This window comes from Pseudoalteromonas ardens (assembly GCF_030125445.1).
Taxonomy (GTDB): Bacteria; Pseudomonadota; Gammaproteobacteria; order Enterobacterales; family Alteromonadaceae; genus Pseudoalteromonas; species Pseudoalteromonas ardens.
This window is the reverse complement of record NZ_JASJUV010000004.1, coordinates 173,015-230,685: the sequence shown is the minus strand read 5'-3', so window position 1 is coordinate 230,685 and position 57,671 is coordinate 173,015. Positions and strand designations below refer to the sequence as shown.

Here is a 57,671-nt window from a genome sequence, read left to right as displayed (position 1 = left end):
TGTTTTTTAACCTGACGTTAATCAGATTGTTTGCGTAAAAACGCAGGGATATCAAAGTAATCCCCTTTTTCCTTGCCACCAGCGCTGTTGGAAGACGCAGGTGTACTTGGTGATTTAGGCTCAGTTGGTGCGGCGCTACCTTGCTCAGGTTCATTACCTTCACTGGCTGTTTGCGTAAAGCTTGGTACAAACATATTCTGCCCTTTGCCACCTTCGCTGTCAGAGCCCACCGCCTTTTTCAAGCCATTATCAACAATGCCAAATTGCGGTTTGCGCTCACCACCGAGCCCAGTTGCAACAACGGTCACTCGCAGCTCTTCACTCATTTCAGGGTCGATAACCGCACCAACAACCACAGTTGCATTTTCAGACGCCAATGCTTTCACATGGTTCCCCACAATCTCAAATTCTTCGATTGTGATGTCCATACCGGCGGTGATATTAACCAAGATACCTTTAGCACCCGTTAAATCAACATCCTCAAGCAGTGGGCTGGAAATCGCCGCTTCTGCCGCTTCCTGCGCCCGATCTGGACCACTGGCCGCCGCGGTACCCATCATTGCGGTCCCCATCGCTGACATAACCGTACGTACGTCCGCGAAGTCCACATTGATCAAACCTGAACGGGTGATTAGCTCAGCAATGCCCTGAACCGCGCCATACAATACGTCGTTTGCTTTAGCGAAGGCATCTAATAATGTAGTGCCTTTACCCAAAACTTTAAGTAACTTGTTGTTAGGAATTGTGATAAGTGAATCTACAATTTCTGACAACTCACCGATCCCCTGATCGGCAGCTGCCATACGCTTTTTGCCTTCCAAGTCGAAAGGACGCGTTACAACAGCAACGGTCAGAATGCCAAGCTCTTTGGCAACGCGTGCTACAACGGGTGCTGCACCTGTGCCTGTTCCGCCACCCATACCGGCAGCGATGAACACCATATCGGCACCTTCCAGGCTGGCTTTGATAGCATCAACATCTTCTTCTGCTGCGCTGCGACCCACTTCAGGGTTTGCGCCTGCACCCAGACCTTGTGTTATCTGAGTACCCAGCTGCACAGTCACATCGGCTGAGGATTTGCGCAGTGCCTGCGCATCCGTGTTCGCAACAATGAAGCGAACGCCTTCAATTTCCTGCTTTACCATGTGTTCTACGGCATTACCGCCGCCGCCACCGACGCCGATGACTTTAATAACGGCTTCTTCGCCGTGTTGTTCCATAATATCAAACATCTTCACTCTCCGACTTGAGCTTAAAACTCACCTTGGAACCACTTAGTGATCCGGTTCCACCAACCATCTTCGGCATCCGCTTTTGTCCTGTGTGCATTCTTGACTTGCAGCGTTCGGCCGTATTGTAACAAACCTACCGCTGTTGCGTATGCCGGATCATCAACATAATCGGTTAACCCTGTTATCCCTACAGGCTTACCAACACGAACGGGCATCTGGAAAATGTCTTCTGCCACTTCCAAAGCACCTTTCATTTTTGCACTGCCGCCAGTCAGTACAATCCCTGCGGCAATCTGATCTTCAAATCCAGAACGTCGGATCTCTTCAAGCACCAGCTCAAACAGCTCTCGAAATCTGGGCTCGACCACCTCAGATAAGGTATGTCGAGACATAATTCGCGCAGGTCGTCCCCCTACGCTGGGTACTTCAATCGTCTCTTCATTGCTGGCCATCTGGCTGCTGGCATAGGCATATTGTACCTTCAGCGATTCTGCGTGAGAAATAGGGGTACGGAAAATTTTTGCAATGTCCCCTGTCACTTGATTGCCGGCAACCGGGATCACGGCGGTATGTCGTAACGCGCCATTGACATAAATTGCAATGTCCATGGTACCGCCACCAATATCCACCACTGCCACACCCAGTTCTTTCTCGTCTTCAGTGAGCACAGAGTAACAGGATGCCAATGCTGTAAAGGTCAGCTGGTCAACCTGCAAACCACAACGCTCAACGCATTTCTCGATGTTTTTTGCCATGTCATTTGAGCAGGTAATGATGTGCGCCTTCGCTTCCATCCTCACACCACTCATACCCAACGGGTTTTTAATGCCTTCTTGCATGTCCACACTGTATTCTTGGGGCAGTGAGTGCAACATCTTGCGTTCGGCGGACATCGGCACTGAGCGAGCAATGTGGATCACATTGGCAATGTCGTCATCGGTAATTTCAGCATTGTTATTAATGGCGACTACGCCACTTTCGTTCTGGCACTGAATGTGTTTACCCGAAATCCCCAAATAGACGGAACTAATCCGGCAATCAGCCATCAACTCGGCCTCATCAACTGCCCGTTTGATGGAGTCAGAGACTAGGTTCAGGTCGTTCACGCCGCCCTTGTCCATGCCATGGGCAACCTGATTCCCGACACCCACAATACTCAACTGGTTGTCTGCGGTGATCTCCCCAACCGTTGCGACCACTTTGGAAGTGCCCACATCCAGTCCAATCACTAAGTTTCTCTCTGCCGACTTGGTCATGCTTTACTCTTATCTTTATTGTCTTCGTTCTGGCTGAACTTCCAGCTAACCGCCAGTCCCGTATCATATCTCAGGTCAATCACATCGACCTGAGCTCCCTCTGGCTTTTCCAACCTAGGATAAACATCTATAAATCTTTGCACACGCTGTGCTTTATCTTCCCGACCGAGGTTAAGCCGTATACCATTATCCAACCACAGCTGCCAGGCAAAGCGCTCAGAAAGTGCCAGGCTGACCAAATTAAACTGATTTACAGCCAGCATTTCTTTTAATTGTAAAAACGTCTGCCAGGCTTCCACTTCACTGCCTTCCGGACCATAGAGCTCCGGTAGAGTTTCTGGCAGTCGCGTGCTGTTGGCCTGAAATACGCCACCGGCATGATTTAACAACAGGTCACTATTCCAATATGCGACCGGTTTATGCTCTACCACATACACCTGCAAGGCATCAGGCCACTGCTTCCTGACTGAAACGGTAGCTACCCAAGGCAGCGCCTGCACCGCATCGTGAACCGCCTTGACATCCAGTTCAAAAAAGCTCGACAGATCCGTTTTACGGATCGCCATGACGATGTCATTTTCGGCCGTGTAATAGGGCTGACCAAGCACCGTCAACGTCTTAATTTGGGTATCTCTGTGCTGGGTTAACCAGTCTCGGATCCACAACCCACTTTGCATCAGACCAATCAGCACAATTAGGAAAAAGCCGACACCAAACAGCAAAGACCAGTTGACACTTTGCCTTATTGCGACGATTTTTCCCAAAAGAGCACGCATATTAAAGGGTTTGCTCCAAAATGCGAATAACTAATTGCTTAAATGACAACCCATTTTGCTTCGCAGCCATCGGCACCAGTGATTTTTCTGTCATGCCGGGGACCGTATTCACTTCCAGCAAATAAAATTGGCCATTGCCATCTTGCATCGCATCGACCCGGCCCCAGCCCGTTGCGCCCACCAGCTCGAAAGCATGTTTGGCCATCACCTGTAACTGCTCAGTGTAAGCGGTATTGATGTCTGCCGGACAATAGTACTCCGTACTGTTGACCTGATACTTAGCCTGATAGTCATAGAACCCTCGAGGTGTACGCATTTCTATCACAGGTAACGCCTCTTCCCCCAGCATGGCAACGGTAAACTCCCGGCCGTCAATCCATTGTTCAATCAGAATTTCATCATCGTATTTAAATGCTTCATTAAGCGCGGCTTGCAGCTCCTGCGCCGATGTCGCCTGAGTCATACCTATGCTTGACCCTTCATGGCTGGGCTTAACCATGACCTTTCCGAACTTAGCCATCAGTGCCGTGGTATCGATTTCTTGTGCCGCCGTGACCACACAATAACGTGCCGTACTCAACTTGGCTGACTCAAACAATTGTTTGCAGCGGATCTTGTCCATCGCCAGTGCACTGCCCAACACCCCACTGCCGGTATAAGGCAAGCCCATAAATTCCAGCGCGCCCTGCACAGTGCCATCTTCACCACCACGGCCATGCAAAGCAATAAATACCCGATCCACTTGCAGGCTTTTTAGCTCCCACAAATTACGCTCAGCCGGATCAAATGGCACCACGTCAACACCCGCTTCTTCCAGTGCATTGATAATTGCCTGACCTGACTTTAACGACACTTCTCGCTCAGCAGACAAGCCACCCAGCAACACCGCGACTTTGCCAAACTTATTCATAATGCACCTTGCTTCAGCTTTTCGACCGACAACTCTGTTGCAGCCAGTTGTTTTACAATTTGCCCAATATTTCCAGCACCCTGAGTGATCACCAGATCGTTGTCGCGCAGTACATCTGCCAGAACCGCTTTTAAATCCTGGCTATCCACAACATGGATTGGTTCAACACCACGCTGCCTCAGGCTGCGACATAAACTCTTACTGTCAGCCCCTACAATGGGACTTTCTCCCGCACTATACACATCTAACAGCAACAATTGATCGACTTCACTGAGCACTTTCACAAAGTCTTCATAGAGGTCGCGGGTACGGGTATAACGATGCGGTTGATACAACATAACTAAGCGTTTATCCGGCCAACCTGCACGCGCCGCATGGATCGTCACAGCCACTTCTGACGGGTGATGACCATAGTCATCCACCAGCATCACTTCACCACGTTCGTTTTGGAATGAGCCGTAATGCTGGAAACGGCGTCCAATCCCGGCAAATTTCTCCAGGGCCGCTAAAATAGCCTCATTCCCTATATCATGATCTTTTGCCACCGCAATGGCCGCAGTGGCGTTCAAAGCATTGTGCTTACCTGGCATGCTCAGCGTCACTTCGAGCTGCTCACCGGATTTATGCACCACTTTAAAGCGACTACGATTCTGCGTTTGTTCAAAGTCCACCATCCGGTAATCCGCCTCGGGATTTTCCCCATAGGTAATTGCAGGTCTGGCGAAACGAGGCAGTAGCTCCTTGGCTACCTCCGAGTCGGTACACACCACTGCCAGACCGTAGAATGGCAAGTTATGTACAAATTCGACATAGGTGTCTTTCATCTTTTCGAAATCACCATCGTACGTATCCATATGATCCGCTTCGATGTTTGTGATCACCGAGACCATAGGCTGCAAATGCAGAAATGACGCGTCACTTTCGTCCGCCTCTGCGATCAAATAATCGCTGCTGCCAACCTTCGCATTGCTTCCTGCACTGTTAAGCAAGCCGCCAATAATAAAAGTAGGGTCTAACCTGGCTTCAGCAAAAATACTGGCAATTAAACTGGTCGTTGTAGTTTTACCATGTGTGCCCGCCACCGCTATACCATGACGAAAACGCATCAATTCAGCCAACATTTCGGCACGTCGTACGACTGGCACCCGGGCACGCTTGGCTGCCTGGATCTCAGGGTTGCTGGTGTCGATGGCACTGGAGACCACTACGACATCGGCATCCTTAATATTATTCTCATCATGGCCAATGAAGACTTCAGCCCCAGCACGAATAAGACGCTCCGTCATCGCATTCTGGGCAATGTCAGAGCCCGTAATTCGGTACCCTTCAAAGGCCAGTACCTCCGCAATACCGCCCATACCTGCCCCACCTATTCCGATGAAGTGGATGGTATTAATGCGCCTCATGGCTCTGCGTCTACTAATTTCTTTCACTGTTATCTCTTTTAATTCGTTACTTCTTCGCAAATGGCTGCGACTGACTGAGTTGCAGACAGCTGAGCGCAGGCTTTTGCTTTATTCGCTTTTTCCCATATCAGGGCATGATCACGACAATAAGGTACCAAAGTGTCACATAAATGCTGTGCAGATAAGTCAGACTGCGGGATCAACAAGGCCGCCGACTCATCCACTAAGAAACGCGCATTGGCAGTCTGATGGTCATCCACGGCATGAGGCAAAGGCACAAACACCGCCATTTTGCCTGCGGCCGCAATCTCACTGACCGTCAAAGCACCTGCGCGACACACAACCACATCGGCCCAGTCATAGGCCTGGTCCATGTCATCAATAAACTCAGCCACTTTGGCCTGCAAGCCATAGCGCTGATAATCGGCCTCAAGGCCAGTATCGTTCCCTTTGCCGCTTTGATGCCAGACTTGTAAATCGCACGATGTCGCTTCAATAAGCAGTGCCATCGCTTCAGGCACGGTGTCATTCAGCACCTTGGCCCCCAAAGAACCACCCACCACTAACACATTGACAGCCTGACCTGGCCGCTTAGGGCTTATCTGTGCCACGCTTGAGCGTACAGGATTACCGACAACCTCATGGCTGCGCTCGGCAAAAGCGTGGGGAAATGCAGCCAATACTCTGCTTGCAATACGCGCCAACAATTTGTTGCTCAATCCGGCCACTGCATTTTGCTCATGGATCACCAAAGGGACCCCGGCTAACTTTGCGGCAAGGCCAACAGGTCCAGTTACATAGCCCCCCATTGCCAGAATCACATCCGGGCGGCGGCTGCGAATAATCGCCTTAGCCGCAAAAACGGCCCTGAGCACCATCAAAGGGGCATTGAGCAAACGCTTAATGCCATTACCACGCACACCTTTGACATCAACAAAATCGATTTCAATCCCGTGCGCAGGCACCACTTGTGCCTCCATCCGATCTGCGGTGCCGATCCAGGATATCTGCCAGCCCTGAGCTTCAAGTGCTTTGGCCACCGCTATTCCCGGAAAAATATGTCCGCCAGTTCCGCCGGCGACCACCAACAAGCGTTTGGTCATTTTTTACCTCCTCGCGAGGTTGCCTGACGCGTCGACAGCTTAGTTTCAAAGTCAATGCGCTGTAATAAACCAGCAGCAATGGTCATGATCAATAAGCTCGAGCCTCCATAGGAGATGAAGGGCAAAGTCAGCCCTTTGGTTGGTAGCATACCCGCACTGGCACCGACATTAACCACGGTCTGGAACGCAAACCAAATCCCGATACCCAGCGCCAGATAGCCTTCGTATTCTTTACCTGCTTTGAGTGCTTTTTGCCCGATGAGTAAAGCTCTGAAGACCAGTGTCGCCAGTGTCATCAGGACACAGAAAACACCGATAAAACCGAGTTCTTCAGCGACCACAGCAAAAATAAAGTCGTTATGTGCTTCCGGTAAATACTGTAACTTCTGAACACTGTTACCCAACCCCTGACCAAACCAGCCCCCCTGGCCATAAGCCATCAAAGATTGCACTAACTGATAGCCCTTACCAAAAGGGTCTTCCCAGGGTTCAAGGAAACCCACCACACGCGCCATACGATAAGGCTCAAAAATGATCAACATCACCACCAGTAACACACCGGTCAGCATCAGAGCAAAAAACTGCCAAAGTTTTGCACCGGCCAAAAACAACAGTCCGACGGTGGTGACAAACATCACCACGACGGTCCCCAGGTCGGGTTGCATCAGGATCAGAAATGCATACACAGCAAACACAATAATGGGTTTTGCAAACCCTTTAAGGTTTTCCTGTACTTCATCCCGTTTACGGACCAAATAGCCGGCAATATAACTAAAGAAAAAGAGTTTTGCGGCTTCAGCGACTTGAAAACCGATTGGACCAACAGGCAACCAGCGTTTTGAACCATTCACCTCGCGTCCGACAACCAGCACAACGGCCAACAAGACCAGGCCCAATAAGAGTAAATATGGATTAAACCGTTTCCACCAGGTCATGGGCACTGTGGTGCTCAGCCAGAACAATACCATTGCCATTACCAGGAACATACTGTGACGCGTTACGATGTGGTACGGGTTATCATACAAGCGCTCGGCCACTGGCATAGAAGCACTGGTCACCATCACAAACCCTATCCCAACCAGGCATAACATAGCGTACAGCAACGGAACATCGAACAACGAATCCGAAGGGGTTGGGGTGAAGTTGTGTCGCAGTGCGGTCATACTCAGCATGTCTGCCCCTCAACTAATCGACAGAACTCCTCACCACGGGCCATATAGTTGGCATACATATCAATGCTGGCACAAGCTGGTGCCAATAATACCAGATCCCCGGCCGTTGCCTGCTGAGCAGCCAGCGCTACCGCTTCGCTCAGATTATCGACCTTCTGGCTATCGGGGTGTAATGGCATAAAGTCAGCGCCATCCTTACCAAAACAGAAAATGGTTTTGCAGTATTGCTGTAAGGGGGTCTTGAGTGGAGACAGGTCAGCCCCTTTGGCGTCGCCCCCCACGATCAACAGGATCTGGCCCTGTGAACCCGCCAGGCTTTCCAACGCCGCGACCGTCGCGCCTACATTAGTTGCTTTAGAGTCATTGAAATAGCGTACGCCCTGCACATCAGCAACCAACTGACAGCGATGTGGTAACCCTTTAAAAGTACCAAAGGCCGCAATGAAAGCGCTATCTGGTAGCCCCAGAGGAGACAAAAGTGCGATTACAGCTAATGCATTAAACTGGTTGTGTTTACCTGGCATTGCCAGCGCCTCTGTCGGACATAGCTTGTTGCCATGTAATGCAAAGTGACTCTGCCCACCTTCTTTTACTAAACAGCAATCGGCCTTTTCAAGTGCCACGCTCAATGCGTTGTCATGAGGTACAAAAGTGCGCGGGTCTTCAGCGTTATAGACCAGACAATCGACCTGCTGATAAATACGTAGCTTTGCTTCGCAATACGCGGCAAAGTCCGGGTATCTGTCCATGTGATCTTCGGTGATATTGAGGATCATCGCACTCAGGCAGTGCAAACTGTGCGTTGTTTCTAGCTGAAAGCTCGACAGTTCCAGTACAAACACATCAAAGTCCTGCTCTAGCAGGTCAAGCACGGATGTACCAATGTTGCCACCCAACCCCACCTTCAGGCCAGCTTGCTGACACACTTCAGCAGCCAGGCTCACGACGGTAGATTTACCATTCGAGCCAGTCACGGCAATCACAGGCTTTTCATTCAGGCGTGCAAATAGCTCCACGTCACCGATCACTTCGACGCCAGCGGCGATAGCCTGAGCAACACAGGTCTCATATAACGGCACTCCAGGACTGATCACAACCAGATCGGTGGCACTCAGAGCAGCCTCTGCAAGCGGGCCAAATACCGCTTCACACTCTGGCAGATTATGGTTCATCCAGTCTGCCCCTGGCGGCACAGGTCGAGAGTCCACAACCTTAGGCGTAATACCATGGCGTACTAAAAAGCGCACAATGCCCAGACCGGTTACACCCAGTCCGAGCACGGTAATGTGTTTGTTTTTTAAGGTTTCTAAATAACCCATATCAACACCTTAGTGTACTGCTTTAGCGGATCTTTAACGTTGCCAGCCCCGCCAGCACTAATATGATTGAAATAATCCAAAATCGTACAATCACCCTCGGCTCCGGCCACCCTTTTAATTCATAATGATGGTGGATCGGGGCCATCCGGAATATTCGCTGTCCCCGCAACTTATAAGAGCCCACTTGTAAAATCACCGATAAGGCTTCCATTACAAATACGCCACCCATGATGACCAGCACTAACTCCTGACGCACCAAAATAGCGATGATACCCAGTGCGCCACCTAACGCCAATGAGCCGACATCGCCCATAAACACTTGTGCCGGGTAGGTGTTGAACCACAGAAATCCCAGCCCAGCGCCAACAATCGCGGTACAGACCACCACCAGTTCGCTGGCAGAGGCTATATGAGGAATGTGGAGATAATTTGCAAACACGGCATTACCGGTTACATAGGCGATAATAGCAAGTGCGGATGCCACTAAAATAGTGGGCACAATGGCCAGGCCATCGAGTCCATCGGTCAAATTCACCGCGTTTGACGTGCCCACCAGCACAAAATAGCTCATAACCAGATAAAACAGCCCAAGCTGAGGGAGCACATCTTTGAAAAAGGGCACCACCAACACAGTTTCAGACGGATCCGTAGAAGTGAAATAGATAAACGCAGCCACAGAAATGGCAATCACTGACTGCCAGAAATACTTCCACCTCGCTATCAGGCCCTTGCTGTCTTTACGGATCACTTTGCGATAATCGTCAACAAACCCGACGACACCCAATGAACCAATCACAAACAAGGTGACCCAAACATATTTGTTGCCCAAGTCGCCCCACAATAGCGTACTGGCAAAAATAGCCCCTAAAATTAATAACCCACCCATGGTAGGTGTGCCTGATTTAGATAAATGTGATTCCGGACCGTCGTCTCTGACAGTCTGGCCAATTTGCATTCTCTGTAAGCCTCGGATCAATTTAGGCCCGAAATACAAAGAGATCATTAACGCAGTCAGGATCCCCAGGATCGCACGCAACGTCAGATAGGAGAAAACATTAAAGCCGCTATAGTACTGCGTCAGATATTCTGCTAACCAGGCTAACATGGTTTTTCCTCTTCACTATCAGCGTCGATATTGTTCACACTTAAAGCCTCGACCAAGTCGGCGACCAGCAGCTCCATACGCGCACTGCGCGACCCCTTCACCACCACAGTGCAGATGTCATCGCGCTGCGCCAGTAATTGCTGAATTGCCAGTAACATATGTTCTCGCTGAGAAAAGTGACGATTTGCAGTTTCAAACACATCGCTGGCATAGCGGCTCAGCACCCCCAAAGAAAACAGCGCGTCAATGCCTTTTTCTTTGGCATATTCACCCACTTCCTCATGATATTGCCGTGCCTCTTCACCCAGCTCGCTCATATCCCCCAGCGCAAACACCCGATAGCCCGGCATGCTGGCCAGCAAGTCTATAGCTGCTTTAACGGAGCGCACATTGGCGTTATAGCTGTCATCTATTACCCGCAACGTCTCTGACACTTCAATCAGGTTAACGCGCCCTTTCACCTCAGCCATGCTTTCTAACGCACCTTTGACATCTTCCAGCGTCGCACCTAACTGCACGGTGCAGGATGCCGCAATCAAGGCATTCATAACATTGTGTTCACCAGGCAACGGAAGTGTGATGGTGACGCGTTGCGTCCCCTGACACAGAGCAAAGGTCGCGCGGCCCAGTGTGTCCAAGCTGATTTCCTCTACCCACAGATCAAGCTGTTGTGTCATTGAGAAGCGACTGATACGCTGGGTGGTCAGCGTTTGTTCCCACATTGGCGCAAAGCGACAATCACAGTTCAACACAGCGACGCCGTTGTCTTTGAGTCCGGAAAAGATTTCCCCTTTAGCCTGGCCAACGCCCTCTATCGAGCCGAACCCTTCGATATGTGCCGGTGCTACATTGCACACCACTGCCACATCAGGATTGACCAGATCGCTGGTATACGCTATCTCACCGATGTGGTTTGCACCCAGTTCAATGACCGCAAACTCATCGTCCTCACTGAGTCGTAATAAAGTCAGTGGTACACCAATGTCATTGTTGAAATTTCCGGCTGTGGCCAGCACTTTGCCCAAACGGGAAAGAATCGCCGCCGACATTTCTTTCACCGTGGTCTTGCCCACACTACCTGTAATCGCCAGAGTTTTTGGCGACACCTGACGTATGACAGCCTGACCAAGTTGTCCCAGCGCAAGCCTGGTGTCTTTTACAACCAGCTGAGGAATATCAACGTCGACTGGATGGTCCACAATAGCGGCAATAGCGCCTTTTTGTTGTGCCTGGGCAACAAACTTATGGCCATCAAAATTTGGCCCTTTTAGTGCCAGAAACACTTCGTTTTCGCTAATTGTACGTGTATCTGTATTTACATTGGAAACACTGCGGTTTTGCCCGTCAAAAGGGGCCTTCAGTACATCCGCAAGCCAAGAGAGATCCATCTTGATCATGCACTTTCCCCTGATAATATTGTCTGAGCCCAGCTAATATCACTAAAAGCCAGGCATTGGTTACCTATGATCTGATAGTCTTCATGCCCTTTACCGGCGATCAGGATCACGCTATGTTGATCAGCGCCCTGAATTGCTTCGCGTATGGCAGTTGCCCTATCAGGCTGACAAAGAGCATACTCGGGCTTACTGAGCCCAGCCTTAATGTCGTTAATAATGGCGAGTGGATCTTCCCCTCGCGGATTGTCACTGGTGATCACCACAGTATCGGCATAGCGCTCAGCCGCCTGCGCCATTAACGCACGCTTACCTTTGTCACGCTCGCCGCCGCAGCCAAACACACAGGTCACTTTGCCTGGTACATGCTGTTGCAGTGCCTGAAGCGCCAGTGCCAGTGCATCTGGCGTATGAGCGTAATCCACCACGCAAGTTGGTTGCCCTGCCACGTCAATGGCTTGCATGCGACCGGTTACGGGCTGTAATTGTGCAGCCCCCTCAACCAACTGCGTTAAGGGGACCCCCTGAGTCAGTAGCACTGCAAATGCCGCACTCAGGTTATACAAGTTAAATTCACCAAATAAGGGGGTACTGATCTCAGCATCACCCCAGCTGGTATGCAACCTGCAGTGTATCCCCTGACTGTTAAATTGCGCCTCACTAAAATACACAAAGTGATGTAATGTTTCGTGTAAGCTGTCATCAGCAGGCTTACGGCCAAAGCCCACCGGGTGACCGATTTCACCCGCTTGCAACCAACGCTGTGCCCAGGAGTCATCAATATTAACCACCCCATAGCTTGGCTGGCACTCGCTAAATAGCTGCAGCTTCGCCTCGGCATAATTTTCCATTGTGCCGTGGTAATCCAAATGGTCGCGACTGAGATTGGTAAACACTGCCACATCAAACTGACATTGAGCCACCCGCCCCTGCACGAGCCCATGGGACGATACCTCCATGGCCGCCAGCTGATAGCTGTGACGCAACTCATTTAAAATACGTTGTAAATCCACGTGAGACGGCGTGGTGTTATTCAGTGGGGTAAGCGAATCAGGCGCTCCATATCCCAAGGTGCCAATCACAGCCCCTGGCAAACCACATGCGCTGGCCAGATGCGCTATCATCGCCGTTGTGGTGGACTTACCATTAGTCCCCGTCACCCCCACCAAAGTCATGGCATGACTAGGATCGCCATAAAATAGCGCAGCCAGCTTAGCCACTTTGTCTGCCAGACCGGTGATCTGCACTACGCGCGTATCTGCCACATCAACAACGCAGTTTGCATCCGCCAGCACCACCGCGGCACCGCGACTCAGCGCCGCAGCAACATAGTGACCACCATCTTGCTGATGGCCGCGAAGTGCAATAAAGCAATCGCCCGGACCCACTTCTCGGCTGTCCAGGCGCAATTCATTAATCTCTGTCTTTGGGTATGAAACCCCGATGTTAGCCAGTGCCTGGCTCAGGTCACGTGTCATTATCAGGCCTCGATAAGTAAGCTACGCGGTCTTTGTCCGGCGCCACATTTAAAATCCTCAGTGCGTTAGAGACTATCTCAGCAAACACAGGCCCAGCCGTATGACCCCCGTAATACACATCACCGCCAGGTTCATTGATCATAACCACCACTGCAAGGCGAGGATCACTGACCGGCGCAACACCGGCAAAATAACCCACATACTCGTCACCATACCCGCCTGCAATGGCTTTTTCCGACGTACCAGTTTTAGCAGCAGCCCGATAACCATCAACAATCACATTGGATGCGGTGCCCCCTTTTTCAAAGACCGACTCCATCATCTCAACGACGGCCAGTGCGTCTTCTTCACGGAACAGCCGCTCGCCTGGTACTGGCCCGTCCTGCTTCATAATGGTTAGCGGCCGGGAGATCCCCCCAGCGCCAAACGTCGCATAGAGCCTAGCCACTTGTGCCGTACTGACGGACACCGCGTAGCCATAAGATAAAGTTGCAATCTCAAAGTCTGACCAACGGCGATTAGGATAGAACAAGCCTGAGCTTTCGCCAATCATCATAGTGCCGGTGTCTTCGCCAAAGCCAACCTGTTGATAGAGGCCAACAAAATATTCTTTGGGCAGCATCTGGCTGATTTTAGCCACACCCATGTTACTGGAAATCTTAAGAATTTCGCGCAGTGTCATTTCGCCGTGATTGCGCTCGTCCTTGACCAGTCCGCCATTGAGGCGCATCCAGCCTGGATACGTATCTATGGTGTCATCTGCCTGGATAACCCCATGGTCCAGACCTGCTAGAACAGCCAGAGGCTTAAGTGTTGAGCCCGGCTCAAACAAGTCCGTAATGGCCCGGTTGCGACGTTTATACGGCGCAGCATCGCTCATATCATTGGGGTTAAAGCTCGGGCTGTTGACCATTGCCAGGATCTCGCCGCTATGCACATCAACCACCATAGCCGAGCCCGATGTAGCCTGATAGGTCAGTACCGCCGATTTCAGCGCCTGATAGGCGATAGCCTGAATCCGCAGATCGATACTCAGGTGAACATCTTCTGGCTCTACACGTTCTTCTTCAGCCAGTACCTGAACCTCACGGCCCTGCGCATCTTTACGAATAGTGCGGCGCCCTTCGGTACCCGTCATTGCTTTATCATAGAGCTTTTCAATACCTTCGATACCAATGCCATCGATGTTGGTCACACCCAGCACATGCGCAGTCACCTCACCATTGGGGTAATAACGCTTAGATTCATCGAGCAAGTGGATCCCCGGCAGGCGCATCTGACGAATGTAATTGGCGACAGCAGGCGTCACCTGGCGCTTTAAATAAACAAAACGACGCTTGGGGTTATCGCGCAGACGTTCGTCTATCTTTTCTTGTTTGATTTGCAGGACATCTGCCAGCTCACGCCAGCGTACTTCGTCCTGATAAAATGCCTGTTTACGGGCACTCAGTTCGGCCGCGTTATCAACCAAAGCCTGAGTGTCTTCACCGTTGCGCCGGGCTTTTCTCAGCACTTTTTTAGACAATGCCTTGTCCAGCGCTTTGGGATCGGCATAGACGCTGACCACAGGCACACTGACTGCCAGTTCCTTGCCGTTACGGTCGAAGATCATACCGCGCTGCACTCGCACAGTCTCAACCCGGACCGTCCGTTTAGCATTTTCCGAGCGGGCTTTATCGGGCTCAATGACCTGTAAATAGGCAGCACGGGCGATCAGCGCGGCAAACACCAGCACCAGCATCACGCTGACCAGCGCAAAGCGCCAGCTGATTAAATTGACTGAGGTCTTTTTCGCCGGACTCATGGTAGTACGATCACCTGCTCTTCTTTACTGGTTGGCCGCTTCATCTGTAACTGGGTTCTGGCCACTTCTTCAATGCGTGCGTGCTGTGAGTAAAACTCTTCCTCAACCACCAAATAGCGCCACTCCAGGTCCAGCTCGTCGCGTTTTTGTAATAGCCTGTCCTGCTCTATCAGTTGTTGGCGAGTCAGGTGAGTTACCTGCACCACCGCAAGTGCCGACCCTAAGGTCACAGCCAGCAGGAAAAACGTCAGCTTGTTGGCCAGTAACAACTGGCACATCTCTATGAACAACTTCGGCTGACGCTGATGTGTTTTCATTACAGTTTCTCGGCTATTCTCAGTACCGAGCTCCGTGCTCGCGGGTTGGCATCAATTTCAGCCTGACTGGGCTTAATGGCTTTACCCACCGCCTTTAAGGTCAGGTTTTGTTTTAACTGCGCGTCTGTCAGTGGCAAACCTCGCGGAACAGCCTCCCCTTTGCTTTGTTTCTTGATAAACTGCTTAACAATGCGATCTTCCAGAGAGTGGAACGAGATCACAACCAGGCGACCACCTGGTTTCAGCACCGCCAGTGCAGCTTGCAATGCGGTCTGGATTTCTTCCAGCTCACTGTTGATGTAAATGCGGATGGCCTGAAAGGTACGTGTTGCAGGGTGCTTGTGTTTGTCTTTCACCGGCACCGCTTCATCGATTAACTCTGCCAGCTGTTTGGTGGAAGTGATCTCAGTATGCGCTCGGGTTTCAATGATCTTGGTCGCAATCCGGCGGGCAAATTTTTCTTCGCCATATTTTTTGATCACAAACACCATATCTTCCAGCTCGGCTTCCGCCAGCCATTGCGCAGCGCTACGACCGGCAGTCGGATTCATCCGCATGTCCAGCGGACCATCTTTCATAAAGCTAAAACCACGTTCAGCGTCATCCAGCTGAGGTGATGACACACCAATATCCAGCAAAATACCATCGACCTGACCCAACAGGTCGGCATCACGAGCTACGCTCTCAATGTGCGAGAAGCGATTGTGGGCAATACTAAAACGCGGATCGTCGGCAAATTTCTGAGCGGCCGCAATCGCTTGCGGGTCCTGATCGATGGCCTGTAGTTTGCCCTGCTCGTTCAGCCGCTTCAGTATTTCACCCGAGTGACCGCCGCGGCCGAATGTGCCGTCGATATAGGTGCCGTCGGGTTGGATATTCAATGCATCCAGCGTTTCAGCCATCAGCACTGAAATATGTTGCCATTCTGTCGCCATAAAGTTTGGTTTTCACCCCAGTTATAAAGAAAAGTCGTCCAGCTCAGGGCACGCTTCCACGTCACCACTGCGCTCTATCTCGGTATCGGCTTGCATTTGCTCATACCAGCGTGCTTCGTCCCAAATCTCAAATTTGTTGAGCAATCCCACCAGCATCAGCTTTTTGCCAAGACCGGCATGGGCACGCAGCGTGGGCGCCAGTAAAATACGGCCATTTTTGTCCAGCTGATATTCTTCCGCATGTCCTAACAACATGCGCTGCCAGCGTCGGACCCTGGGGTTAGTGTTGGAGAGCCGCTGTAATCGGGATTCTATTTCGCGCCATTCAGACAGCGGATAGAGCCACAGGCACGGTTCGTTGATCGCAATAGTACAGATCACGGCGCCCTGTTCTTCAGACAACAGCGGTTGGCGATACCGGGTAGGTATCGAAAAGCGCCCTTTGTCATCGAGACTCAGAGAGTTTGCGCCGCGGAACATAACTACCCGCTTGGCCTGTTGCGATAAGCTAATCTTTGATCCAATTTGATCCACTCTAACCCACATTTTCCCACAGGATGACAGTCTAGGGCTTGACAAGCCTTTTTGTCAAGTTGGATCACATCGCTTAACTCGCCTACAGGCCAGAAAAATCGCGGGTTTTGCGGAACTCCATGAAATCGGTGGGAAAATGTGGGCAGACAAATAATCTGGGATCTTTGTACACAAAAACGTCCCTTTTTTGATTACTAGAGAATATTTCATTCATGAAGTTTTTAGGTACTGTGGTGTTACCAAAAGGCCGAAAAATTAATAACTCTGGACTAGTATTTAGCTTAAACGGGTTGGTTAAAGCGCGCTGCGCTTGTATCATGCCGCCACCTCAAACCCAGGCGAGTTTTTATTATTAAAGAAATATCAATAAAACAGCGATTTTACCGATTGATGCTAGTACTCAGTTTGCCTGGTCTTTTGCTGATCCTGGCGTTGCTGTTCGCACAACGCAGCAATATGCTGCAACTACAAGAGCAGCAAGCCCTGATGTATGCCAATCAGGTTGCAACCCTGCAACATGCCGAAATCGCCGCAACACGTCGACTGCTGCAACAACTGGCCTACCAGCCTAAAAATTTGCAACACCAACGCGGCCTTTGTCCACAATTACTGTCGAGTGCTCAGCATCTATCGCCCAGCTTTGCTAACTTTGGCCTGGCAACACCCGATGGCACTGTTACCTGTTCTTTGTCAAAAATATCGGGTCCCATTTCGATCGCTGATCGCCCCTATTTTCAGCAGGCGATCGATGAAGGAACCTTTAGCATTGGTGAGTATCAGCATGACAGAAGTATCAACACTGCCACACTGAACTTTGCCCACCCGGTTTATCAGGATGGTCAACTCGCGATGGTGATCATTGCAGTAAAACGTCTATCGCACTGGAGCCGTTCACTGTCCAGGTTGACGCTGCCACAGGGCACCCGCGTGATGGTTGCCGACCACACCCGCGCCATTGTCGCCGAATACCCCTACAGCAATGAACCGCTGGGCAGAGCCGTTGCCGAAGACTGGCCTGATGGCCTGAATGAACAGGCGGTGCTGCTGAGTGATGCCAATGGTCACCACCATGTTTATATTCGCCTGCCTTTACTCGCCGCGCGTGGCGAACTAACCATCTATTTTGCATTTCCGTTTGAAGCCGCATGGCAACAAACGCAACGCCACTTTGCGCTGGTCCTGAGCAGCTTTTTTGTGTTGTTATGCCTGCTTATCTGGCTGGCTCGTCATCGCCTGCACAAAACCCTGTTACAACCCTTGACCCAGTTCAGACAAGCCATCGCAGCACTGGCACAGGGGCGCTCAGTCGACCTCACCAGTCATACTATGCCGCAGGAACTGGCAAAGCTGGGTGAACACTTTGAAAGCATGGCCAAGGTGCGCCTGCACACCGAGCAACAGTTAAGCCATAAACACACCGAACTGCAAACGCTGCTCTCGGCACTGCCCGACAGTTATTTACGGGTTGATGCACAGGGCCAGGTACTCGCAAAACATGGCTCCCTGGTACAACAGGGTAATACACTGAGCGAGCTATTTCCGAACCATATCCATAAACGGATCCGGGTTGCGCTGACACTCCTCAAAGATCAACCGCATCTGTTGCTGGAATACACCCAGGGTGACAACCAACAAGGGTATGAAGTACGCGTTCAGGGTATGAACCATGGTGAAGAGGCCGTTATCGTGATCCGCGATATCAGCCACCGTAAACGTCAGGAAGAAGCGCTCAATCTGGCTGCGCTGGTGTATAACAACTCCAGTGAAGGCATGGTCATCACCGATGCCCATGGCTACATTCTGGATGTGAATCTGGCATTTGAGACCGTGACCGGGTTCTCTGCACAAGAAGCGATTGGAAAAACCACCGCAATCCTCAACTCTGGCAAGCATGATCGCGCTTTTTATCGACAGATGTGGCATGGCCTCAACGAGACAGGTCGCTGGCAGGGTGAGATAGTTAACCAACGCAAAAATGGCGAACTATATACGGAATGGCTCACCATAGATACGGTTTATGATGAACAAGATTCGCCTTATCGCAGAGTGGCCATTTTTACAGATATTACCGACAACAAACTGAAAGATGAGCAACTTTGGCGACAAAGTCACTATGATTCACTGACCGATTTACCCAATCGGAATAGCCTGAAAAAACACCTTAATACTTTGCTTGCAACACCCGATACATCGCTGGCCATCCTGCTGCTGGATCTCGATCACTTTAAGGATATAAACGACACTTTGGGGCACTATTATGGCGATCAGTTACTTGCCCAGGTTGCCAAAGTATTACAATCACTGGAGCAACCCGGCGTGACCTTGTCACGGATCGGTGGCGATGAATTTGTCATTATCTGTGAACACTGCCGTACTGAAAGCGATGCCATCGCGCTGGCAGAGCGCGTGCTCAACTTATTTAAGCAAGACTTTACCCTAGACGGTGAGCACTGTCACATAGGTGCCAGTATAGGTATTGCGCTCAGCCCCAGAGATGGCGATAGCAGTGAGCTGCTGCTGAAAGCCGCAGATCAGGCCATGTATCGGGCGAAAGCTCTGGGTCGCAATGGTTATGCCTGTTTCGACTCCGCCTTACGCCAGCAGAGTGAACAACGCTTACTGATGCTCAGAGACATGCGCCAGGCCTTATCCGACGCACAATTTGTGATGTACTATCAGCCCATTGTGACCATGCACAATCAGCAGATCCACAAAGCCGAAGCATTGATCCGCTGGCAACATCCCGACAAAGGCATGATCAGCCCGGCGCACTTTATTCCGCTGGCGGAAGAAACCCAGCTGATCCATCAACTCGGCGAGTTTGCCTTCCAGCAAACTCTGCAAACACTCAGTCACTTGCAGCAGCAACACGGTGCCTTTCAGATCAGCCTGAACGTATCACCGGTGCAATTCAACGCTAAGCATACAAGCTTACTGAAATGGCAGGATCAGCTTAACGACGCTGATTTGCAGCCCGAAGATGTGGTCATTGAGATCACAGAGGGCCTCATGATGCAGGGAGAAGGCCGCAGTCAGGCCCGACTTGGCCAGTTGATCCAGCAAGGCTTTTCAATTGCGCTGGACGACTTTGGTACCGGGTATTCTTCCCTTGCTTATCTTAAGCAGATGGACACCGACTTTATCAAGATAGACAAACGCTTTGTTGACGGCATAGAACACAACGAAGACGATCTGGTGCTGTGTGAAACCATGATCATGATGGCACACCAGCTGGGGCTCAAAGTGATTGCTGAAGGAATAGAAACCGCCACGCAACATGAACTGCTCAAACAGGCAGGCTGTGACTTTGGCCAGGGGTATTTTTATGCCAAACCTATGAGTCAGGCGGATTTAGAGGCGTTACTGTTAGACAAATCACAGCAACGATAAAGAGGCACGACTGTGACCCTCTTTAAAGCGTACCCGTGAGAACTAATGGGGAAGGAATATGAGTGCTGCCTGATGGCGTAACACAGCCTAAAATATGGAGCCTATGTTCTAAATTGAACTATTGAAGGGTGCGCTTTCTATAAGCCTCGAATAGCGAAAATCGTAAGTTTCACCACAAAACCCTGAAGAATAGTCAAATCCGGGTAATACGAAAGCGCATCCAAGCCTGAACTTAGATAAATCGGAACAACATTGAAGGGGAAATGTTAACCCAGTAATCGCTCGCACTGAGTCAAATTAGCCCGTCGCCTTTTGTGAAGATGCTCACAGTAATCTGTCATCGCTTGCTTTCGCCCCACAGCACCATGAAAGACCTTTGTAAACTGCGTAGTCAGTTTGAGCCAGTTGTCTGGCTCTATTTGCAATCGTGTCAGCAGTGGCTGACTATCGCTGATATAACCCCGCTTATCTGCACGCATGCATCGGCCTGTTAACTCAACCAGTTGAATATAATAAGTCAGCTCAAACGGCAGTCCTTTGGGCATGTGCTTTCTTGGATTACCTGCAAAACGCAGTAAGCTTTTGGGTTGCTTACCTTGCTGTGCATGCTCAATACGCTTTTTAATGCTGGTATAGTCTGACGTTTCCGGTGTATCTGCCATTTGGGCTCTGACTGGATTCAGGTCAACATAAGCCAGGCACGCTGCCAGTGCCGCTTCATCCAGTAAAGCCTGTGACTTAAATCGCCCTTCCCAAAATCGACCTGTACAACCATCTTCTTTATTGGCCCTGCGAGCAATGTCTTCATTAAGCACCCGCATAAACCAGCTGATGCTCGCAAGCCGTAGTCTGAATTCAGCAATATCAGCTGCCAGCATACTATACTCGGATGCGCTCAGCTCATCACCACGAATGAACTTGTGCGTCAGCCAGTTACCTTTAAACAGTTTATGCCAGCGAAGTACGATTGCTCTGTCTGATATCCTTTGTGCTTTTATATCATCTACATACAACACAATATGTGTATGATTGCTCATAACCGCGTAACCACACACATTAATGCAAAACACCTTAGCAAGGGTCAGCAATTTTTCCTCAACCCAGTCTCGCCGATGTTCATAAGACTTGCCCGTTACGCGGTCTTCGCCGCACAGAAATGCCCGGCGAACACACCGGGATATGCAGTGGTAGTATTTAGTGTCTGACAGGCTGACCTGTCTCTTCCTTGCTGATGGCATAATCTAGCATCCTCAATCCATTGAGTATCACCTAAAGGTAGACGGCGTACATTCCGTACGCCAATTTTAGGTGGGTGTCCATGTAACTCCTCTACCGCTCGCAGGGCCAATTTAATAATTAGATATTGAGCTCAACTTGGCCCGCATTTCATAAGCGCAAAGCACTTCTTTTAGGGTATTACACTTACTGTAACGACCTATCTGAGCCAGATGTTGAAAGCAAGCTGGTTTGAGAACCAAAAATTAACGGGCACTTTTCGATCATCATAGTATGAAACATCGACAGGAAGGCCCGCTACCTTAGCAGTTAGCAAAGTAGAATACTTTTCTTTTCCGCCTGGTTGCTCTAAATCAAAGCAGAGTGAGGGGGCGTTTGCCTCTATGGTGAAGCAAGCGTACTGGGAAAACCCGCCACCATACGTTCTTAGCGCTTTGACTTTGGTATTCCAGCGCCATACTTCACCGGCACTAACACTGAAAGCAGACAATGCTGTTAGCAGTAACAATATTTTTTTCATATTTGATCCAATCCTAGAAGTTACGAAATAATCTCAATGAATATTGTACCTGATATCAGTAAAATAGAGTATTGCAGGAAAAATTAAAACTTTATTGCTGCCTTACAGCAGGTCGTGACATCCACAAACTAGACGAACAAAAAAGGCCACAGTAATACTGTGGCCCAATAATATCTGATGATCTTTTACTTAGTTTTTAAGTGACACCCACTCCAATATATGCAGGACATAGCCTACAGTCCACACGCCTATTTTAGGTGGGTGTCCATGTAACTCACCTAGACTGGATATCTACGATTTTGGGTGGGTGTCCACGATTTTGGGTGGGTGTCCATGCGAATTGTTAAAAAGGCCACAGCAATACTGTGACCCAAAGTTTTTAAGTGACACCCACTCCAATATATGCAGGACATAGCATACAGTTCACACGCCAATTTTAGGTGGCTGTCCGTATAACTATTGCTTTAGTTTCAGTACCTCTCTCATGTTAACAAGTTCTATCAGAGACATGTCTAATCTAGATTTGAGTTTCACACGCATACTTTCATCTAACTCAGATTTGTTCACAATATAAAGAAGCCGTTCATACTTTCTCTCCTCCAACAAATAGGTTACACATGACATGAAAACCCTTTCGTACATGCCATTGCGCTTTACTAACTGAGAACTTAAAAACTTAGGGAAGTAGTCATAAGTTCGATCCAAGCACAATCTTTTATTTACTACTTCAAGAAAATTGCTGTCGTAATATTTAAATGCGAATATTCGATTAAAAAAAGCATCAAACTTTTTACTATAATAGAGGGTTAGTATTTCATTTCTCTCTTTGTTATTGAGCTCAAAAGACTCCTCACCGGGGGGGTATGTTTCTCTTGTAACTTTAACTCTTTCGATTGGCCTATGCTCCGTCACTGCAGCCAAATTAGACACCCGCTCTATAGTTTCAGACAACAACTCAGAAAAATATTGCTTCCCCCTATTATCCGAGTATTCTAATAATACTTGAGACATGATTAGACTGGCCTTTACAATAGCACTGCTATAACACTCTCCCACCTCGCTTAAACCAGGCTGGAAATTGTAACCTCTAGCTAGCAAGAGTTTTAGCTTTTCATGCTCTAGCTGTAGACATAGACTGGGCGCAAACATAACTCCGGGATTATAATTTCCGTCTAGTTTTTCAAAATGGTTCAGTAGCTTTTCATCAACACTTTTGGAATATAAAAAAAGGTGCGCGATAAAAGGTAAATCATCAATCTTAAGTGTATTGACATCATCAGACTCAGAAACATTGGAAAGAAGGCTATAGTAATCATACTCATCCGCTAATAAAGAGAAAGATAAAATCAACAATAAAACAGAGCATAAAAATCTCACCCTCACCCCCTAAAAATCAAATAGACCATTTATAAAACACACATTACACCTCACTTCCACGCTATAGAAATTAACCCATCATTATACAAAACCAAACCCAATTAAAAAATCCAACATACACCTTGCACTTAAGCTTTCAATATGCTGAACCAAGACAACCTACTACAACACTCTCTGAATATACACATTGTGCAGCACCTACATAATAACCAACTGAAGCGGCTGCGAGAGTTGGAAAGTAACCATTAGTCAAATACCACCCAAGTCCCTGAATTCTCATCGAGGGAAAGTCTACAACAGTCATCCCAGATGATAATCTAAATCTTGGCTTTGGCCCAAAATGGCTCGTTGGGGTCCAATAGTTATTTGCTGCTTCAAGCAAGCAAATTTGCATTGCCTGACAACTAACCTTCGCTGCATTGTCTTGACCATAGACAGCAATTTCCATTTGCCCTCCTGGGCCTGGATATATACCAACAATATTGTCGTTATGATCGTAAATGTAATCACCATTTGCATCTTTCGCAGGTACTAAAGAGCCTAAGTCTTGAGTTTTACCTGTGCGAGGATTAGAGACAAAATTTTTCGACGCATGATTATACAAATACTGCATAGCACCGAATTGAGCACCATTAGAGAACTTGCCTCCAGAAATCTCTGATGCTGTACCACCAATGGCTGCAGAGATAACCGTTCCCTGGGCTATCTGTGTGGCAGTCAACTTATCACCTCCCGGTAAATAAGCCCCGCCAACCCCTTTTGTGACCCCAGCACTAAAGAAGCCATGACCAAACTTTCCGCCGCTCATTGCAGAAGAAATCCCGCCAATGACGGCATGTGCTGTGATTTGTGCCGCCACCTGCCCTGTGGTTAACATGTTGCCACCAAAGCTATGCAAACCAGCACTTTTGGCAGCTTCAACGCTGCCATACTTAGCCAAGTTTCCCGCACCTGCCTTGTTGAAGTTACTACCAATTTGGTTCAATACAGTCGCGCTCATAAAGGCAATATACGCCGAGTTTCTGGCGTATTCTGATGGGACGCCCATCGCCCGGTTATACTCGTAGCTCCAATAAGCCGCACAAGCTGGTGCAGCAGGCCCACAGAATGCTGATGCAGCAGTACCCGCAATATTAGTTAGCTCTTTACCAAACATTTTAACCGAAGCACGAATAATATTACGGTTCAGTTTTTTAATCGGCGTAATGAAGTAGCCACTCGGGTCGGTATAAGACAGCGGGTTGTTATACACATAACTAAAGGTATTGTAGTTTTGCAAGTTGCCCGGTGCCTGCGTAATTGGATCCGGCTGCATAAAGCGCCCGGTGAGTGCGTCATAAATACGGCCATTCATATGTATGATGCGGCTTTCACCGTCAACCGAGACTGGCTCATGGCCGGTATAACCGCGGGTGTTGTCAGAAATATCAAACAGGAATGCCAGATCAGGGTGCAACCCAACCGCCTTAGCAGCTTTTTCCGTTTCTGATTCTGATGTACGCAACTGGCCAAACACGTCGTAGCTCATCCGTTTTACAACATTAAAGTACTGATCGGTAATGGCCACAATCGATCCCTGATGGTCTGTAAACAGCCACTGTATCGTGCTGCCAAGAGCCTGTTCATCGCCCGAGGTGTACTTTATCGTCGCGTCATTACCCACATAACGCTTAATGTAAGCCTGCTTGTCATTGCCGGATTTGGTCGTTAACTCCAGTGTCCCTACATAATAAATGGTCTGATTGCCATCTACTCGCTTGTAGCGACGGTTGCTAATGTCGTAATCGAAAGTCACGGTTTCACTACGACCCTCGATTTCCTTCACTTTGTTACGGGTGCTGTATTTCAGGGTCCTTATGGTAGTTGAGCCACGCTTCATGCGCGTCTGGTTACCGTTGGCATCGTAGAAATAAGACTCAGTTACACGTATATCATCACTCACACTGGCACTACTAAGCGAGGCAGAAAAACGATTCTGCATCAACGGACTCTTTGCTTCCTCACTGCCCCAGGTATCAAACGTTGGTGGTGGTGGCGGAAGAATGACAGGCACGCCATTACCATCATCACTCACAAAGTTACTTCTGGAAGTTAGCGCATGGGGAGCCGCACCATGTTGCCCGTATTGCTGATGCCATTTTCCTATTTTTCTGAGGTTACCATTGCTGTCGTATTCAAACTGCTGTGTATCATTGATATGCGTCACCCGATTGAGATCATCATAACCAAACGTTTCCAGCTGAAAACCGGTCAGAGTGCGATTGATCAGGTTACCCAGGCCATCAAAGGCATAACTGTCTGACTGAACGGCCTCAAGGTCTCCTTCACCTGAAATATGAGTCAGATCTCCAGTATCAGAATCATAGGTGATTGCCATCGTCTTACCCCCCTTGATGTACTGGCTCACCTGTCCGCGTGCATTTAACGACTTAACCTGGTAGTAGATACGCCCCCTGCTCCCTTCACGGGCTTCTCTTCGCTCAAACAATTGGCCATATCGATAGGTATTTTTCACGCCTCTGGCTTCAATATATTTGTCTTCCCCGGCGTTATTCATACGGCGGTAGTCATCAAACTGGAAGGCGAGTCTGCCGTGCGCATCATAGGCTTGCTGCTGAATAACACACAGTGAAGTTAAAGGATCGGCTATAGCAGGTAAGTTGTCCGGATCTGATACTTTAATACGTAGATCATAGTGGTTGGTATCCAGCTCAACATCATCTTTGTCACAAGCACTTGCGCGCTCAAGCGATGTCAGGGTCGCAACCGCACGGCCAAACTGATCGTAGAAATAAAACTGACGCCAGTCCTGCCCCTGCGAAGCTGAGATTAACTGATGCACATCCGCGGGGCTTTGACCGTATTCCCAGATGCTTTCCCCTTCTGAGAGTCGTTCAGTTTGCAGATAAGCCGCACTGTCCTTGCCGTCGGGCTCAGCCCCTAGTACCTGGCTCTGATGTGTTTTACGACCCAGTAAATCATAGGTAAAGTACTGAGTGACGTTACGCGCATCAGTTTGGCTTGTAAGCTCACCAAATGCATTATAGGTGTATGTCCAGGTGCCTCTGTCTGCATCTTTCAACTCAATTCTGCGACCAAGCGCATCGTACTCATTGTCTACCAGGACACGACCATTATCCGCTGACGAAGAAACGGTATCCTGATTGCCCATCACATCATAAGTATAGGTAAGCGTGTTGCCCATACTGTCAGTGACCTGAACGACCTGACCCAGTGTATTCTTGGTCGTCGTCGTCGATTGTGAAGCACCAGATTCGCCGCCAATACTGCCACTGATCTTGGTTGTCGATGTCAACCCACTGAACGTCGTTGCCGTCGTCATGCCGGAGTTTTCATCTACGACTTTCTGAACCCGATCAAAAATATCATGGTAGGTTTTTACTGGCTTAGCCTGATGCGCCTCTGTTTGAAGCAATCGGCCATATTTATCATAAACGTTCTCCGTTTTCAGTGCGCTACCTTTCACACTGATTACATAAGATTTATAAGGTCTGCCTGCTTTATCCAGATACTGTGTTTCGAGCAGCTCACCGTTAACCTTACGCTGTGACTTCACTGCACACTGAAGCTCAGTACATTCACTCAGATAAGTATAACTATACGCACCGGTCGTCTGATACTGACCAATGGCACTGCCAAACGTATCATACAGCTTATGGGTATACACCCCGCCCGGTGAAAGGATAGAAGTCGGTGCACCATGTGCGTTACGGACCAGGACTTCTGCACTTTTTGCCACCAGCGCGCTTGAGTTTTCCAGTCCGGCGCTCAAGTCAGCGGGAGCAGCCTTCACATTTTGCAAGCTATAGCGCAGGTAGCGGCCATCTGCATCATACACATGCTCAGTCACACGCGTTTGCTTGTCTTCAATCGCACATTGCTCACTGTCGTTACTTGTCTCAGTACGCTTGATATTCCCGACGTCATCATAGACATAGGTTTTGGTTAGCTGCGCATCACAGCTCCCACCCGGGGCAATGATTTCCTGCTTAAGCATGTACGGATGTGTGTCACTTGCACCGTAATACACAAACGCTGATGTCTTGCTTATGCCGTTCTCACCGCTCCCGTCCGTATGTGTTGCTGTTGCCTTGGTGATCCGACCAAAGCGTTTGGCTTGTGCCGTGCCGGCATACTCATTGGTGGTGGTAACTATAGACAGTGCCGTTCCACCACTCCCTGAGCGTACAAAAGTACCACTACCTGAATTACTTACATTGAATTTAGTGACGACAGACTCGGTCAGGTTCGCATTGTTACCCTTATCATAGGTCATGGTAGTTTCACTACACCCGTAACCACTGATTGTATAATCACTATTTAATCGCGCATCACATTCTCGGGCATTTTGCAGCAGGGCCTGATACGCCTTACCACCACGATGTTCGATTTCAACATACTTGTATGTATTGTAAGCTTGGCTCAGGTACCGGTTTGTTGAAATGACCGAATCCGCTTCACCCACCTTTTTGAAGTATTTATCGGTCGATAATGGCATGCCTGTGAACGGGAAGTGCTGCAAATAACGCGTTGTTGTAACAATGGCGTATTGTTCATCTGTCAGCTGTTCTTGTTTATAGGTGGTTGTAGTCAGAGACTGAAAGCCTAGCATACCGCGCCCACCAAATTGCGCCCGCGCCCCTTCATAAAAGTAGTCAACAGAAACCGTACCGACATTATTACTGTCCGGGCTGTCCGTTGTAACCTGGCTGACCAGCTGTATCGGCGCTATATACTTGCTCACCTTAAGATCAGAACGCTTGACCTTTTCATCTTGCGTGAACAGGGTTACGTTGCCCTCATATACGCTTGGATCAGTCATGGAGGCATAGTCAATTGCAGTTACACTACCATACCCTTGCGTAACTGTTCTCAGTAGGCCACTGGTTGGCAGCATGCTCTGATCGTAACGTATTTCTATAGAACTCCCATTTTTGAATAGCAGATCATTGTTACCGTCATAGTCGAAGTCGAAGGTTGTCAGATAGTCACCAGCCAGAGTCTGTAAAGTCGCAGTTGAAAGCACAAACTTGTCGACCTGCTCCAGCGTATTGTTTTTTGGTGACCACTCATAATGTGTCCAGTTGGTATCTAGCTTGCCCCGGAAAAACAGGTCTGGTTTACCATTTCGGTCTACATCAATGGCTGTGGGTGTAGTGATATCTTTGTGGATTTCGCTGCGATCACTCAAATCCAGGTCAACATCGTATGTAAAGTTACGCTCAAACATAGGCTCAGACTGAGACTTATTGATCCATAATTGCCAGCTACCTGCCTGATCGCCTTTGTGGTCATCCCATTCGGTAACATCCAAAAATAACAGATCGACCAGGCCATCGGCATTGGCATCATTAAGCTGTAACGAGCGCACTTTTTCAGAGGAGACAATTGATTTTGCTCTGAAACGCTGCACCTGGTTGGTGCCTGTGCCCTCTATACCATGGTTGTAAAACACATAGACACTGTTTGACTGATTGTTATCACACTTAGAGCCACCAGTACATTTCAACGAGACAATATCTGCCAACCCATCGGCATTCATATCCGCAAGGTACCACTCTCCATCTTTCTCACTCACTGCGCCAAGCCAATAATCAGTGCTGAAGAGCTTTAATCCTAGCGGTGTCGCAAACCGTTTATTAACAGGATCATAGCGGCGCACATAGGCGGCTTCTGAGCTACCCTGCTTATACACAATATCGCTGTACCCATCGCCATTCATGTCTGCAAACTGAGGCTCTTTAAAGTACAGTGCCCGCTCTCTTTCCTGTGACGCGTTATCAGATGGCGCAAATAAGTCGGTGATATCCACGCGTTGCAGGGTCTGGCCAACCAGCTCATAGATAGCAAAGTAGTCATGTCCGTAGTTGCTGTCATAGTCTTTTTTCATGTTGACGAACAGCTCTTGCTTACCATCGTTATTGTAATCAATGGACTCAACAGAGACACTTGCCTCATCATCACCACGCACAAATTCCGTGCAGGCGAAGCGTTCAGCAGCCTCTTGTCTGTCTCCCCCTTTGAGCAGGCATAGCTTGTAGTCTTTGTTCCCTAAATGCTCAATGACAGCGATTTCAGCAATACCATCCCCCTCACTGTCAACTGCGCGCACAGCAGTCAGCGCCGTATTCAGCCCGGGCGTTTTATAGACTTCAGCACTGGACGTGTGAGATAAGGAGTCAGAGAAGGCGTCATAGTTGAACTGGATCGGCAGTTTGCAGACATTGCCATCATCACACTGTTTCACAGAAGTCAGCAAACGCAGCCCATTTGCCGCGGTTTCCGTATCTAATACATAGCGGGATAAGACTCTGTTAAAGTGGTTTTTAACTGTGATACTTTGTAACTCGGCACGCGCAGATGACATAAGCCCGTTAAAGACATAACCAGCTCTGCGTATCTCACCCGCTCGATAATTAAACTCAACACTGTTACCACTGTAAGTTACCTTAGTCAGGACTTTTTCTGCTTCACCCAGCACCTGACCAGAGACCGAGTCACTGTATTCATATTTGATGGCCGTATCTTCGAGTTGCATGTTGTCGTACACTGAGTGCAGCAACCAGGTTAATACTCTGTCGCTTCTGTTACCCAGTCGAATTTCACTATCGGCCGCCCCACCATAGCGCTTCAGGGTGCCATCTTTCGCTTTGACCAGAAACTCTACGCTGTCTGCGGTGCTGATTTTTGCAACCGTGACCTGAGCGTCCAGCTCAAGCACATAGGTCTCCAGGGGGTTGTAATCATCAAAGTCGCCAGTCACATCCGCTGGGATAAGCCTTTGTCCACCCAAACAGAAGCGGTCGCTCTGCGTAAAGGTTAACGGCTTAAACTGACCATCCTGTGCAAACGTTTGTGGACAGCGAGAAATTGCGCCACCCGCTCCTATGGACCAGCCCAGCGCCACATTAGAGTTGCCAGCCTGAGAATCGTAGTTAAGTGTTACTTCTGGTGTCACACCGGCAATGCCGGATGGCAGTTCAATTGGCACGGTATAACTGGCACTGCCATTTTCCGTTACCCTAAAGTTACCTTGCGTTGGCGTAAGGCGTGCGTGCTGCAAGAGTTCCTTTTGGTCGTGCTCCGGCTCTTCTGCCACACCTTCAGGCAGATGAACATTAATACCGGACTGCACCACACTATCCTGAATGTAGATCTGCTCGGTCTCAACATACTGCGGGTTACAGAACGTTTTGGTATCCGACTTCACCGCAACAGAGATACACGCGCGAGCCCGGAACTGATAGTTACCATTATGTAAGGCCGTGTCGTAGGTCGTGCTGTCTGAGTTAGGGGCTTTTTTACTGCTGCTACTTGCAGTAACCCTGGACTCAAGCGCGTAAGCCTGACCGTTTACACTCTTTTCAAGGTCATAAAATTCAACCGGGCCAGACACTGAAAGCCCTAAACTCAGGTTACCAAAGTTCTGACTAAGCACCTTTATCTCAGATGTTTGCAAACCATCTTCTTTGTTAAATGGATCCGTTCCCAGGAGTAATTCAGCTTCAAAGCTGAGTCCGTCACCATCATCATCCGCACTGTAGCTACACGCTTCATTCGTTGTACAAAAATCATAATAATAGTTGAGTGTTTTCAGAGTCAGCTGGTCATACTGTTCACTGCGGTAGAATAACAGCTCAAGAACAAGATTTGCTCTGGACATACCCTGCTCAAGTAAGCTCTGCCAGTAAGCATAACCTTGTCCGCCCACTAATGTCGTTCTGGCTTCTTGTTGAGAGATGTTTTTCACTTTCGCTATCATGGCCAACGTGAAGGCTTCATTTGACATAGCGCTGTTGCTGTAAATCGCAACGCCACCTTCTGTAACACTGCCTAAAATCAAGCGCGCCACTTCTTCGATGGACAATAGGTCGTTAGTCACCAGATAGCTCAGAATATTCAGCTGATCTTTTGTCGGGGACTCATCTCTGAGCACAAACATAAGCTCTGTGACCGTCCAGATAGCTTCATCCCTTTGTTCAGGGCGCAACAACTTTGCGTCATTTTCAATGGAGTCTTGCCACTGTGGGAAATGCTGGTTCAATAACGCTCCCAGCTCGCCTAACCCCTGCCAGTGCATGGCATTGCGTTTTATCAACCCAGGGGTAATCACGTATACGTCTTTCTCAGTTTGAACATACACATGTCCATCAGCAGAAACCTGAGGCTGTGCAACAACCCCTCCGGAACCGGGGAATAAATAATGCCAATAGACCTCACCGTTGTCTGCGTTCAGAGCATACAGTGCTTCGTCCAAAGAGCCGACATAAACGACCGGTGTATCTTCCCCATAAACCTTAGTCAACTGGGCTGGAGCAACAATAGGTCCACGCGTATCAAACAACCATCTAACACGCTTGCTCGACTCATTCATATTCGTAATATCGTGGCGGATGCTATAGAAACGATTGTTTCGCGCACCAAAGTAAACATCATCATAGACCCCACCATGGGCCATAGAGGTATTACTCTTGATAAGCGGCATGGCCACTACATCACTGTGCTTTGAAGCATCAGCAACGCCAGCCGGTGTTTTATGACTCCATTTCAGCTCGAACTTTTGATTGTCCGTCACTATGTACGCATTCAGGCCTGTTTCTGATCCTGCATACAAAATGCCATTTTCGCTGAACGAGAACCCTCTCGATAGCAGATCAGGACCGCTTTCTGAGCCAGAGCCATCAACGACAATGCTGGAGTAAATAGGTGAGTTGTTTTTACTGACACCATTATTCACTTTCAAATAGGCACCACCGTCAATCAATTTATCGGCGACATAGTCAGAAACCAACACTTTAAATCCGTCATTTTGCATAGCCAAACTGGAAGAATAGCTGTAGGTTTCAGCGGTTTGACGCAGTTGTACTTGAAGTAAAGTTTGTGATTGCGAAAAGCCAATCCCTTTTACATATAAGCAGCGATTGGCACCACATTCATCAATACTTGCAGACTGAATATAAGGAGGCAGGTGCTCTACAGTAAACTGCTGACCGGCTGTACATGTACTGCCATCATAACAAGCATGAATTTCATAGGTTACGTGGCCCTGCTCGGGTTTTTCAATCGTTATCTGGTTCGCGGTTCCCTCGTAGAGCAGATTTGACAAGTTGCGATCGATCGGCAGACCGTTCCAGCGGTATAGCCTGAACAAGTTCGTTGCCCCATCATTTTGCTGCTGCCACTGTACTGTATAGCGGCCACCCACCTGCGACTTGAGTGCGCTGAATTTAGGTGTATCAGGTGTTGGCTTTGGATGCGAGATCGACTCTGTCGCACAGACTTGTCGATCGGCTTCTTTGATTGTACCCGGGATCGGCTGCCCGTCTGACACAAGATAATTCGTCGCCAATACGCACACACTGAGTGTTTTAGTGTGGTCGGCATAATTAACGTCGATTTGAACTTCTGCTTTGTTGCCTGGTGACTTAATCTCTGCATTTGGCCAAACGTCTTTGGGGGAGCCGTTCACTTGGGCTGAAAAGTTAAGCTGTGCTGTGTTTGACAGCTCGCTTGCCACCACCCGGAAGGTGCCTGCACCGTCAGGTTTGATAATAAGCCTGGGCAGCCCTGGCTTGAGAGTATCCGGATATACTATGTCCAAATAAATGGGCGACGTGGAGACCGATTGATCCTTATTATCATACAACACCGCGGATATCGGCATATTTGAACGGACCACTTCCGGTGTCCAGGAAAAAGGATATTCTATAGATCTATCCCGGTAAAGTGGTATGTTGACTGAATAGGACTGCAGCAGCGTCTGTCCAGACATGAGCTCAATCCGCTGTAAAGATTTTGAATGCTTATTAATCGCCCCGATGTGCGCAGTGAGTGATACAGGCTGATTGACGATATGACTCGTGTCCGAATTCGTGTTTACACTAAGCGCTGCGCCAAAGTAACTATTGGGCATCACTGTTTGTAAAGATTCGTCCGTATGACCAAACCGGTTAGCCGCATAGACTTTGAAGTTTGCAGAGTCGGCACTCCCTCTCAGATTATACGTTGCTGAACAGCTACCGCTTGTTTTGTCGCACGCATTGCTGATGATGGAGTTAGATGGACAAGGGGCATTTTGAGCAAAACTTCCCCCTCTCATTGCACATAACTGCAATGTGTCCAGATAATCCAAGCCACTGTTTACATTGGCTGTGACCGTCACTATATCATCAATAAACGGAGTGCTTGGTGAGACAGCAATTGAAGAGAGCGTCAGATCTGCTGGCACAAATTCAACAGTGCCGCTGCTGCTGGCATTGGCCCCCTTTTTGTCGTATACCGTCAGTGTAATACTGGTTTGTGCAGTATCTCCGCTGATGGTACCAAAATTCAGCGTACAGCTTTTACTACTAAGCTCAGAGAGCGCGCAGTCTTGCTGCGAAACCGTCACAGGATCCTGAGTGCCCCGTTGCAGCGTGACATGTGATAACTTGTTGTAACTTTGCGCGTCGCTATCTTGTACAGTAAAACTTACCGATATCGCTTGCCCGGCCACACCAAACTCAGGTGAAACAGAAAAGTCACTGATAGTGGGTGCGGAGTTTTTCTCCAGTACCGTAATTTTACGGGTCATACTGGTTTGATAGCCCCGGCTGTCCTTTACAACCGCTTTAAAGGTGTGATCACCCACATTAAGTATGTTTTTACCATACGACCTGGAACATGTTTTTGACTTCTTGTCATGAGAGATTTCACAGCTTTTAGCCGTGATAGATATGTCATTGCGGTATAAGCTGAATGAAGCAAAGTCAGTGCCTTCATCTTGTGCAGTAAAGCTAACGGTAAACGCCTTATCCTGAACGATGGACGTATCGCTGGATGGGCTCGTGCTGGTGAATGAAGGACGAGTAACATGATAAACATCCATTGAAATAGTACAGGTTTGATAGCGGTCAAATGAATCCTCGGCCTGAGGATCGTCAGGCTCTTCATAGTCAATGGTTTTAATTTGAACCTTCAAGTCATATTTGCCCGCCGGGAGTTTTTCCACTTCAACCACGGGCACGTGATAATATTTTTTATCATGACGCAAATTATTTGGCAGATCCTGCTTGGACATCAGCTTAGCAGACCAGCGCGTATTACTGAGCGTATTATTTCCGATGGAAATTTTTGATACCCTATCAAACTTCGTCGATTCACCGTCACCATTATCTGGTGGGTAATAGTGGCTTTCATAGTTCCCGGTTAACTTGAGCGTAAGATTACTCTTATATTCCAGAACATAAGCATCTTTTGTGAAACAGCCAGGAGTAACCCAGCGAGCAAAGGCAAGACCTGAATATGTAGACGTCAGCAAGACTACAGACAAAACGAGTAGTTGGGCAATGTATCTCATAATTATAGCTCCACTTCCCATACTACCTGCATTGTCTGGCTACCCTGTGATGTCGACTGCACCGCTTCCAGACCTAACATACGTGACATTTGCTGTGTAACAGATTCACTCTGTGGCGTACTTTTTGGAAATGCAATCCCCAGTAATTTATTGCCTTCACGGTAAATAAGCTGAGGCCCTGAGCCCACAGTGTTGACAGCCTCTGTCACGTGTTTTGCAAACTGGGTAGATTGCTCCGCAGCACGAACCAGCTCAACAGAACCAATAAGTAAGGGTTTTGTCAGCACATTCTTTGCTTGTGGCGGCATGATATAGGTTTTTAGCTCAGTGCTGAGATCGTCCGTATCCAACACTTTGATGGTGCCATTGCGCTGAAAGACGTACAGGCCATTCATCAGTATTTCATTGGCATCAGATACGGAACTGAAAAAACTCGACTGACTCAGTGATGACGCAGTTGCATTGAGCTGGGCCTTGTCAATTAGCATGGGGGCCGCAATAACGTTACTATCGAATTGTTTGGAACAATCTGGTGTGCCGGGTTGGTTTATATCAACCTTACAGGCCTTGCCCTTCTCTCCCATCATACTGACGGTAAAGTAAGCAAAACCGTCATTAAACACGGGGGCATTGGCGACAACCCCAGCAGTATTGAGCACCCATTCTTTTTGCCAGGTAATGTCTTTTTCGCCTCGCGCACTCTGGATGACCTGACTTTTATATCTGAATAGCTTATCGTCATGGGTTGCAAAATACAGACTGCCATTATGCTCAACAATGGTTCGCTCTATCACATCCAGCCCCAGCTCACGCAATGGCTGAGGATAATTGGATGGCAAAGCTTGTTCTATTGTTCGTACCTCAGCAAGTGGAGAGACAACAACCTCGCGCTGAAGTTTTTGCCCACCAAAGCCGTAGGCCGTTAATGTGTATTTAGTGACGTAATTAATACTTTGCGAAAGTGACCTCAATGACGGCGACTTCATTGTCAGCGCTGGGGTTGTATATTGGTTAACTGATTTGGTGACTGAAATCGCAGTTGCGCCTGATTGTGACCAGTGCAACTGAAACACCTCACCGGGTTCAACCTGACTGCTAGTAGCGTAAAATGCCTGAACTTCCAGGTCCGCATCGACTGTAACGGCATTTTGCTGCCAGGATGAGCAGCCATAGCGATGGCATGATTTTATTCGAAAAGGACCCGTTTGAGCTGTACTGGTAAAGGACGTCAGGACCTTGTCATTCACCGTTTTCCATTGACCCCCCTGATAGTGCTCAACGACGTAGTAGTCCGCTTCCCAAACAGGTGTCCACGCCAGTTGAGAGACATCACCCGTTCGTTTGGTAGATAGTCGAACGATCTTCTCTGGTATCAATTCAAAAGGAAGGAAAATTGTGGCTTTGCCAGCTCGGATTGGAGCATAAGCCTGCTCAAATGCGTTTAACAGCGGCGAAAAGAGCACCAAACAACAAAGTAGTCCTTTAAAGTTCATTGTTAACCTATGTTTCTTAAATGGGAAATCGGCGCGAAGTATATCATAATGACCACTTTATGCACACAAGCCATTCACCCCGATTTTATAATTCAACATTCATTTTAATGGTGCATGAGATAATCGCTCTACACCATGCAAGCCTAGTTATATTGAGAGTGCAGGTAAGCATCTCGATTGCATGAGGGTTTACCTTCCACTTCATAGTTAAAACGGTAGTTTACGCTTATCTGACCGCGTTTTTCGTAAAACAAAAAAGGCCACAGCAATACTGTGGCCCAATAAGATCTGATGATCTTTTATGTTTGTTATTATGGATTATCCCTAAAAAACCGGTGCTTACTCAGCGTCAGCCAGACCCAGCGCTTTAATCATCTTAGTGCCGATGTCAACATGGTGCTGTAACGTTGAGAACTGTGCCGTCACGCCTTCTGGACCAAAAGCATACACAGGCACTGGCGCAGCCGTGTGAGTACCTGTACCCCATACAACGTTTTGCTGTTTCGCCACGATGCGGCCAACTTTAGCAGTGTAGTCTTCAGTGCCATACACATAGAAATCAGAGAAATCGTCAAACTTAGGCAGCGGTACGTTATCACTGTTATAACTACTAAACTCGTTCATACGAGCCGCTTCATCAATAGTGACTTCATACGGTGTAAACTCTTTGATGGCGTCTTGCCACTCTTTATCCGTTGAGTTACTAAAGTCATAGTCGCCGTTTACGTGACCAATCACATCATAGAAAGTCCCTTTTTGCCCGTACAGGGTATCCAGTAACTCAAGGCCGCCAAAGTTGAACTTCGGCTTGTACTGTTTGCCCTGCATACCATCGCCCGGCAGGTCAACGGCTTCTGGTTTATTGTGGCTTGAGTAACTGAAACCAAAACTACCCGTTTCGTGGTCGGCGGTCACCACAACCAGCGTATCAGTGCGTTCTTTCGCCCACTCATGAACCGCTTCTACTGCTTCGTCAAATTTCAGTAGCTCATTCAGCATCCAGCCAGCATCATTAGCGTGGCCAGCCCAGTCAATCTGGCCGCCTTCAATCATCAGGAAGAAGCCGTCTTCATCTTTAGACAGAATGTCCAGGGCTTTTACTGTCATCTCTTTCAAAGAAGGCTGAGTACAGCTGTTGTCTGCTTTACAGTCTCTGTACGCAATACCATCTGCCATACCTGACTTCGCAAACAAGCCCAGAATTTTATCGCCTTCCAGTGCGCTCAATTGCGCATTGTCAAAAGCAAGTTCATAGCCATGCAGCTCTTTTGCTTCTACTACAACATTGCGGTCGTCTTTTCGTTTAGAATCTGAGAAGGACTTTTCAGGCATGCCCAGTGCAGCCATTTGTTGCTGAACTTCAGCTGCTTTTTGCTTAATTTCCTCAGAAGCATCTTCGGCTTTCGCCGCTTTTAACACTTCTGGTAAAAAGGCACGCGCTCCACCTGATAGCATGACATCCACCATGCCGCTTTCAACCATCTCTACGGCAATTTCAGGCTCGTAAGAGCGGTGTGGCTGGTGTGCAGCAAATGCAGCCGGCGTAGCATGGGTCAAACGCGTATCTGAAACCAGACCGGTCGCCTTGCCCGCTTTTTTCGCTTTTTCAAGGATTGTTTCAATCACATAACCCTGGTCGTCCAGACCAATCATCTCAGAACCAGCCGCTTTACCGGTTGCCAGCTGAGTTGCAGAACATGCAGAATCGACAACCAAGCTACCGTTTTCGCCATGTGGAGCATTTAGAGATAAACCCAGATGGCCGCCATTAGCAAGCTTAGACAGTGCGGTTTGATTGTCTTTGCTGTTGTAGGTAGAGTTTGGTGCGCGGCGTGCATACTCTTCAAGTAAACCAACCTGCTGAGCACCCATACCATCGCCGATCATCAGGATAATATTCTTCACCTGAGTAACAGGCTTAGGTGCAACTTCAACCTCTTTAACAACCTCAACTTCTTTGATCACTTCAACCGTTTTGGTATCGTCATCGTTACATGCGGTCAATAAGACGGCAGAGACCGCCACTGCTAATAGCTTTTTTTTCATTGTAGTGTTCCTAAAACGTAATCATCTGAGCCGGGGCACAGTCTAGGGACACTTGATGACTTTTTTATTTCACCTGAGTGACACTTTTTGTTCGGGCACTATTGTTTTTTCATCAAAAAAGCCCCCGCAAGGTGGCCGCTCACACCGAAAATAAAGATACTCAGTAGCACAGTGGCCGTCGTGATCTTCGTAATAAAAAGACTGTGAGGGAGGTTCGACCCCAGCAGCATCAGACTAAACACAACAGAAGCCAGTCCTTTTGGTCCGAACCAGGCTAGTACCACGCGTTCACGCCAGCCCAGCCTGCAAGCCAGTAACAACAAAACCACGGGAAGGAACCGAAACACCGCCACAGCCAGTAAAGCATATGCCCATATCCGCCAGTCAAACGCAGTAAACAACAAAATACTGGCACTGATCCCAAAAATAACCCACAGGATATATGCTGCCAGCTCAGCTATCTGCTCGCTTTCTTCTATCAGTTTGTCTTTAAGCGCATCTCGAAAGCCATAGTCAAACAACAAACCACTGATAAACACTGCGATAAACCCACTCCCACCGAGCAATTGCGTGACAGAAAATACCGCAATGGCAATGCCGATAAATAAAAACGGGCTGCTTTTAGCAGCGAAGAAATGATGACGATAAGTCAATTTAATCAGGTAAACAGACACAACAGTTAACACTAATGCAACAACCAGGGCGAGGCCGACCTCGTGCAAAAATAGCGCCCCCAGTGAGTGTTCAGTGGGTTGCTGGGTATACAGGCTACTGCCAAGTAAAAACAGAAAAACCGGTACACACAGGCCATCATTCAGGCCACTTTCAACATTAATCGCTTCACGAAGTTGAGCCGGCACCTGCTTTTCCTGAATAAAACTCTGACACAAAGCCGCATCAGTGGGTGTCAGCATAATGGCCAGAATAAAACAGCTTAGCCAGGGCAGAGACAATAACGCATGAGCGCCGAGCGCAGCAAACCCCAGAGTCAAAGGCAGTGCAAGCAGCAGTAACAGTGGCAGTTGATAGGAGTGTAATAAAACCCTGAGCCGGGTTTTTGCTGCATCAGAAAACAGAAAAATAGCCAGGATCAATTCAACCAGAGGCAGAAACTCACGCAGTGTGTCCAACTTCAGCGTCAGTGAATCCTGAAAATACCAGCCCAGCGCGCAGCCAAACAACACAAACCACATCGGCCCGGTAAATTCAGCCCGTTGCAACTGACGAATGATAATGGAGTACATAAAAATGGCCAGCCCCAGCCAGGCCAGCACCAGATAGGTTGTTTCCACTCACGCCTCCTTGGCTGTGCAAAATTCTACGCCTTCATACTACGCTCGCAACTTTGATCGCGCAAAGACAATCCCCTGATTTCTGCTCACCCCACCTGCAGGATGAATAGACTACTCAGCAGATAGCATGCGGTAGATGAAAAAGCTGCGATTAGCCCAGCTTATGCTGTTATCTTGTGGTTAATTTTTGCTAGAATGGCGACAAATTTTTTTGGAGAACCGTCAATGGCAATGTTTGTAGTGGGACACAAGATCCCTGACTCAGATTCAATTTGTGGTGCAATTGCACTGGCTTACCTAAAGAACCAGATCGGTGAAGAAGCGATCCCAACACGTTTGGGCGATGTCTCTCCTGAGACGCAATTTATTCTTGACCGCTTTGGCTTTGAAGCCCCTGAACTAAAGCTTAGCTATGCTGGCGAAGAAGTGTATATCGTTGACCATACAGAGAAAACACAAGCGCCAGACGACATCGATGAAGCCACAGTCGTGGGTGTAGTGGATCACCACAAACTGGGTGACCTGACTACCTCAACGCCGCTTGAGTGCTGGATCCGTCCGGTCGGTTGTAGTAATACCATCATTAAAATGATGTACGACTTCTATGGTGTTGAAATCCCACAAGGGATCGCTGGCCTGATGATGTGTGCGATCCTAAGCGATACCGTGATCTTCAAATCACCAACCTGCACCACCGCAGACATTAAGTGCGTAGAAGCACTCGCTGAAATCGCGGGCATCGAAGATTTTAAAGCACTGGGCATGGACATGTTCAAAGTAAAATCAGCGGTGGAAGGCACACCTGCACGCGATTTGGTTATGCGTGACTTTAAAGACTTCAACATGAATGGCAACCTGGTTGGTATTGGCCAGCTGGAAGTCATTGATCTGTCAGTATTCGATGACATCAAGGCCGATCTGGAAGCCGATATTGCTAAGCTGAAAGAAGAAGGTGGTCGTCACTCAGTATTACTGCTGTTAACCGACATTATGAAAGAAGGCTCACAAATGCTGATCGCCTCTGACGACGAAAGCATTGTAGCAAACGCCTATCAGGTCACACCTGAAAATAGCCGAGTGTGGCTGGATGGCGTGCTGAGCCGTAAAAAGCAGGTCGTTCCACCACTGCAAGATGCATTCGCATAAACCTTGCTGAACAACTTCTAAAAAAGCCCTGATCCAGTCAGGGCTTTTTTTATCGCTTAGTTGCTCTGCGCAGCAGGCGATGTATGCCTTTTTGTATTACCAAACTGACACTGATAGACAAAAATCGCGCACAGGATGGCAACCAGACCTATCTGAACTCGCGAGTCAAAGACTGTCGTTGCCCAGTCGAAATAGCAGTCACGTCACGGACCCTAACCACAGGGTGAAAATGTGCGAGTTTCTTGACCAGAATTAAGCTTAAAAATTGCGGCTACGCTGGCGCCACAGGCAGAGTATCAAGGCGGGTATAAAACGCAGGCAATAAAAAACCCAGCCTGAGCTGGGTTTTTCAAATCTGAAAGCGAATTACTTGATTTTCGCTTCTTTGAAGATCACGTGCTTACGTACTTTAGGATCGTACTTTTTGATCTCCATTTTTTCAGGCATGTTACGCTTGTTCTTGTCGGTAGTGTAGAAATAACCAGTACCAGCAGTAGAAACTAGACGGATCTTATCACGCATGATTTAAGCTCCTTATACTTTTTCGCCGCGAGCACGGATATCAGTCAATACCGCGTCGATGCCTTTTTTATCGATGATACGCATACCTTTAGTAGTAGTGCGTAGAGTAACAAAGCGCTTTTCGCTTTCAACCCAGAAACGGTGTGTTTGCAGGTTAGGTAGGAAACGACGCTTAGTTGCGTTGCGCGCGTGTGAACGGTTGTTACCAACAACCGGGCGCTTACCTGTAACTTGACAGACTTTAGACATGTCTATATATCTCCAATAACTTCGCTCGAGCTTAATTTCCCCTTAGGCCTTCAAACTGTGTGCCCTGGGTAAAATCAAAGGGCGCTCTTTATACAGTATTTACAGGCAGAGTTCAAGGATCTGATGATATCCTAATCAGCTCATTGGTAAATTTGATAGCGGCCAATTATAATGATCCATGGCCGCTTAGGAAAGTAAAAACTGCATTTAAATTAAACTATTTTTAATTTATGCTGGGAAAGCACACTGAAACACGCCAAATACGGCTCCTCCCCCTGCTACAACAGCCCTCTTTGCGCAAATGAAAGGCAGCAGCTGCCCGCCACAATTAAGTGATCATGTACCTGAATATCAACCAATGCCAACGCTCGTTGCAGTTTATTGGTGATAAGCCTGTCGGCTTCACTGGGTTCGGCGACCCCGGAGGGGTGGTTGTGAGCAAAAATCAAAGCAGCCGCATTGTACTTCAGCGCCGCCTTCACGACTTCTCTCGGATAGACACTGGCGGCATTAATGGTGCCGGAAAACAGTACTTCATCGCGGATCAGACGATTCTGGTTATCTAAAAACAGTGCCATGAAAACCTCATGATGCAGCCCTTTAAGCTGTATTTTAAGATAATCACTGACTGCCTGAGGTGAACCAAACTGTGCATCGCGCACCACGTCTTCCAACAAATAACGCCGGCTGAGCTCCATCACCGCCTGCAACTGCACATATTTGGCTTCGCCAACACCTTTGTATTGACAAAATTCGCTACACGGTACATTCATTAATTCCTGCAATGAGCCGCTTTGATCAATCAGCGACTGAGCCAGCTCAATTGCATTCATACCCGCAACCCCGGTGCGTAAAAAAATGGCCAGTAGTTCAGCGTCGCTGAGTGCACTGGCACCATTGCTTAACAGACGCTCTCTGGGCCGTTGCATTTTAGGCATTGCCATCAATTGCATGTTTCCTCCTTGTTAGTATCCGTCACGTCACTGTGACTCTCTGAGTGTAGACAGCGGGCAGAATAATTCAAAACCCGGGGTGGGCTATGTTATCTTAGCGCTAGTTTTAATTTGCAGGGGCCGAGCATGAGCCAAACACACAAGCGTATTCTTCTTGGGATCAGCGGTGGGATCGCCGCCTATAAATGTGCCGAACTGGTGCGACGATTAAAAGACCATCACTGTGACGTCAAAGTCGTCATGACGGAGTCTGCAAAACAGTTCATTACTCCCCTAACCATGCAAGCAGTCTCGGGCGAACCCGTCGCAGATTCTCTGCTTGATCCGGCAGCCGAAGCCGCCATGGGCCATATCGAATTGGCAAAATGGGCCGATCTGATTTTAGTCGCACCGGCCAGTAGCAATATCATCGCCAAAATGGCCGCTGGCATTGCCGATGATCTGCTCACAACCTTGTTGCTGGCAACCCCCGCACCGGTTGCCATTGCCCCGGCTATGAATCAGCAAATGTATGCTCACCTGGCAACACAGGCAAACCTCTCCACACTGGCAGGTAGAGGCGTTACTGTCTGGGGTCCCGGTCAGGGCGAGCAAGCCTGTGGGGATGTCGGCAAAGGCCGGATGCTGGAGCCCCATGAACTGGTGTCACTGGCATTAGATGCACTCACCCCTGAAGCCCCAATACTGGCCGGTAAAACGGTGACCATTACAGCAGGCCCAACCCGTGAAGCGCTCGACCCGGTGCGTTATATCAGTAACCACAGCTCTGGCAAAATGGGCTATGCACTGGCTGAAGCCGCACTGGCGCTGGGCGCTGATGTACATCTTATCTCAGGCCCAGTCACACTCACTCCGCCACATGGTTGTACAGTACACGCTGTAAACAGTGCACAGGATATGCATCAGGCCGCTATGTCACTGGCGCCCGGTTCAGATGTCTTCATTGGGTGTGCAGCCGTTGCTGATTATCGTGCCGCAGATATTGCCGAGCAAAAAATTAAAAAGCAGGGCGATGAAATGACCCTGACACTGGTGAAAAATCCGGACATCATTGCTGACGTTGCTGCACTAAAAGCACACAGGCCCTATACCGTCGGCTTTGCCGCAGAAACGCAAGATGTCGCGCAGTACGCGCAAGGCAAACTGAAAAACAAAGGGTTAGATATGATCTGTGCCAATGATGTCAGCCAGGAAGGGATTGGCTTTAATGCCAATAACAATGCGCTGACCCTGTTTTGGGACAATGCACAACAATCTTTACCACTGGCAAGCAAGTCAGAGTTAGCGCTTACTGTCGTTAAAGCAATTGCCGGTAAACTTAATTAAGTTCATGTTAAAAGACTGGAAAGAAGCTGAATAAAGCATTAACATGGCCAGATAATTGAGTTTAGGGCTCTGCTGTTAGTTGCTCAGGCGAGCACAGACACAGGCCACCATTGAGCCCGCTCCTACTAAAATAACGATAATGATAAAGGAAACCTCATGCCAGCGACTAAACGCAGTAATCGCAAAGAGCAAATACTTCAATCCCTTGCGCAAATGCTTGAAACCAGTCCAGGGCAGCGTATTACCACCGCCAAACTGGCGACAGAAGTCGGCGTGTCTGAAGCCGCACTGTATCGTCACTTTCCCAGTAAAGCCCGTATGTTTGAAGGACTGATTGAATTTATTGAAGACACTTTGCTGTCGCGGATCAATTTAATTCTGGAAAACGAAAAAGAAACGCAAAGTCGTATCTACAATATCCTGATGTTGTTACTCACTTTCTCTGAAAAGAACCCCGGGATCACCCGTATTCTGACCGGAGATGCACTTCAGGGTGAGCAGGAAAGATTGCGCGAACGTGTTCAGGGATTATTCGAAAAACTCGAAACCCAATTCAAACAAGTACTCCGTGAGCGCAAGTTGCGCGAAGGCAAAACCTTTGCCAGTGATGAAGCCGCTTTAGCAAACTTTTTCTTAGCCTATGTTGAGGGTAAAATGAATCAGTTTGTACGCAGCGACTTTAAAGCTAAGCCGGCAGCCAACTTTGCCAGCCACTGGCAAGAATTACAACGTATCTGGCTGGCGTAACCCGCTTGTTGCAGATGATCGCGCACTTTATCAGGTGGGTACAGCCCGCCTGACTTTATCCAGTTTTTTCTCACACCCAACGCAGCACAGTTTAGTCTCTCAGATAAAAGTGTTACAAAGTTACAATCCCTATCGAACAAGAATCATATTATGACGTTTGCCAAATCTTTACTCACGGCCGCACTGCTTTCAGCAACCAGCCTCGCAGCCAAGCCCAGCCTGGAATTCAATGATGTCTTTGACTTTAAATACGCCCAAGGCCGGGTCTTGTCAGAAGACGGACGATTTGTCGCCCTCAGCGCGCAACCCTACCGGGGAGACAGCACAGGCCAGCTGTATGATCTTAGTACCAAGAAACTAATTGCCAGTATAGAGCGCGGCACCAAAGCCCAGCTTAACCGCGCGGGAAACTGGGCTGCTTTCACTCAGGTCCCGAGCCTGCTGACATCAGAAACCACAGACAAAAAAGCGCGTAAAAAACTCAAGCGCGCACTGGTGCTGGTCAATACTCATAGTGGCGAACAACGCACCTTTGACGCAGTTAAAGACTATCAGCTGAGCGACGATGGCCGCTGGCTGGCCTATCGGCAGGATGTGGAAGCCGATAAATCAGATAAAGCAGAGAAAAACACCGACAGTGCGATCCCGGCAGACAAGAAAGACAAAACCTATCCTCTGGTGATTGTGGATTTAACCTCACAGCAGCAGTATCAGTTTGAGCAGGTTGGCCGCTATGCATTGAGCCCCGCAGAATATGGCGTACTCATGAGCCAGCATAGCGAAGACGGTGCTGATAACCAAATTCAGTATTTTGATCTGAGCCGGGCACAGGCCAGTGTATTAATTGAAGAGCCGGGTGTGACTTTGTCCGCAATAACCTGGCACCCCTACTCGTCACTGGTGGCCTTTACCGAAGGCAATTATGTCAACGATGATACACGCCGCCGTGCATATCAGGTGCGACTATGGGATGCCAAAGTAGACCGCTTCACACCAGTGCCTCAGCCGCAGGGCTGGTATAGCGCAAAATCTGCCGCACTAAGCTGGTCAGAGCAAGGAGAGCGACTCTATTTTGAAAACCGCCCGTTGCTTTCCCCAAAGCCTGCCGAGAAAAAATATCAGGATCAGGCATCACTGACCGACCTTGACACTATCATCGCGCAGTCAGGTCTGAAGGTCTGGCATAATGAAGATGCTCAAATCAAACCCCGTGAGATTAAAACCTGGGAAAAGACCAACCGGGAACGCAACTATCAGGCGGTTTACCACCTGGGAAATCAGCGTGTTGCCCAGCTAAGCGATGAGACAGCACGCGACGTTACTTTGAATCGCGAAGCCGAATTCCTGCTGGCCAGCAACGATCAGCCCTACCTGAAACAGATCATGTACAAAGGCTTCTATGCAGATTACTACGCCGTGCAGGTTGCTACTGGCGCACGCAGCTTTATCGTCAAAGAAGCACCCAATCGTCCGACGCTATCACCAACTGGTCAGCACGCAGCCTACTTCCTCAACGATCAGCTGTGGCTGAAAGATCTGCATGCGCAAAAAGAAACGGCCATCAGCAAGGCCGTCCGCGATGCGTTATTTGCAGATGACCGCCACGACTACCCAGAGCCCAATCCCGGTTACGGATTTGCAGGCTGGCAACGAGATGGCAGCACACTGTATGCCTACAGTAAGTTCGATATCTGGGCATTTGATAGTAAAACGGCTCAGGCGAAACGCCTGACACGCGGTAAAGAAACCCAGACACAATACCGGGTGATCAAACTGGATAAAGACTTTGTCGGCTTCGCGACTGATGAACACGTTTACCTGTCGGCACATAACCTCGCCAATAAGCAAACACACATTGCCAGACTCAACCTGGCCACGGGTAAACTGACTACCCTGACCTCAGGTGAAGCGAAATACAGCTTGCTCGAAAAAGCCAAACAGGCAGATACGCTGCTATTTACCCGGCAAAGTTACCATGAGTTTCCGGATCTGTGGCAAACCAACGGTACTTTTAGCCAGCCTCATCAAATCACCAACCTGAACCCTCAGCTCAGCACCTTTGCCTGGGGGCAAAAGCCGGAGCTGGTACAGTATCAGGGTTACAATGGCGAACCCTTGCAAGGGGTACTAATCAAACCTGCTAACTATCAACCGGGTAAAAAAGTACCTGTGGTCTTCTACTTCTACCGCTATATGAGTCAGCGCATGTATGACTTTCCACATATGGTGCTGAACCACAGACCTAATTTACCGATGTTTACTTCCAACGGTTATGCCATTTTCCTGCCTGACATTCGCTTCGAAATTGGTTATCCGGGCCGCTCATCTACCCAAACCTTAGTGAATGCGGCGCAAAAGCTCATTGACTTAGGGGTTGCCGATCCAGATAAGATTGGTCTTCAGGGACACTCCTGGGCAGGCTACCAAAGCGCCTTTGCTGTCACCCAAACGGATATGTTTAAAGCTGTGGTGTCCGGTGCACCAGTATCCAACATGACTTCGGCCTACAGTGGCATTCGCCTGAAATCCGGTCTGGCACGTCAGTTCCAGTATGAAACCGGACAAAGCCGTATCGGCAAGACACTAACCGAGGCGCCTGAGCTGTATATTGAAAACTCGCCGGTGTTCTATGCCGACAAGGTTAACACACCAATCCTGCTGATGTTTGGTGACAAAGATGGCGCGGTACCTTGGCAAGAGGGGATCCAGTACTATCTTGCACTGCGTCGTCACAACAAAGATGCCATCTTCTTACAGTATGAAGGCGAACCGCACCACCTGAAACAATTTCCGAATCAGGTGGACTTCTCGATTCGCATGAAAGACTACTTTGATCACTATCTGATGGGAAAACCTGCTGCCGACTGGATCAAATCCGGGATCCCTTATCGCAAAGAGATGAGCAAATAAACTAAAAAAGCCGCTGTATAGCGGCTTTTTTTCCTTTAATTTCTAGCGTTTTGCAGCGCGCCCAGAGGGCTTGTTCTTGCCCACTCTGGGCTTAGTATTGGCCTGATTAAACTGACCAAAGCCACTGTGACGCGTCAGCGCTTTGGTGCCTGGTTTACGTCGGGTATTACCCTTACCTTCGTTACGCCCAGCCTCAGGTACCAAACATTGTGGCCCGCGACCTATCAGGTTCGCCTTGCCCATTTTCTTCAGTGCTTCGCGGATCATCGGCCAGCCAGCCGGATCGTGGTAACGCAGAATGGCTTTGTGCAGACGACGTTGCTTTGCCCCTTTGGGCACCGCCACCACTTCTTTGTTGTTTTTTATGTTACGCAACGAGTTCATCTCGGTGTGATAGATGGTGGTTGCGTTTGCCATCGGTGACGGATAGAAGTTTTGCACCTGATCCAGTTTAAAGTCATGGGCTTTTAGCCACAATGCCATGTTGACCATGTCTTCATCCGTGGTGCCCGGGTGTGCAGAGATAAAATAAGGGATCAGATACTGCTTTTTACCCGCTTCTTTGGAGTATTTATCAAAGAGCTCTTTAAACTTGTCGTAGGTGCCCATGCCAGGTTTCATCATCTTAGACAAAGGCCCCTGCTCAGTATGCTCAGGTGCAATTTTTAAATAGCCGCCAACGTGGTGGGTCACCAGCTCTTTGACATAACGCGGATCTTCAATGGCCAGATCGTAACGCACACCCGAGGCAATGAGGATCTTTTTCACCCCTTCAACATCGCGTGCCTTGCGATATAGTTCTATGGTCGGGGTATGATCTGTATCCATATGCTTGCAAATATCCGGATATACACACGACAGCCGACGGCAGGTACTTTCCGCCTTTTTACTCTTACAGCGCAACTTATACATATTGGCCGTCGGACCACCCAAATCTGAAATCACGCCGGTAAACCCAGGAACTTTATCGCGGATCTGCTCAATCTCATCAATGATCGACTGCTCAGAGCGGCTCTGAATAATGCGCCCTTCATGCTCAGTAATAGAGCAGAAACTACACCCTCCAAAACATCCGCGCATAATGTTTACCGATGTTTTGATCATGTCATAAGCCGGGATCTTTTCTTCCCCGTAGCTTGGGTGAGGGATGCGCTGGTAAGGCAAGCCAAAAACCTCATCCATCTCGTCGGTTTCGAGCGGGTAAGCAGGTGGATTGACCCACACACTGCGATCGCCATGACGCTGAAACAATGCCCGGGCACAACCGGGGTTGGTTTCCTGATGCAAAATCCTGGACGCATGCGCATATAGCGGTTTATTGACACTCACCTGCTCATAAGCAGGCAGCTTAACATAGACTTTTTCCCAGGGTTTCAGGCGGGGAGGTTGTACCATAATGGGTTGAGCCTGGGTGGCATCCTGCGCTTTTTCAGCCTGCACAAATTCCGACTTGCTACAACCAACATCATCAGCCCCATAGGGATTTGGAATAGGATCAATTTTGCCTATTTTATCGATAGCTGTGGAATCACTGCCACGCCAGTCAGGCAACGGCTCTTTACGGATCACCGCAGTACCACGCACATCTTGTATGGTGTCAATCGATTCGCCATTCGCGATACGATGCGCCACTTCAACCAGCGGGCGCTCTGCATTACCATAGATCAGCAAGTCCGCTTTGGCATCGAAGATGATGCTGCGGCGTACTTTTTCCTGCCAGTAGTCATAGTGTGCAATCCGACGCAAACTGGCTTCAATCCCCCCAATCACCAGCGGTACCTCTTTGTATGCCTCGCGACACCGTTGACTGTACACCACAACAGCACGATCAGGGCGTTTACCACCGACATTGCCCGGCGTATAAGCATCATCGTGACGAATGCGCTTTTCCGCTGTGTAGCGGTTGATCATGGAATCCATGTTGCCTGCCGTGACACCGAAAAACAGGTTCGGTTTGCCCAGACTCATAAAGGCGTCTTTGCTGGACCAGTCCGGTTGCGCGATGATACCCACACGAAAGCCCTGCGCTTCTAACACCCGCCCTATCACCGCCATACCAAAGCTGGGGTGATCCACATAGGCGTCACCCGTGACTATGATGATATCGCAACTATCCCAGCCCAGCGCATCCATCTCGGCGCGGCTGGTAGGAAGAAACGGGGCTGGACCATAACATTCGGCCCAGTATTTGGGGTAAGAAAAAAGCGGGCGCTCGGCCTGTAACGCATTCATGATGACGGCTCAATGCTGAAAAAAGAAGCGGATTATACTAAAAAGCGCCATAGCTTCCCAGTACTAGCTTTTCAAATACGCCAGTAAGTCGGCTTCAGCCATGGGTCTGGCAAAGAAAAACCCTTGTACTTCATTGCACCCTAAAGCACGCAAAATATCGGCTTGCTCTTGCGTTTCAACGCCCTCGGCAATGGTTTTAAGACCCAAATGACGACCTAAAGAGATCACCAGCTCGGCTATAGCGCCGGAGTCTTCGTGCGGGATCCCTTTCACAAAGGCCCGGTCAATTTTAAGCCTGGCGAGTGGCAGCTTTTGTAAATAACTCAACGAAGAGAAGCCAGTACCAAAATCATCAATAGCAACTTCTACCCCGAAAGACTTCAGCTCGCTCAGCGTATGTACCACAGTATTGATTTCATCCATCACCACGCTCTCTGTGACTTCGAGCTCAATTTTTTGTGGCTCAACATCATGATCCAGAATGGTCTGTTTAACCTGCTGCGCATAGTTGGAGACCTTAAACTGTGGCACAGAGACATTGACGGCCACACTGATATCATGTCCCAGTGAACTCAGCTGCTTCTGCATCATGCATGCCTGCTCCAGCACCCACTGACCAATCTCGACAATCAGCCCGGCATCTTCGGCCAAGGGCACAAACACCGCCGGCGAAATGTAATCCCCCTTCCCAGTGGGCCATCTCAATAAGGCCTCACACCCAATCACCGTCATGGTTTGTAAACACAACTGAGGTTGATACCAGACTTCCAGCTTACGTTGTTCAAAATCTTGCCGCAGCTGGCGGATCAAGCCCAATCGCCAGGCCATTTTTTCTTCCAGATCAGAGCTATACCAGTTGAGCGTTTGACGCCCTTGCTTTGCCTGGTTCAGGGCGATGTAGGCCAGCTTCAGGGTTTCAAGGCCTTGTGGTGAAAAGTCGACTTGGCAACACACGCCAATATGAAAATGCATCGTCAATACGTGCTCACCAACCTGATAGGGGACAGTGAGCGCATCTAAAAACAGGGTTTCGTCAAAACTTTGCTTGGGTAGCAGCACCCCAAACACATCAGCACCAATTCGTGACAATAACTCGCCCTGCGGACACTCCTGTTGCAAGCGCTCTTTGACAGCCAACAGCAGTAAATTCCCCACTTCCTGGCCTAAGCCATTGTTGATATCCGAAAACTGCGCAATATCAATCAACACGAATACCAGCTGATCTTGCTCTGGCTTATAATACTGGGCTATCTGATCGACAAAGTTTGCCCGGTTTGGCAAACGGGTCAGCGCATCTTTATAGGCAACGTCGCGCAGTTCATTGATCAGTTTAATGTTATCGAGGCCCACACTGACATTGGTTAAAAAGATTTCAGCAAACTGCATTTGCGCCGCATTGGGCGGCTCTGCCAGTTCAAGATAAATAGCGGCACGGCGATTTTTACCTTGTAGTAAAAAGGTCACATCGTGATCGGTTTGCTGATGAGCATCCATATCAAAGCAGTTTTGCACCTGCATGATCACCCGGCCATTATCTATCTGCTCCAGCCCCTGACCAATATGTGCAAGATAAGGTTGTGTACCGCCAAAGACCAGCACCTTTGCGTCTTTCTCTATCGCGCCGGCCACCAGGCCATGTGGTTCTGAACCCAAGATTTTAGCCAGCTGGTTGACCACCGACAGACCAAAAGAGGGCATATCCGTGTGGCCCAGGATCGCATGGGATGCCTCCAGAATATTGGTCAGTGCCACACTTTGCTGTTCGAGCTCGCAGATTTGTTGATATGACCGAATGGCCGTCAATAAAGAGGTAACCAGTTTCCCACGGGTCAGCTCGGTTTTCATTTTATAGTCATTGATGTCGTATTCACGAATGACTTTTTCTTCCGGTGCATAACCCGGCTGCCCTGTACGCAAAATAATTCGCACGGCGTAGTTACCAAATTCATCACGTACTTTTTTTACAACAGACAGACCCGCATCATCGCTTTCCATCACGACATCGAGCAATAAGATGCAAATTTCGGGATGTTGTGACAACACGTCGAGTGCCTCTTTGCCCGAATATGCATGATGAAACTTGAGCGCGCGCCCCCAGAACTCTACGCCGGATAAGGCCAGTTTTGTGACCGAATGGATCTCCGGATCGTCATCCACAACCAGTACATCCCAATACGCGCTGACCGTTTCTTGTGAGTCATGCGTTGAGTCTTGATCCGCAAACAAAAACTCTTCTTGTTCTGACGCCATCATCAACCTTATGTTCAACTACTTAGTTTCTGCGCACATAGCATATTTGCCTATGTGTTATCTTTTAAATTATGATAGGTTTTTACTATCAAGATCCATACCCGTTAACACTCAAGTAATATTATAGTCGATGTTCAACAACTTGTGCTCGTTAACTAAATAATATAGCGGCTCTATGCAGGTTATGACAGCAACAATTTTTCGGACATTCACGTTCAGCATTGTTTTGATATTCGGCCTGGTTGTGGTCACCGCTTTACTTCCTTCAGACTACCGGGCTCAGACAACGCAACGGATCACCACCGATGACCTGCAAACGGTAAAAACCTATTTAGACGCCAGGCACTGGCAAGGATTATTGGCACCGCAAGCCGATTTGCAACTGACCTTTCTGACTAACGCCAGCCAGGTCGGCGGGTATGGTGAATTGCAACATCCCTGGGGGCTGGCAGAAGTCACGGTGCTTAGCCTGAGCCAACAGCACGTAACGGTACAGCTCAGATTCAATGCTGAGCATGTCGCACATATCGAGCTCTTGCTCAAGCCACAAGATGATGTATTGGCGCTACAACTCAGCGCCAGAGGCGAGAACCATACGCCGTTAGTCGGAGGGCTTTATGCGCGTTTTGCAGCCTACTATACGGAACAACAACTCAAATTAATGATGAATCAGCTGATCAGCCAGTTAAAACTGCACACACAAGGAGCGGTATGACAATAAAAAATGCCCAGGCCCGTTCCAGTTTAGCCCTTCTTATTGAAGAGAAACTGGGATATGCCATGATCAAACAGCCTAAAGCTGCGATTCAATCTGAAGACCGACGCTTTACGCAAACACCTAACCCCAATCAAAACCAATTTATTGTCCGCAGTGAACATGGCGTACTCAAACGCGCACTGAAACGCAATCAATTGCAGCGTATTGCACAACAACGCAATATCGAGTCCATTATGGGGATGTCACTGACCTTGTGCCCGGATGTTACCAGTCGGGGGCGTCCGGACCCAGACTGGCTGGAGCATTTTATTGCCCTCGCGGAAGACATTGCCAACAGTGCCATGCAGAAACTCTGGGCGAAAATTCTGGTTGGCGAGTCAATCGCACCGGGCACGTTTTCAATCAAAAGCCTGCAAACACTGAAGCAAATGACGCAAAAAGAGGCGGACGCCCTACAGCGGTGCGCTTCCTTATGTGGCTACCTTGAAAAAGAAGACAGTTATTTGATTTTACTGGGCTTTTATAAAAAGCCTTCGCTGTTTGATTTACTTCGAAAGGGTACGAAAGAATCACTTAATCTGGCTCAGGCAGGGTTGAGCTTTCCTCATATTCTGACGCTGATGGACATTAACCTCATTTATCGGCAAGAAATTGAATCCGCCAACTTGCAAAAAGGCCAATCTCTGACACTCGCCTATCAGGGGAAACACCTCGCTATCGAAGCCAACAGCAACGATTTGGTGCTGAGTTATTACAAACTAACGCAAACTGGCGATGAACTGAAAAAGCTGATTAATACACCAGTCAATAAGACCTACAGGCAATTGCTCTCAAAAGCACTGGAAGAGGAGTTTACCCTGACCTGGGGCGCCTGATGAGTGAGGAATGTATCAAAGCAACAAACAGGCCCTTGATACATTCCTGATATACGGCGTATTTAGAAATGAACCTGCAAGCCGGCAAATGGGCCTGATGCATCGATATCTGTGGTGATATCATCAACGTCATCCAGTTCGACAACCATAGAGCGATAACCCGCACGAACTGCTACATCGACAGCCATATTATCGATAAACTCCCAGGCTACCCCAATCTGGAAGTCCTGGATCTTACTGTCGTCAATTGCCAGCACGCTGCCTTCAGCAAACACACTCAACCCGGTCAGTGGCAAACCCACTTCCCCTCTCAGATAACCCAGTGGGATAAAGCCTGAAAAGTCGACGGTCTCTGTGGTGGTTTCACCATTAGCAAAACCCGTTACGCTGATCTCGCCATCAAAATGCTTGGCGTTTAAACCAAAGTCGAATGAAATCAAATCATTGTCAAACAGCTCGTAATACAAGATGTAATCCATATGGTCTAAATCACCCACGGTATTGACCGTACCGCCTACGGTGAAGCTTTTATCACCGAAGTCGAAGGTTTCATTCAGTACCGCAGAACCGTCTAGTTGTAACTCGGTATATTTGAGCTTAACGTTCGGGACCAGTGGCACCGGGTGCTCAAGCGCGGCGTAAAAGCTTGAGAAGTTTTTATCAGAAAAGTCAAAGTCTTGCTGATTACCCTTGTTCGCAAAGCTACCTTCAGGCTCTGCGCCCCACGCTTCACCACCCAGGTATAAACCTAACAGAGTGTCTGCTTGTGCTGCAGGTGCGAGGCAAGCCAGAGATAAGGCTGCCGCTAAACAGTACTTTTTCATTTATTTATCCTTGCGCTAAAAGTTCACTGAGTTCAATAAGAGCCGCATTGGCCCGGGAAATATAGTTCGCCATCACCAGTGAGTGATTGGCTACCAATCCAAAACCACTACCATTTAAAATCACCGGGCTCCACACCGTTTCCTGTGTGGCTTCAAGTTCCCGAATAATCTGTTGCAGGCTCACTTTTGCATTTTTCTTCTCGAGCACATCCGCAAAGTCGTATTCTACCGCTCTTAAAAAGTGTAACAGGGCCCAAGTGGCACCGCGGGATTCATAAAATACATCATCAATCTTCCACCATGATGTTTTCACTTCATGATGATTCGCCGCATAAGTTGCCTGATTGGCTGCACTGTCACCTGCCAGGTCAGTGTTCAGCCTGTCCTGACCGACACTGGCGCTCAATCTCTGACTTAAACTCCCCATCCGCTTTTCAGCTTCTTTTAGCCAGCCTCTTAGATTATCCGCACGGGCATAAAACTGGCTACTTTGATCGGCCGGGTTGGAAATTTGCAGCAGGTAATCATTAAGGTGAGTAATACCAGTACGGTACTCCCCTTCTGCACTGGGCCATAACCACGCCGTTGAACTAATGTTAAATTGCGGCTGGGCTTTTTTCAGGCTGGGGTGCTCCGTCGATTGCGATTGAGAGCGACTAAAATCTTTACGCATAGACAGGGCCATGTCGCGCACCATTTCAAGCGCGCCATATTCCCATGCAGGCATATTATCCATTATCACACTCGGTGGTAATACGTCATTAGACAAATAACCACCGGGTTTATCGAGTAAAGTTTGCGAGACTGTGATTAAGGTATGTGTCGTCACATATCCTGTCACCAATTCGGTGTTCGATTGCTCTGCGTGACGTTTAGCACTGCCGACCACATCGAACTGTTCGGGCTCAACACTCCAGTAAACTGCGAGACCATACCCCAATAGCAATACTGCGATCAGGCCAGCCCAAATCTTACCCATGTGATTGTGTGTGTTGTGATCCATCAATACTCCTAGTGATGCTGATGTCCATTTTTCGCGTTATGCATCTGCGCTTTAAGCGACACCACTTCAATCAAGCCATAGACGCGATTGCCATCAGCAAAATATAGTGTAAGTTTACGATTTTCGCCTACTTTTAATGGTTTTGTCGGCTCAAAGGCCATCAGATGATAGCCACCGGGCTTAAACTCAACTTGACTGTTAGGCGCAATCTCCAGTTTTTCTATCTTTTGCATGCGCATCATGCCATTCACATGTGCATGTTCGTGGACCTCCACTCGCCCAAGCCCTTCAATTTCAGCTTTGAGAAGCGTCACCGCTTGTTGGCTATTATTGGCAAGTGTGAAATAGCCGGCAGTGGAGCTGGCCGTGGGCAAAAAGTCACGCAGCGTAGCGTGCGTCAGTTGCACTACGCCCTGTTCGGCGTGCGCATGGTGATGAGATTCGCCATGCGTGTGGTCCGGATGTGCCTGTGACATCCAAGGCAATGAACACAGCATAAAAAAGGCTAAATTTTTGATCATAAGCGCTTTCCTTGTTGAGTATAGTCCGTTTACTATACCACATCGCCCTTAGTTTAACGCGCTTTCATCACCATTTCTTTACAGCCGTACCGTGTTCGTAAAGGCGCTGCTCCCTGATACAGCCCCTCCGGCCAGACGCCTTAACACAGCGCCTGCTTATCGCTTACCAGCCAGCCGATTGCAACCAGAAACAATAACGGAATGGCAATGAGAACAGAGTTAAATAGTAATGCTAACACTAGCCCAATGAGCACAACTAATATCACGCCAAGCAACCCTATGCTCAGCAATGCCAGTAAGGCAAAAACGGCGATCATCGCGACAAACAGGCTAAGCATTTCAATCCCGACCCAACTTACATCCAAAACCATCTCTGGCACACTGAACCAGGCCAATGGAGAGGACACCCAGGAAAAAGCCGATAACACAACCAAGCCAAACAGTAAGATCAATGCCGCTTTCATAATGCCCCCTAAGTACGCTCCGACAGCACTACCCAGGCGATAAAGTACGCCATCACAACTAACACGGGTGCTTTCAGTGCTAATAACACCGTGATTAGGCGAACCAGCCAGGTTGGCATGTCCAGTCTGTTTGCCAGCTTGCTACATACCCCACCTAGCTTTTTACGAGGCGGTTGTGAACGTGTCGTATGGTAATAAGTGTCATGTTCTGTCATCAGAGTTCTCCTCATTGCTGCTACACCGGATACCCTTCGGCAACCGATAGTGCCAATACTTAAGCCGGTTGATTTCTTTGTTTCAATTCTGCCAACGCCTTGTCGACCTGCTCTTCCCGAGCCAGGGTTTCCAATGCCTGCCATTGTGCTTGCTCCTTACTTACCAAGTCATAGCTGTCCACTTCAGCTTCTACTCGCTCAACTTTGCGCTCCAGATGCTCAAAGCGAGTTAACGCTGCTGCTATCGACTGCTGACTGGCCACACTGCGCGCTTTCAGCTGCGTGGTGGCAGTGTGCTCTCGCCGAGCCAGCTGCGCCTCTTTTTGTCGCAATTGATGTATTTTTTCGCTCAGCGAACGCGCATCCTGCGCCAACTTGTCGTGGACCTGTTGCAGCTGTGTTGCTTCTTCTTCAATGTGTTGCAGCGCCTGCTGGCATGCCTGCTTTTCCATCAGTGCTGCCCGGGCCAAATCTTCACGGTCTTTTTGCAAAGCATATTCAGCCTGTTGTTGCCACTGCTCGACTTTTTTATTCACTGTTTGCTCACGGCGTACCAGCGCTTTTTGTTCACAGATCACCTGTACCACAGTGCTGCGACACTCAGTCAGTGCCGCTTCTAGCTGAGTCAGTATCTGACGCTGATTCTTCTCAGGATCATCCGCTTTGTCGAGCAACGCATTGAACTCGGCTTTGATTAAATCTTCAATTCGATCGATTAAGGCCATGACAGGCTCCTTGAGTAAGCTAATGTTGATTAACTTATTCCAAGGTTTATGCCAAAAACAAACAACTATTTAAAATCAATAGTTTAAGTTTTAAATTTGAGTGGGGAGGTGAAAAACAAGGGGGAGTGTTTGGTCAAAAAAGCCTATAATTAGCTTTTTTGACCAAACTAACAACTATAGTTCAGGAACAAAGGTCAGCGCCTTTTCCATGACACTGATATCGGCGCTTTTACCGTGGCCATTTTCCGATAAATGACGGCGGAAGCCACGTGCGCCAGGCTGATTTTGGAAAATCCCCAGCATATGGCGGGCAATGTGCCAAAAGTTAGCCCCCTTTGACATCTCTGCTTCGATATAGTCGTACATACTGCGAACTACCTGATGACGAGTCTGGGTAAACGCAGGTGCACCATACAGAGCACTGTCAACCTCAGCGAGCATAAAGGGGTTGCTATAAGCTTCTCGGCCTATCATCACGCCATCCAGGTGTGCCAGGTGGTGCTGACACTCTTCAATGGTTTTAACGCCACCATTGAT

The 57,671-nt window shown here is 48.7% G+C and carries 41 protein-coding genes (1 of these 41 cut by a window edge); 7 read left to right on the top strand and 34 right to left on the bottom strand.

The window, feature by feature from the left end; translation table 11 throughout:
• Positions 1-17 precede the first annotated feature (17 nt).
• From ftsZ to mraZ, 15 genes are read right to left on the bottom strand one after another with little or no spacing between them, the layout of a single operon-like run.
• The gene (ftsZ, locus tag QNM19_RS14710; RefSeq protein WP_049863435.1) at positions 18-1,232 is read right to left on the bottom strand and encodes a cell division protein FtsZ; all 1,215 of its coding nucleotides are present in this window, start codon (positions 1,230-1,232) and stop codon (positions 18-20) included.
• A gap of 20 nt (positions 1,233-1,252) precedes the next feature.
• The gene (ftsA, locus tag QNM19_RS14705; protein ID WP_049863436.1) at positions 1,253-2,488 is read right to left on the bottom strand and encodes a cell division protein FtsA; all 1,236 of its coding nucleotides are present in this window, start codon (positions 2,486-2,488) and stop codon (positions 1,253-1,255) included.
• The gene (locus QNM19_RS14700) at positions 2,485-3,264 is read right to left on the bottom strand and encodes a cell division protein FtsQ/DivIB (RefSeq protein ID WP_284026858.1); all 780 of its coding nucleotides are present in this window, start codon (positions 3,262-3,264) and stop codon (positions 2,485-2,487) included. The genes ftsA and QNM19_RS14700 overlap by 4 nt, the downstream gene beginning before the upstream one ends.
• 1 nt (position 3,265) lies before the next feature.
• A complete protein-coding gene (locus QNM19_RS14695) occupies positions 3,266-4,174 on the bottom strand; it encodes a D-alanine--D-alanine ligase (RefSeq protein ID WP_049863437.1) in 909 nt (302 codons plus the stop codon).
• The gene (gene murC / locus QNM19_RS14690) at positions 4,171-5,580 is read right to left on the bottom strand and encodes a UDP-N-acetylmuramate--L-alanine ligase (protein WP_049863438.1); all 1,410 of its coding nucleotides are present in this window, start codon (positions 5,578-5,580) and stop codon (positions 4,171-4,173) included. The genes QNM19_RS14695 and murC overlap by 4 nt, the downstream gene beginning before the upstream one ends.
• 38 nt (positions 5,581-5,618) lie before the next feature.
• Positions 5,619-6,683, bottom strand: a complete 1,065-nt coding sequence (gene murG, locus QNM19_RS14685) for an undecaprenyldiphospho-muramoylpentapeptide beta-N-acetylglucosaminyltransferase (protein WP_284026857.1) — start codon at positions 6,681-6,683, stop codon at positions 5,619-5,621.
• Entirely contained in the window at positions 6,680-7,855 is a 1,176-nt protein-coding gene (gene ftsW, locus QNM19_RS14680) for a cell division protein FtsW (protein ID WP_284026856.1), read from the bottom strand. The genes murG and ftsW overlap by 4 nt, the downstream gene beginning before the upstream one ends.
• Positions 7,849-9,174, bottom strand: coding sequence for a UDP-N-acetylmuramoyl-L-alanine--D-glutamate ligase (murD, locus tag QNM19_RS14675; RefSeq protein WP_049863439.1), 1,326 nt, complete (start codon positions 9,172-9,174; stop codon positions 7,849-7,851). Before murD ends, ftsW begins: the two co-directional genes overlap by 7 nt.
• A 22-nt stretch (positions 9,175-9,196) precedes the next feature.
• Positions 9,197-10,279, bottom strand: a complete 1,083-nt coding sequence (gene mraY, locus QNM19_RS14670; RefSeq protein ID WP_010383650.1) for a phospho-N-acetylmuramoyl-pentapeptide-transferase — start codon at positions 10,277-10,279, stop codon at positions 9,197-9,199.
• Complete coding sequence (locus QNM19_RS14665; protein WP_049863440.1) at positions 10,273-11,676, bottom strand: UDP-N-acetylmuramoyl-tripeptide--D-alanyl-D-alanine ligase; 1,404 nt, start codon at positions 11,674-11,676, stop codon at positions 10,273-10,275. The genes mraY and QNM19_RS14665 overlap by 7 nt, the downstream gene beginning before the upstream one ends.
• Positions 11,673-13,151: a UDP-N-acetylmuramoyl-L-alanyl-D-glutamate--2,6-diaminopimelate ligase gene (locus QNM19_RS14660; protein ID WP_284026855.1), complete on the bottom strand. Its 1,479-nt coding sequence runs from the start codon at positions 13,149-13,151 to the stop codon at positions 11,673-11,675. The genes QNM19_RS14665 and QNM19_RS14660 overlap by 4 nt, the downstream gene beginning before the upstream one ends.
• Positions 13,141-14,955, bottom strand: coding sequence for a penicillin-binding transpeptidase domain-containing protein (locus QNM19_RS14655; RefSeq protein ID WP_049863441.1), 1,815 nt, complete (start codon positions 14,953-14,955; stop codon positions 13,141-13,143). Before QNM19_RS14655 ends, QNM19_RS14660 begins: the two co-directional genes overlap by 11 nt.
• Positions 14,952-15,272: a cell division protein FtsL gene (ftsL, locus tag QNM19_RS14650; protein WP_049863442.1), complete on the bottom strand. Its 321-nt coding sequence runs from the start codon at positions 15,270-15,272 to the stop codon at positions 14,952-14,954. Before ftsL ends, QNM19_RS14655 begins: the two co-directional genes overlap by 4 nt.
• Entirely contained in the window at positions 15,272-16,207 is a 936-nt protein-coding gene (rsmH, locus tag QNM19_RS14645; RefSeq protein WP_284026854.1) for a 16S rRNA (cytosine(1402)-N(4))-methyltransferase RsmH, read from the bottom strand. Before rsmH ends, ftsL begins: the two co-directional genes overlap by 1 nt.
• Before the next feature lie 21 nt (positions 16,208-16,228).
• Positions 16,229-16,687, bottom strand: coding sequence for a division/cell wall cluster transcriptional repressor MraZ (gene mraZ / locus QNM19_RS14640; RefSeq protein ID WP_040644569.1), 459 nt, complete (start codon positions 16,685-16,687; stop codon positions 16,229-16,231).
• Positions 16,688-17,131: 444 nt separating this feature from the next.
• On the opposite strand from mraZ, the gene QNM19_RS14635 reads away from it, so the two are divergent.
• Complete coding sequence (locus QNM19_RS14635) at positions 17,132-20,131, top strand: bifunctional diguanylate cyclase/phosphodiesterase (protein ID WP_284026853.1); 3,000 nt, start codon at positions 17,132-17,134, stop codon at positions 20,129-20,131.
• A 266-nt stretch (positions 20,132-20,397) separates the two neighbouring features.
• On the opposite strand, the gene QNM19_RS14630 is transcribed toward QNM19_RS14635, so the two are convergent.
• The 7 genes from QNM19_RS14630 to QNM19_RS14600 all read right to left on the bottom strand — a co-directional run bounded on the left by QNM19_RS14630 (position 20,398) and on the right by QNM19_RS14600 (position 39,454).
• Positions 20,398-21,369, bottom strand: coding sequence for a transposase (locus QNM19_RS14630; protein ID WP_284026852.1), 972 nt, complete (start codon positions 21,367-21,369; stop codon positions 20,398-20,400).
• 197 nt (positions 21,370-21,566) lie between these two features.
• Complete coding sequence (locus QNM19_RS14625) at positions 21,567-21,887, bottom strand: hypothetical protein (RefSeq protein WP_049863443.1); 321 nt, start codon at positions 21,885-21,887, stop codon at positions 21,567-21,569.
• 456 nt (positions 21,888-22,343) lie between these two features.
• Positions 22,344-23,264 carry a hypothetical protein gene (locus QNM19_RS14620; protein WP_284026851.1) on the bottom strand — a complete coding sequence of 307 codons (921 nt, stop codon included), beginning with the start codon at positions 23,262-23,264 and terminating at the stop codon, positions 22,344-22,346.
• A gap of 136 nt (positions 23,265-23,400) precedes the next feature.
• On the bottom strand, positions 23,401-34,623 hold the full coding sequence (locus QNM19_RS14615; RefSeq protein ID WP_284026850.1) for an RHS repeat-associated core domain-containing protein: 11,223 nt from the start codon (positions 34,621-34,623) through the stop codon (positions 23,401-23,403).
• 2 nt (positions 34,624-34,625) lie between these two features.
• A complete protein-coding gene (locus tag QNM19_RS14610) occupies positions 34,626-36,116 on the bottom strand; it encodes a hypothetical protein (protein WP_156202256.1) in 1,491 nt (496 codons plus the stop codon).
• A gap of 339 nt (positions 36,117-36,455) precedes the next feature.
• A complete protein-coding gene (locus QNM19_RS14605; protein WP_049864300.1) occupies positions 36,456-38,162 on the bottom strand; it encodes an alkaline phosphatase in 1,707 nt (568 codons plus the stop codon).
• 98 nt (positions 38,163-38,260) lie between these two features.
• A complete protein-coding gene (locus QNM19_RS14600; protein WP_082225420.1) occupies positions 38,261-39,454 on the bottom strand; it encodes a cation:proton antiporter domain-containing protein in 1,194 nt (397 codons plus the stop codon).
• A gap of 225 nt (positions 39,455-39,679) precedes the next feature.
• Between QNM19_RS14600 and QNM19_RS14595 the strand changes: the two genes are divergently transcribed.
• Positions 39,680-40,600, top strand: a complete 921-nt coding sequence (locus QNM19_RS14595; RefSeq protein WP_049864299.1) for a manganese-dependent inorganic pyrophosphatase — start codon at positions 39,680-39,682, stop codon at positions 40,598-40,600.
• A gap of 366 nt (positions 40,601-40,966) precedes the next feature.
• On the opposite strand, the gene rpmG is transcribed toward QNM19_RS14595, so the two are convergent.
• The 3 genes from rpmG to radC form a co-directional block, all read right to left on the bottom strand.
• Positions 40,967-41,122 carry a 50S ribosomal protein L33 gene (rpmG, locus tag QNM19_RS14590; protein ID WP_005493124.1) on the bottom strand — a complete coding sequence of 52 codons (156 nt, stop codon included), beginning with the start codon at positions 41,120-41,122 and terminating at the stop codon, positions 40,967-40,969.
• A gap of 12 nt (positions 41,123-41,134) precedes the next feature.
• Positions 41,135-41,371, bottom strand: a complete 237-nt coding sequence (gene rpmB / locus QNM19_RS14585; protein WP_010383680.1) for a 50S ribosomal protein L28 — start codon at positions 41,369-41,371, stop codon at positions 41,135-41,137.
• 278 nt (positions 41,372-41,649) lie between these two features.
• Positions 41,650-42,324 carry a RadC family protein gene (radC, locus tag QNM19_RS14580; RefSeq protein WP_049864298.1) on the bottom strand — a complete coding sequence of 225 codons (675 nt, stop codon included), beginning with the start codon at positions 42,322-42,324 and terminating at the stop codon, positions 41,650-41,652.
• Positions 42,325-42,450: 126 nt separating this feature from the next.
• Between radC and coaBC the strand changes: the two genes are divergently transcribed.
• The 3 genes from coaBC (at position 42,451) to QNM19_RS14565 (ending at position 47,307) form a co-directional block, all read left to right on the top strand.
• Entirely contained in the window at positions 42,451-43,650 is a 1,200-nt protein-coding gene (coaBC, locus tag QNM19_RS14575) for a bifunctional phosphopantothenoylcysteine decarboxylase/phosphopantothenate--cysteine ligase CoaBC (RefSeq protein ID WP_049864297.1), read from the top strand.
• A 156-nt stretch (positions 43,651-43,806) separates the two neighbouring features.
• Positions 43,807-44,397: a nucleoid occlusion factor SlmA gene (gene slmA, locus QNM19_RS14570; RefSeq protein WP_010383685.1), complete on the top strand. Its 591-nt coding sequence runs from the start codon at positions 43,807-43,809 to the stop codon at positions 44,395-44,397.
• Between the two features lie 150 nt (positions 44,398-44,547).
• Positions 44,548-47,307 (top strand): alpha/beta hydrolase family protein, encoded by a 2,760-nt coding sequence (locus QNM19_RS14565; protein WP_049864296.1) that lies wholly within the window; start codon positions 44,548-44,550, stop codon positions 47,305-47,307.
• Between the two features lie 42 nt (positions 47,308-47,349).
• Here the strand turns inward: QNM19_RS14565 and QNM19_RS14560 are convergent, their stop codons facing one another.
• Entirely contained in the window at positions 47,350-49,539 is a 2,190-nt protein-coding gene (locus QNM19_RS14560; RefSeq protein WP_049864295.1) for a YgiQ family radical SAM protein, read from the bottom strand.
• 63 nt (positions 49,540-49,602) lie between these two features.
• Positions 49,603-51,789, bottom strand: a complete 2,187-nt coding sequence (locus QNM19_RS14555) for a bifunctional diguanylate cyclase/phosphodiesterase (RefSeq protein WP_284026849.1) — start codon at positions 51,787-51,789, stop codon at positions 49,603-49,605.
• 184 nt (positions 51,790-51,973) lie between these two features.
• Between QNM19_RS14555 and QNM19_RS14550 the strand changes: the two genes are divergently transcribed.
• On the top strand, positions 51,974-52,504 hold the full coding sequence (locus QNM19_RS14550) for a hypothetical protein (protein WP_156202449.1): 531 nt from the start codon (positions 51,974-51,976) through the stop codon (positions 52,502-52,504).
• Positions 52,501-53,382, top strand: coding sequence for a TIGR03899 family protein (locus QNM19_RS14545; RefSeq protein WP_049866081.1), 882 nt, complete (start codon positions 52,501-52,503; stop codon positions 53,380-53,382). The genes QNM19_RS14550 and QNM19_RS14545 overlap by 4 nt, the downstream gene beginning before the upstream one ends.
• 62 nt (positions 53,383-53,444) lie before the next feature.
• On the opposite strand, the gene QNM19_RS14540 is transcribed toward QNM19_RS14545, so the two are convergent.
• From QNM19_RS14540 to dusA, 7 genes are all read right to left on the bottom strand, one after another.
• On the bottom strand, positions 53,445-54,206 hold the full coding sequence (locus QNM19_RS14540; protein WP_049866080.1) for a TIGR04219 family outer membrane beta-barrel protein: 762 nt from the start codon (positions 54,204-54,206) through the stop codon (positions 53,445-53,447).
• A gap of 4 nt (positions 54,207-54,210) precedes the next feature.
• Entirely contained in the window at positions 54,211-55,209 is a 999-nt protein-coding gene (locus tag QNM19_RS14535; RefSeq protein WP_049866079.1) for a DUF2333 family protein, read from the bottom strand.
• 8 nt (positions 55,210-55,217) lie between these two features.
• Complete coding sequence (locus QNM19_RS14530; protein ID WP_010383694.1) at positions 55,218-55,730, bottom strand: copper chaperone PCu(A)C; 513 nt, start codon at positions 55,728-55,730, stop codon at positions 55,218-55,220.
• A 140-nt stretch (positions 55,731-55,870) separates the two neighbouring features.
• Positions 55,871-56,194, bottom strand: coding sequence for a hypothetical protein (locus QNM19_RS14525; protein ID WP_049866078.1), 324 nt, complete (start codon positions 56,192-56,194; stop codon positions 55,871-55,873).
• An 8-nt stretch (positions 56,195-56,202) separates the two neighbouring features.
• Positions 56,203-56,409 carry a PspC domain-containing protein gene (locus tag QNM19_RS14520; RefSeq protein WP_049866077.1) on the bottom strand — a complete coding sequence of 69 codons (207 nt, stop codon included), beginning with the start codon at positions 56,407-56,409 and terminating at the stop codon, positions 56,203-56,205.
• A gap of 59 nt (positions 56,410-56,468) precedes the next feature.
• The gene (locus QNM19_RS14515; protein WP_049866076.1) at positions 56,469-57,134 is read right to left on the bottom strand and encodes a PspA/IM30 family protein; all 666 of its coding nucleotides are present in this window, start codon (positions 57,132-57,134) and stop codon (positions 56,469-56,471) included.
• Positions 57,135-57,308: 174 nt separating this feature from the next.
• Positions 57,309-57,671, bottom strand: partial view of a tRNA dihydrouridine(20/20a) synthase DusA gene (dusA, locus tag QNM19_RS14510; protein WP_284026848.1) — the 3' end only. The gene runs 651 nt beyond the window's last position; only the last 363 of its 1,014 coding nucleotides appear in the window; the start codon falls outside the window, past its right edge; its stop codon occupies positions 57,309-57,311.

Bases quoted from the DNA above. Each gene is read 5' to 3' on its own strand.
- QNM19_RS14520 (WP_049866077.1), bottom strand. From the start codon at position 56,409: ATGACAGAACATGACACTTATTACCATACGACACGTTCACAACCGCCT.
- murC (WP_049863438.1), bottom strand. From the start codon at position 5,580: ATGAGGCGCATTAATACCATCCACTTCATCGGAATAGGTGGGGCAGGT.
- QNM19_RS14625 (WP_049863443.1), bottom strand. From the start codon at position 21,887: ATGAAAAAAATATTGTTACTGCTAACAGCATTGTCTGCTTTCAGTGTT.
- QNM19_RS14545 (WP_049866081.1), top strand. From the start codon at position 52,501: ATGACAATAAAAAATGCCCAGGCCCGTTCCAGTTTAGCCCTTCTTATT.
- QNM19_RS14665 (WP_049863440.1), bottom strand. From the start codon at position 11,676: ATGATCAAGATGGATCTCTCTTGGCTTGCGGATGTACTGAAGGCCCCT.
- QNM19_RS14540 (WP_049866080.1), bottom strand. From the start codon at position 54,206: ATGAAAAAGTACTGTTTAGCGGCAGCCTTATCTCTGGCTTGCCTCGCA.
- rsmH (WP_284026854.1), bottom strand. From the start codon at position 16,207: ATGGCGACAGAATGGCAACATATTTCAGTGCTGATGGCTGAAACGCTG.
- QNM19_RS14660 (WP_284026855.1), bottom strand. From the start codon at position 13,151: ATGACACGTGACCTGAGCCAGGCACTGGCTAACATCGGGGTTTCATAC.
- QNM19_RS14535 (WP_049866079.1), bottom strand. From the start codon at position 55,209: ATGGATCACAACACACACAATCACATGGGTAAGATTTGGGCTGGCCTG.
- QNM19_RS14605 (WP_049864300.1), bottom strand. From the start codon at position 38,162: ATGAAAAAAAAGCTATTAGCAGTGGCGGTCTCTGCCGTCTTATTGACC.
- QNM19_RS14700 (WP_284026858.1), bottom strand. From the start codon at position 3,264: ATGCGTGCTCTTTTGGGAAAAATCGTCGCAATAAGGCAAAGTGTCAAC.
- QNM19_RS14615 (WP_284026850.1), bottom strand. From the start codon at position 34,623: ATGAGATACATTGCCCAACTACTCGTTTTGTCTGTAGTCTTGCTGACG.
- rpmG (WP_005493124.1), bottom strand. From the start codon at position 41,122: ATGCGTGATAAGATCCGTCTAGTTTCTACTGCTGGTACTGGTTATTTC.
- ftsZ (WP_049863435.1), bottom strand. From the start codon at position 1,232: ATGTTTGATATTATGGAACAACACGGCGAAGAAGCCGTTATTAAAGTC.
- slmA (WP_010383685.1), top strand. From the start codon at position 43,807: ATGCCAGCGACTAAACGCAGTAATCGCAAAGAGCAAATACTTCAATCC.
- mraY (WP_010383650.1), bottom strand. From the start codon at position 10,279: ATGTTAGCCTGGTTAGCAGAATATCTGACGCAGTACTATAGCGGCTTT.
- QNM19_RS14655 (WP_049863441.1), bottom strand. From the start codon at position 14,955: ATGAGTCCGGCGAAAAAGACCTCAGTCAATTTAATCAGCTGGCGCTTT.
- mraZ (WP_040644569.1), bottom strand. From the start codon at position 16,687: ATGTTCCGCGGCGCAAACTCTCTGAGTCTCGATGACAAAGGGCGCTTT.
- ftsW (WP_284026856.1), bottom strand. From the start codon at position 7,855: ATGCTGAGTATGACCGCACTGCGACACAACTTCACCCCAACCCCTTCG.
- QNM19_RS14515 (WP_049866076.1), bottom strand. From the start codon at position 57,134: ATGGCCTTAATCGATCGAATTGAAGATTTAATCAAAGCCGAGTTCAAT.
- ftsA (WP_049863436.1), bottom strand. From the start codon at position 2,488: ATGACCAAGTCGGCAGAGAGAAACTTAGTGATTGGACTGGATGTGGGC.
- QNM19_RS14560 (WP_049864295.1), bottom strand. From the start codon at position 49,539: ATGAATGCGTTACAGGCCGAGCGCCCGCTTTTTTCTTACCCCAAATAC.
- murG (WP_284026857.1), bottom strand. From the start codon at position 6,683: ATGACCAAACGCTTGTTGGTGGTCGCCGGCGGAACTGGCGGACATATT.
- QNM19_RS14550 (WP_156202449.1), top strand. From the start codon at position 51,974: ATGACAGCAACAATTTTTCGGACATTCACGTTCAGCATTGTTTTGATA.
- coaBC (WP_049864297.1), top strand. From the start codon at position 42,451: ATGAGCCAAACACACAAGCGTATTCTTCTTGGGATCAGCGGTGGGATC.
- QNM19_RS14555 (WP_284026849.1), bottom strand. From the start codon at position 51,789: ATGGCGTCAGAACAAGAAGAGTTTTTGTTTGCGGATCAAGACTCAACG.
- QNM19_RS14635 (WP_284026853.1), top strand. From the start codon at position 17,132: ATGCTAGTACTCAGTTTGCCTGGTCTTTTGCTGATCCTGGCGTTGCTG.
- QNM19_RS14565 (WP_049864296.1), top strand. From the start codon at position 44,548: ATGACGTTTGCCAAATCTTTACTCACGGCCGCACTGCTTTCAGCAACC.
- QNM19_RS14630 (WP_284026852.1), bottom strand. From the start codon at position 21,369: ATGCCATCAGCAAGGAAGAGACAGGTCAGCCTGTCAGACACTAAATAC.
- QNM19_RS14530 (WP_010383694.1), bottom strand. From the start codon at position 55,730: ATGATCAAAAATTTAGCCTTTTTTATGCTGTGTTCATTGCCTTGGATG.
- QNM19_RS14595 (WP_049864299.1), top strand. From the start codon at position 39,680: ATGGCAATGTTTGTAGTGGGACACAAGATCCCTGACTCAGATTCAATT.
- radC (WP_049864298.1), bottom strand. From the start codon at position 42,324: ATGCAATTGATGGCAATGCCTAAAATGCAACGGCCCAGAGAGCGTCTG.
- QNM19_RS14695 (WP_049863437.1), bottom strand. From the start codon at position 4,174: ATGAATAAGTTTGGCAAAGTCGCGGTGTTGCTGGGTGGCTTGTCTGCT.
- QNM19_RS14525 (WP_049866078.1), bottom strand. From the start codon at position 56,194: ATGAAAGCGGCATTGATCTTACTGTTTGGCTTGGTTGTGTTATCGGCT.
- ftsL (WP_049863442.1), bottom strand. From the start codon at position 15,272: ATGAAAACACATCAGCGTCAGCCGAAGTTGTTCATAGAGATGTGCCAG.
- murD (WP_049863439.1), bottom strand. From the start codon at position 9,174: ATGGGTTATTTAGAAACCTTAAAAAACAAACACATTACCGTGCTCGGA.
- rpmB (WP_010383680.1), bottom strand. From the start codon at position 41,371: ATGTCTAAAGTCTGTCAAGTTACAGGTAAGCGCCCGGTTGTTGGTAAC.
- QNM19_RS14610 (WP_156202256.1), bottom strand. From the start codon at position 36,116: ATGAACTTTAAAGGACTACTTTGTTGTTTGGTGCTCTTTTCGCCGCTG.